Source organism: Sulfitobacter sp. TMED3 (assembly GCF_002167505.1).
In the GTDB taxonomy this organism is placed as follows: Bacteria; Pseudomonadota; Alphaproteobacteria; order Rhodobacterales; family Rhodobacteraceae; genus Sulfitobacter; species Sulfitobacter pontiacus.
The window spans coordinates 57,672-115,342 of sequence record NZ_NHBI01000038.1 but is presented as its reverse complement, the minus strand read 5'-3'; the positions used below and the strand labels follow the sequence as shown (position 1 = coordinate 115,342).

Here is a 57,671-nt window from a genome sequence, read left to right as displayed (position 1 = left end):
GGGCAGCGAGATCGCGATGATCTATCAAGAGCCTATGGCCTCTTTGAACCCCGCCATGCGGATCGGGCAGCAGTTGATGGAAGTGCCGATGATCCACGGCGGCATGTCGAAACGCGAGGCCCATGCCCGCGCCTTGCAACTGGTGACCGACGTTAAGCTGCCGGACCCCGAACGTATCCTCAAGGCCTATCCGCATCAGCTGTCAGGCGGGCAACAGCAGCGCATCGTCATCGCTATGGCCCTGATGTCAGAGCCGTCCTTGCTGATCCTGGACGAGCCGACCACAGCATTGGATGTCACGGTCGAGGCAGCGATCATTGATCTGGTCAAAGATCTGGGGCGCAAATACGGCACCTCTATGCTGTTCATCAGCCACAACCTCGGGCTGGTGCTGGACACCTGCGATCGCATCTGTGTCATGTACTCCGGCGAGGCGGTCGAGCGCGGGTCGATTGCGGATGTATTCGACGGCATGCGCCACCCCTATACACAGGCTCTGTTCCGGTCGATTCCGCTGCCCGGTGCCGACAAGACCGCGCGGCCGCTGGTCGCTATCCCCGGCAATTTCCCCCTGCCCCATGAACGCCCCGAGGGCTGCAACTTTGGCCCGCGCTGTGATTACTTTGTCGCGGGGCGCTGCGATCAGGGTGCCATTCCGATGCTGGACGTGCCCGAAAACACGCGACACGCGACCCGCTGTATCCGCCACGATGAAATCGACTGGGCCGCGCCGATGGCGCAAGCGGCGACCAAGTCGAAGGGCGAGGTTGGCGACGTCGTTCTGAAAATGGACAAGCTTAAGAAATACTATCAGGTGGCGGCGCATTCGATGTTTGGCGGCACCGGTACCAAAGTAGTTAAAGCAAACGAAGAGCTGAGCTTTGAAGCGCGTGCGGGTGAAACCCTTGCCATCGTTGGGGAATCCGGTTGCGGCAAGTCCACTTTTGCGAAGGTACTTATGGGGCTGGAGACGGCCACAGCCGGTCATCTGCTGCTGGATGGCCGTGATATCGGCACCACCGCGATCGAGGATCGGGGGACACAGACCGTCGCTGATATCCAGATGGTATTTCAGAACCCTTTCGACACATTGAACCCGTCAATGACCGTGGGCCGCCAGATCATCCGCGCGCTTGAAGTGTTTGGCGTGGGCACCTCCGCGCGTGACCGTAAGGCGCGTATGCTGGAGCTGCTGGATCTGGTCAAACTGCCGCGGGAATTCGCAACCCGCATGCCGCGCCAACTGTCGGGCGGGCAGAAACAGCGCGTGGGGATTGCCCGTGCCTTTGCCGGAGACGCGCGGATTGTGGTGGCGGATGAACCCGTCTCGGCGCTTGATGTCTCGGTTCAGGCGGCGGTGACAGATCTGTTGATGGAGATCCAGCAGGCCCAACAGACCTGCCTTTTGTTCATCAGCCATGACCTGAGCATCGTGCGATACCTTAGCGACCGGGTGATGGTGATGTATCTGGGGCATGTGGTCGAATTGGGCACCACGGATCAGGTGTTCTCTCCGCCCTATCACCCCTATACCGAAGCGCTGCTTTCGGCGGTGCCTATCGCCGACACGCGGGTGAAGAAAAAACATATTGTACTGGAAGGCGATGTCCCCTCGGCGATGAATCCGCCGCCCGGGTGCCCCTTTCAGACGCGCTGCCGATGGAAATCTCGGGTGCCGGGAAATCTNTGCGAGACGCAGGTNCCAGANCTGCGNNCGCTGGCGGCGGGNCATACGGTGAAATGTCATNTGGATGACGCGCAGCTTGCNGCGATGGAGCCGGTGATCGAGATGGACGTTNCGGCGCGCTNAACCNTTNGCTACGCATGAAAAAACGGCCACCGCATGTGCGATGGCCGNTTCTGCCTGATCGAGGCAGGGTGGCTTATTTGCTGACGCCGCTACCTGCGGTGTTCAGATTGCCGACCTGTTCGGCCACCTCATCGGCAAAACCGTTGATCATGACNTCGTAGAATACACCCTCGGTCGGGGCCACGGCGACATAGCCCTCGGGCACGACCTGATCGACCGAATAGGCGGCGACATTCACAGGGAAGCTNCGNGCGCCGATCGATTCATTGGGCGATGTGATGTCCACCACACCTTCGATCTCGTTAAATTCCTGACTNTCGCTCAGCATCGTATCCCCATCCAGCGAGATCTTGCGGATGTCGATGTTGATCGTCGGATCGCTGGCGTCATCGCTGCCCAAGACGCGGGCGGCCACGGCGGCTTTCAGATCCTCNGTGATCTGGGGGTAATATTCCATCGCGTTAGCGTCCTGCGCGGCGTTGATCGACGAGCTTACGTCAATCGCGGAGAAGGCGACCTTTTCGTCCGCAAATGCGGCAGAGGACAATGCGGCCAAGCTTACACCTGTGGCCAAGGCGATCGATTTAACTGAGTTGAACATGCGAATGCTCCTTATCTTCCTGATGCGCGCAGACCGTAGAAGACGACCTGCTGACGCTGTGGAAAGGGAACATCAGCCGTGGCGATATGGTTCCATCGCCGCGNAAAACGGCAAGCGGAAATCAGCATANNGCGGCGAAATANANNNTATTNANAGCCACTTATCGGGGTGCATCACAGACCCGCGATCACCTTCACATAGTTCTTGGTTTCGGCGTAGGGCGGGATGCCACCGTATTTCTTCACCGCCCCCGGCCCCGCGTTATAGGCCGCAAGCGCGAGGTTCCATGACCCGAANGCCTGATATTGNCGCTTGAGGTANCGTGCACCGCCATCAAGNTTCTCGTAGGGGTCGGTCGGNTCCACGCGCAGGATCCGCGCCGTTTCCGGCATAAGCTGCGCCAGACCAAGCGCGCCTTTNTGCGACCGCGCCGCAGGGTTCCAGCCGCTTTCCTGCTGNACGAGACGCAAGAAGAGATCCGCCGGAATGCCGTGGCGCATCGCGGCNTCGCGCGCCATGCCAAGATAGACGCCCTTGTACTTGCCGCGATATTTGGGTGTGTCCCATTTTGTCGGGGTGACCACGCGTTGTGGCTGCAACCGGACAGAGGCCGCATATTGTTTTGATGCCCGTGTGTCCAGAATCTTNGTCTGGGACGCAAAAAGCTTGGTCCGGNTCTTGGATGAAAACACATCGGCGGCAACCGGTGCTGCGCCCACAGAAAGGCAGCACAGCGCCGCCGTTAATACAATTCGCATATTGTCCCTGCCCCACGCAGTCTCAATTCCCGCAGACCATATCAAACTGACCCGTTGGTGCCACCCTTTATTGCCCCCTGTCACATCTGCGTGGGTCNCAACGGCGATAATCCCGCCNCCCCCCTGTTTATCGCAAACCCTGCTGGGTATAACGTCGGCCAATCCAAGGNGCGTGCGGGATTCGCGCGTGGCCCGTAAACTTGCAGCAAATGGGGGCATCATGGCCGGCTCAGTGAATAAAGTGATCCTAATCGGGAATCTGGGGCGCGATCCCGAAGTGCGTTCGTTCCAGAACGGCGGCAAAGTGTGCAACCTGCGCATCGCGACATCCGAGACATGGAAAGACCGCAACACCGGCGAGCGCCGCGAAAAGACCGAATGGCATTCGGTCGCGATCTTTCAGGAAGGGCTTGTGCGCATTGCAGAGCAGTACCTGAAGAAGGGTTCCAAAGTATATATCGAAGGCCAGCTGCAAACCCGCAAATGGCAAGANCAGTCCGGTCAAGATAAATACAGCACAGAAGTTGTCCTGCAGGGCTTTGGCGGCACGCTGACCATGCTCGATGGCCGCGACGGTGGTGGTTCCGGTGGTGGTGGCAACTACGGCGGCGGCGGTGGCGGCTACGACAGTGGCCCGTCGGATCAGGGCGGCTACGGCGGCGGCTATGACAGTGGCCCCTCGGGCGGTGGCAACGACGGTGGTCGCGGTTCCTCGCGCGATCTGGATGATGAAATTCCNTTTTGATATCAATNNGATACCANANATANTTAAGGCGGGGAATTNCCCGCCTTTTTCTTTGTCGTGACTCAAGACGGGTGGGCGTCGCGCCCTAGCGGCGTTCGGCCAGCGCGTCATCCAGCAGCTGCAGCACCGCGTCCTTGGGGACATCGGCGGTGACAAAAGCATCGCCAATGCTACGGGCCAGAATAAAGCGCAGCTTGCCGTCGATGACCTTTTTATCCTGCCCCATCAGATCAAGCAGATAGGCGGCGTCCGGCAGATCTCCGTCGATGTCGCGCAGGTCGGTTTTCATCCCCATGGCCCGCAGATGCGCGCGGACGCGGCTGGGGTCCTCTTGCGCGCAAAGCCCCAAACGGGCGGACAATTCAAACGCCATCGCACAGCCGATCGCCACACCTTCGCCATGCAGCAACCGGTCGGAATAGCCCGTCGCCGCCTCAAGCGCGTGGCAGAAGGTATGGCCAAGGTTCAACAGCGCGCGGTCNCCGTGNTCNTTTTCGTCGCGCAGAACAATATCGGCCTTCATCTGGACAGACCGGCGCACCGCCTCTACGCGCAGCGCCATATCGCCNGCGGCCATCGCGGGNGCGTTCACCTCGAGCCAGTCAAAGAAGGCCGCATCCCCCAGCAGCCCGTATTTGACGACTTCGCCATATCCGGCGAGGAAATCNCGCGNCTGCAATGTGCCAAGCACGGCCGTATCGGCCAATACAAGGGACGGCTGATGAAACGCGCCGACAAGGTTCTTGCCCTGCGATACGTTGATCCCCGTCTTGCCCCCGACCGAACTGTCGACCTGCGCCAGAAGCGAGGTCGGGATTTGCACAAANCGCACNCCACGGCGCAGGATCGCGGCGGCAAAGCCCACCAGATCACCGATGACACCGCCGCCAAAGGCAATCACGACATCGTTGCGTTCGACCTTCTGATCCATCAGCCAATCGACCGTGCGGGTCAGCTCTGCCCAGCATTTCGTCGCCTCGCCCGGCGGCAATGCCAGCGCCTCGACGCTGATGTCAGCGGCGTCCAGTCCGGCGCGNAAACNGTCCAGATGGTGCGCCGCAACCGTTTCATCACTGACCACCACAACACGTTTGCGGCGCAACAGCGGGGCAATNAACGNGCCTGCTTNNGCCAACAGATCGGGGCCGATCACCACATCATAGGCGCGGCCCTCAAGACCGACATGAACCGTTTCTCGCATCACAGCACCTCAAGTACATCTGGNCGATCCGCCAGCGCATCCACCACGCGCTGCGCCATCGCGTCAATCGACAGCGCCGGCGTGCTGGCAACCGTCATATCCGCAAGCCGGTANATCGGCACACGTTTTTCGTAAAGCTCGGTCAGGGTGCCGCGCGGGTCAGCGGTGCGCAGCAACGGGCGCGAGGTCTTGTACCGNACACGGTTCCACAGCAGNTCAAGATCCGCATCCANCCACACCGACACNCCGCGGGCCGAGATATTCTCNCGGTTGGCTTCCGCCAGAAAGGCNCCGCCGCCGGTCGACAGGATGCCGGGCTCTTTATCCAGCAGACGCGAGATCACTTCGGTCTCGCGCTTGCGAAAGAAGGNTTCGCCGTCNCGCTCAAANATTTCGGGCACGGTCAGATTGGCAGCGGCCTCTATCTCGTGGTCGCTGTCCACAAAGGGCACGCCNAGTTTCGCGGCCAAAGCGCGACCCACGGCGGTTTTACCTGCGCCCATCATACCCACCATGACAACCGTCTTCTTAAGATGGTACCNAGGGGTGTTTTGGGCCGTATCGGCTGGGGATTGCTGAATTTCGCTCATTCTTGTGTGAATGACGTGATCTTGCCCAAAAGGCCATATATAGAATAGTCAAAAGATGCAGAAGAAAGCAGGCGGATTCCATGGGCAAGCTGATCAAGTTTCTGATTTACCTCGCAATTATCGGGTTCATCGGCCTTGCGGTCTATGCCTATGTGGGGCCGTTCTTCGGGGCGGACTTTGCACCACCCCAAGTCGAAATCCGCGAATCCGTGACGTTGGAGCAGCAATGATCCGATTTGTCAGGCAGCTAAGCGTTTTTTGCCTGATTGCCCTCCCCCTTGGTGTCGCCGCGCAAACCGCNGCGCAGAATGACCGGAACGCGCCTTTGTCGGTGATCGACTGGCTCGGCGANCGTCCCAAGACGCCGCAACCGACGCGCAAGGCCCCCGTNAAGCCGGACGAGGCCCCCGTGGCGCGGACCGCGCTGCCNCCTGCCGTGACCGTGGCCCCCTTGGGCAAAGGCGGGCCGCGCGCCATCGGGTTGGTGCCAACCAAGGTGACAGGGCTGCCGCAGGATCTATGGACGGGCAGCACCGCGGAAGACATCGCCCATCAGCTTGACCGTCTGCCAGAGCTTCACCTGCCCGTGGCCCATTCGCTGCTGTTTACCCTGCTGCTGGCGCAGGCAACCGCGCCGCAGGGGGATGCGAAACAGGGCGATGCGCTTGCCCTCGCCCGTGTGCGCACCTTGATGGATGCTGCGGCGCTTGACCCTGCGATGTCGCTGATCGAACAGGCGGGTGTCGAGACTTCGCCGGATCACTTTGGCCTCTGGATGGAGGTGAGCCTGCTTTTGGGCACAGAAGATCGTGCCTGCCTGCGGCTGAAGGACAAGCCCTTCCTGACAACGGATTACGGCGTGCGCATCCTTTGCGCTGCGCGGTCCGGGGAATGGGACACGGCGGCGCTGACGTTGGGGTCTGCCCAAGCGCTGGCGCTGCTGCCCGAAAGCGATCTGTCGTTGCTTGACCGGTTCCTCAACCCTGACCTTTACGAAGGGGCCGCGCCCCTACCCGGCCCGCGCGAGATGACGCCGCTCAAGTTCCGGCTTCTCGAAGCGATCGGAGAGCCGCAGCCCACGCGGAACCTGCCCGCCGCCTATGCTGTGGCCGATCTGCGCGATATCGCGGGCTGGAAAGCGCAGCTGGATGCGGCGGAGCGTCTGACCCGTATCGGCGCCCTGCCCGACAACCGGTTTCTGGGCATTTATACCGACCGTGAGCCTGCCGCCTCTGGCGGGGTGTGGGACCGTGTCGAAGCGCTCCAGCGGTTCGACACGGCCATGTCCAGCGGCAATACAGAGGCAATCGCCAAAGCCCTGCGCCCCGCGTGGCGCGCCATGCAGCAGGCCGAGACCGAAGTGACCTTCGCCACCCTCTATGCCGAGGATTTGCAGAGCACCGACCTTACCGGTGCCAGTGCCGCCCTGCGCGACCGTATCCTGCTGCTGTCACCGCTCTACGAGCAGGTTACCAGCGCCGATACGACACCGGCAGAGATTACATTCCTGTCGCAGATCGCGCGCGGCGAGGCCCCGAAAACCACGCCCGACATCCCCCACGCACAGGGGATTGCCAGCGCGTTCACGACGCCAACACCACGTNAGGGGCTGGTTGAAATGGCGCAAAACGGTCAGTTGGGCAGCGCCATCCTGCATACNATTGCCCTGCTAGAGGACGGNGCCCGCGGNGACACGGCTGCCCTGCGCGATGCGATCTCTACCCTGCGGGCCTTGGGGCTGGAAGATGCCGCGCGGCGGGCNGCCCTGCAGACGTCTTTGCTGGAGCGTGACTGATGCAGACCGAGTTGCTGCACTGGATTTCNACCTTCCTAGAGGCGCAGGCGGCGGAACTGGGCGCGGCCACGAACACGCAACTCGCCTATGGGCGCGANCTGAAGGATTTTGACAGTTTCCTCGCCCGCCGCGCCTTGGATTTCGTCACGGTCGGTCGCAAGGATATCGAAGCCTATCTGGTCTGGTGCGACGCGCAGGGGCTTGCCAAATCCACCCGCGCACGGCGGCTGTCGGCGATCAAACAGCTGTACCGTTTCGCCTTTGAAGAAGGGTGGCGCACCGATAACCCCGCGATCCAGATTGCCGGTCCGGGGCAGGACAAACGTCTGCCCAAGGTGCTGTCAGAAGACGAGGTNGACCAGCTGCTCGACGCGGCGCGNCANTCGGGGCGCAACACCTCGGACCAGCTGCGCAACACCTGTTTGATGGAGCTGCTNTACGCCACCGGCATGCGGGTGAGCGAGNTNGTGAGCCTTNGGGTCANCGCGGCCCGCGGCGANCCGCGTTTGCTNTTGATCATGGGCAAAGGCGGCAAGGAACGTCTNGTGCCNCTGTCTGACCCNNCGCGCGAGGCGCTGGCGGCATGGCTGGTGCAGCGCGANAANACNGANGAGGCCGCACAGGCCAAGGGCAAACCNGCGTCGATCTACCTNTTCCCCAGCCGCGGCAGNGCCGGATANCTGACGCGCCACCGCTTCTATTTGCTGATCAAGGAATTTGCCCTGACCGCCGGTGTTGATCCGTCCAAGGTCACCCCCCACACGTTGCGCCACGCCTTTGCCACGCATCTGCTGGCCAATGGGGCCGATCTGCGGGCGATCCAGACGATGTTGGGGCACGCCGATGTCGCCACGACCGAGATCTACACCCATGTCCTAGAAGCACGTCTGTCCGAACTGGTGCTCGATAATCATCCACTGGCCAAGGCGGCGCGGCGCAGTTCCGGCGGCAAGACATCCTCTGACGGCCAGTGACCGGTCTCTAGCGCTTTATGGTAGCCTTGGGTCAGCCCCGCCTGCACCATCGCGCGGGCGGCGGCGGCATGGTCATAGTNNAGCCGGTGAAACGNCACCTGCCCNGCATCAAGCACCGCAAAACGGGTCTGCGGTGCGCCGTCGTTGGGCGGCATNCCGATGACACCGGCGTTGATCCACATCCCCCGCGCNGTCTGCCGNTCAAANGCCACCCCGCANTGCCCNGCGATGATCCCGTCCACCGGACCGATGCTGNGCTCNACCGCCTGCCATTCCGCGTCAAACACGGCCTCGGGCGAGACGGGCCAGATNAAGCGGGCGATATCNTGGTGCCCCCCGTGGATCACGGCATANCGCTTTCCGGCGTGGTGAAAGCTGAGGATNTCCGGCACCTGCCCCATCCAGTCGCGCTGCGCTTGGGTGATCTGCGCGCTGGCGTAGCCGTACCAGCCGACCGACAGCAGATCNCAGGCGCTGCCATCCTCGAACCCGCAGCCGCAGTCCATCGCACCTGCGGCAAGCTGCTTTTCACAATTCCCCGCCACCACCGCNATGCCACTGTCCTGCATCCTGCCGCTGACGGCATGGGCATCGGCGCAATAGGCCACGACGTCGCCGGTGCAAATCATCCGGTCCGGCCCCACCCCTAAGGCNCGCGCNCGGTCAAACAGCGCGTCAAGCGCCTGCAGGTTGGAATACGGACCGCCGAACAGCACAATCGGCCCGTTCAATTGTCCCAAATCTTGATGGTTCACCCTGCTCATCCCTTGAATGAAACCGCACACACGCCCATAACCCTATGAGCAAACGGATAAGGTATACTCACAAATGGACACGGCCCCCGCAATCCTAGACGGCGCATTTTGGATCAGCAGCGGTATCATCCTGTTNCTTCTGGTGCTTTCCGGCTTCTTNTCGGGNTCNGAAACGGCNCTGACGGCGGCATCGCGGGGCAAGCTGCGGGGTCAGGCGGATAAAGGGTCCAAGGGGGCGGAACGTGCGCTCAAGATCACCGAGGATAACGAGCGGCTGATAGGCTCTGTCCTGCTGGGCAACAATCTTGTGAACATTCTTGCAGCCTCGCTTGCNACNGCGCTGTTCACGCGGGTCTTTGGCGAATCCGGTGTGGCGCTGGCGACGCTGGTGATGACGCTGCTGGTNCTGATCTTTGCCGAGGTTCTGCCCAAGACCTATGCGATCACCAANGCTGAAACCGCCGCCGCAGCCGTGTCGCGGCCCATTGCGCTGGTCGTGCTGATCTTCAGNCCCGTGGTGTCGGCCGTGCGGTTTCTGGTCCGCGGCATCCTGCGCCTGTTCGGCGTGACCATCGACCCTGACAGCAACATCCTTGCCGTACGCGAGGAAATTGCGGGGGCGCTGCAAATCGGCCGCTCTGAAGGCGTGGTAGAGAAGGAAGACCGCGACCGTATTCTAGGCGCGCTCGACCTGCGCGAACGTATGGTGGAAGAGGTCATGCTCCACCGGTCAGGGATCGAGATGATCGATGCCGCCAATGACCCTTCGCAGATCCTTGAACAGATCCTGGAAAGCAACCACACCCGCCTGCCCGTCTACCGCGATGATCCCGAGAACATCATNGGNGTGATCCATGCCAAAGANCTGCTGCGTGCCATGTACAAGCACATCAGCGGTGCCGAGGATGACAAACCGTTCAAGACGTTCAAAATCGCCGATATCGCGATGAAACCCTATTTCGTGCCCGAGACATCTACGCTNGACGAACAGATGCGCCAGTTCCTACGGCGCCGCACCCATTTTGCGCTGGTGGTGGATGAATATGGCTCGCTTCAGGGGTTGATCACGCTCGAGGATATCCTNGAAGANATNGTNGGCGAGATCACCGATGAATTCGACCCNGANGCGGACCACGGCGTGACCAAGGCCGAGGACGGGCANTATTTCGTCGATGGGGCCATGACGATCCGCGACCTGAACCGCGCNACGGAATGGGANTTGCCNGANGAAGANGCCAATACCGTCGCCGGTCTGGTGATCCACGAAGCGCAGATGATCCCGACGCCCAATCAGGTGTTCTCTTTCCACGGNTTCCGGTTCGAGGTCATCGCCCGCGATGGCAACCGGATCACACAGCTGAAAATCCGCCCCCTGTAAAAGCCNCCCTCAGGTGGTGTCGGTGTCNGTGTCGTTGTCCATCTTTGGCGCGTCATCCTCNGTATCGCTGNGCTTTACCGCGTCACGGACCGCATCGCGCACGTCTTGGCTGGCGCTTTNCATCAACTGCGCCCGGTCGGGTTCAAAGTCGATCTTGGCAAGCGCGCGTCTGAGGTGACGTTCGGCAGCCCTGCGCGCGGCNATGCGNAGCCCCTCGTCAGGGTGNCGCATCAGGCCNTTCAGCGTGGCTTGAAGCCGCTGCTGCACCTCGACCACNGTACACCCGTCCCGCGCCAACGCGCCAAAAGCGTCCTGCATCAGGTCAGACGGGTCCAGCGGTGCGACATAGATGTGGTCCAGCACCTCGTCGCGGTCCCTTTCGGTCTCGTCCTCGTAAAAGCTNAGGATGCGGCCNATGCGGGTGATCACGTCGATCGCGGTGCCGGGGTCNTTNACNCCNGGCGACAGCGCCTTTGACGCGACCTCTCCCATCACGATGAGNCCAAAGCGCGGATCCTGATCATAGGTNCGCANATCGCCGATGNTGATNCTGGCATTGATCCCTGCATGCAGCGTTTCATCGGTGTGTTCATCGTCCTTGGGCTGCCCCACGCGGTCGATCATCATCAAAGGTTCGTTGACGAAAACAAAGCTGCCGATGTTGCGCTTGAGATAGATCTTCACCCCGTGGTTTTCCGCCACGGTNTTCAACGCTTCGGGNTAGATATGCTGGATATAGCCNTTTTCATCCGCGGTGAACGGCTTTGCACTGTCGGGGATATCNCCNGTCAGNGGNTTGGCCCCGAGGCAGGGNTTANGCAGNCGTTCCTTGAAGGTGCGGCGTGTCTGATCCTCCACCTGTCGCGAGGTATCGATCAGGCTGCCAAANGTNTGCAGATGCAGCACCCAGCGGATCAGGCTGAACACGATCACCGTCAGNACGATCACCGTCATNACGAACAACACGAAAGACCGCTTGTCGTCGAACACCCCAAGTTCGCGCAGGATGATGGCGATCAGCGCATACACATAAGCCCCGATAAAGACGGCCAGCGTATTCTGGGTGGTGCGGTCCTGCACGATCAAGCGNTGAATGCGCGGCGTCCATTGGGTCGAGGTGCTGCGATATACNGTGACCATGACGCTAAGCGAAAAGGTGGTGACCGCAAGCATCGCGTTGGCGATGATCGACAGCAACCGGTCCGCCGCACTGCCGGTCAGATAGGTCGCGAGAGATTGCGGGATCCAGCGTTCGATCAACATGCTCAGCAGCAGCGACAAGACCGCCANCAACCCCATGATCAGCACCCGCACCCAAAGCTTGCGGCTGTATTCACGGCCCTTGCGGAGCAGTGTCGATGGCAAAAGGAAGTCAANNTTCATAGGGTATGTCCGCGTCATGAAGTGCCATGTTCAACAAGCTTGCGCGGAGATCACNTGGCTTACAAGCCCAACGCCCTATTNCGCCCGANGGTTCAAAAATGCCGGGCNAAATCAGCGGGTNGGACTGATGCTATGCTCTTACGGTGGTTGAACAATTCTGGCTATGGTCGGTNTATGAGCCATGACATCCCCATCATCCTGCTGGCCGCGGGGCAATCCTCGCGGATGCGGGGGCGCGACAAACTGCTTGAGATCGTGGAGGGCGAAGCGCTGCTGCGCCGACAGGCACGGATNGCGCGGGCGGCGACGCGNGGNGCGGTCATNGTNGCCCTGCCACCTGCGCCCCACCCNCGCTACGCGCTTGTGGCTGATATGGAGGTTGAAGCGCTNCCCGTTCCCGACGCGGCAGAGGGGATGAACGCCTCGCTCCGCGCGGGGTTTTCAGTGCTTCCCACCGGTACGCCTGCCGCGATGGTGCTGCTTGCCGACCTGCCAGAACTGACTGAAGATGACTTGAANACCGTCTTTCANGCCGTTGATATTAAATCAAATTACACGGTATGGCGCGGTGCGACGNCGGATGGAAAGCCGGGTCACCCCACGGTTTTTGCCGCCTGCCATTTTGATCATTTTGCCCGGATGCAAGGTGACACCGGCGGGAAAGAGATCATCGCACAGGCTCAGGACCAGACGCTGCTGATCCCCCTGCCGGAGAACCGCGCGCGACTGGACCTTGATACGCCCGAAGCATGGGCCGCATGGCGCGCGGCNCGCTGACCGGCCCCTGACCACNTAACCCTGAACACGGAAAAACGGGACAGTCGCCTGCCCCGTTCTTCGCCCCGCACCCCCAAGGGGATGCAGGCATGTTGCTGCATATAATGTGGCGCTTACTTCGTCAGAAGTTTCGCCTCGTGCTTTTTCAGTGTGCGGCGCGCGGCGACATAGCCGTCCACCCCTTCGCGCGTTGCCAGTTCCGGGAAAAGCTCCAGGATCTCGTTGCGCTGCGCGTTGCCGACNCCTGCAAGGCTCATATCGCCCGGCTGGAAGCTTTCGGTCCATGTGCCGTCAGACAGGATCACCTCGTGCTGGTCGAACATCACGTGGATGTAGGTCGTGCCAGAGGTTTCAACGATATCAACNCCTTCCAGACCNGTCAGGTGTTTCGCCGCGACCAGAACCTCGCGCTCTTCGAAGTAGAGCGCTGTCTTGTCGTTGGCCACCAGAACGCGGTGGTTGGGGCTGACCAGCATGTCACGCTCGGGCAGGTTGTTGCCCAAAGCACCCTGACGGATCAGAACCGGCAGCAGATGCGCNTTATGCGCCAGCTCTTGTCCGGTCATCTCGCGGGCACCGACCCAGCGGATTTCCTGAATACCGTTGTCACGNGTGATGACACGGTCGCCCACCACCAGATCTTCGACCCGACGTTCCCCTTTCGGCGTAGCGATCAAGGTGCCCGGCGTGAAGCAGGGAATGATCTCTTCGATNTTGGTGAAGTCGAGACGACCGGTTTCAGTGCCGGACGCATCCGTAAAGACGATCGTACCGTCGATGCCATCGTTGGGGCTNTCGCCGTCGATGGTGTCACCGGCATCATTATCCGGCGTGACGTTTTCAAGACGATAACCGCCGCCGGGGCTCAGCGCGCCNCTCAGATCGATGANGTCGTAGTCNGAGGCATCTGTGCCGGCACCGCCGTCGATGGTGTCGCCACCGTTGACGTTGGTGAAGGTATCGCGCCCGTCGTTACCTTGCAGGCTATCATTGCCCGCGCCACCGCTGATGATGTCGTCGCCGCCACCTGCGCTGATGGTATCGTCGCCTTCACCGCCTTCGATGGTGTCGTCGCCAAAGCCACCAAGCAGGCTGTCGTCGCCGTCGCCGCCGTCGATGCTGTCGTTGTCTTCACCGCCGTCGATGGTGTCGTCACCCTCGCCACCGAACAAGATGTCGTCGCCGCGCACACCGCTGATGGAGTCGTCACCGGTCCCACCGTCTACGGTNTCATTGTCACCGGCCGCGATGATCGTGTCGTTTCCGGCNCCCCCGAGGATGGAGTCNTCNCCAAAGCCCCCAAGGATGGAGTCATCGCCGTCACCGCCGTCGATGGTGTCGTTGCCCTGACCACCGTCGATGGTGTCGTTCCCGGCACCGCCTTTAACGTCGTCGTTNCCATTGCCCGCGAGGATGGAGTCGTCACCGTCCCCCCCATCGATCTCATCATGGCCCTGTGCGCCGCGGATGGTGTCGTTGCCTTGACCACCCAAGATCGTATCNTCGCCNTGACCGCCATCNAGGCTGTCGTCGTCAATGCCACCGTCGATGTAGTCGTCATCGGCACCACCCAGGATGGTGTCGTTNTCGTCTTCACCGTACAGCACGTCATTGCCGGCACCGCCTTCGATATAGTCCTTGCCGTTNTTCGGCTGNGGATCGGTGGCGTCGACTTCCTCGCCCTCGTAGCCGGCGATCGGTTCGTTGCCAAAGCCACCATAGATGGTGTCATTGCCNTCGCCGCCATACAGGCTGTCNGACCCGTGGCTGCCGATGATGCTGTCGTCGCCGTCGTCGCCGTAGACCTCATCGTCATCGATACCCGCGTTGATNGAATCGTCGCCCGTACCGCCGTAGATGGTNTCAGANTCGTCGCCGGTGCGGATCGTATCGTTACCGCTGCCGCCATCGACGAAATCACGACCATCGTCCTTGTTCGGATCGCCGGAGTTGAAGAATGGGTTGGGTCGCCCACCGACGGTCGGCTGATCATTCGCATAATCAGAGAAGGTGTCGATACCCGCTTCGATCAGATCGTCACCGTCACCGCCATAGATTTCGTCCGCGCCTTGGACATCGGTGATGGTGTCGTTGCCGCTGCCGCCATAGATGGTGTCGTTGTCGATGCCGCCTTCGATGACATCATCATCGTCGCCACCGTCGATATAGTCGGCATCATCGCCGCCATCGATCGTATCATTCCCCGCGCCGCCGATNAGCGTGTCTTTGTCGTCGTTGGGGTTGGTATCCTGATCAAAGGGTGTGGAGACCAGTGGAACGTCNGTGTCGGGCACGCCAATCGCACCGGGCTTGTTGCCAATCAGTACGTCGTCACCCTCACCACCGACNAGGGAGTCGTTGCCGTCACCACCGATCAGGCTGTCATCATATTTACCACCGTCGATGGTATCATTGCCGCCCTGGCCATCGATGGTATCATCNCCACCGCCGGCGTTCACCACGTCGTTGCCGTCACCGGTCATGACATTTTCATCACCGCCGGAACCTGTGACCGTATCGTCACCGCCACCCAGTTCGAGTCTCTCGATCTCCGAGAATTCGGTGGTGCCGGACCCGTTGGTCAGTGTCCCTTCCTCTTTGTCGGTGAAAGTGACTGTCAGGTCGTCATCCACAGCCGTACTGTCGATCACATCGCCGTCGGTTTCGCCGCTTTCGCCGCCGATGATAACGTCATTGTCGACGCCATCGGTCAGTGTGAACGTGTCGTCGCCCGCGCCGCCGTCAACGGTATCGTCGCCCAACCCGCTGTCGATCGTGTCGTCGCCACCGTTGCCAAAGATCGTATCGTTGATCCCGTCTGTGCCGTCGATCTGGTCGCCTTGGGCGTCGGTGTAGCCCGGGGCCATATCCTCGCCACTGTCCAGACCATCAACCGGACCGGCCATCTCTTCGCCGATGATGTTTTCGATCTCGGTGAATTTGAACGAGCCCGCGGATGTGCCGTCGTCGTTGTANAGNTCAACNGTACCGTTCTGACCATTGCCGTTGCTATCTGGTTCCAGATCACGCAAGCGGAAATTGAGGCCAGTCAGATCAAGCGTGTCATCGTCGGTGTTCAGCGCAGGGTCGGCATTGAAGCCGCCTGCNCCNCCGTCNACCTCATCGCCATNGNTGCCGCCAAAGATGGTATCCTTGCCTGCGCCACCGCTGATCTTGTCTTTGCCCTCGCCGCCGGTCAGCTGGTCATCCCCGTCACCGCCGATCAGCGTATCGTCNTCATCGCCGCCAAACAGCNTGTCGTCGCCTGCGCCACCGTCNATAAAGTCGTCGCCNTCGTCGCCCATCANCAGGTCATTGCCNGCNCCNNCGTCAACGCNGCCNACGGGNGCGTCNAAATAGACNTCGGTGATGTTGATGCCCGCGTGNTTNCCGNNCGANAGGNTNTGANCCATCGTGTGGGTAATCTCGAGGTATTCGACCGGGCCTTCGATGTTCACTAGGGCAGAGTGGTAGGGATCGGTATCGGGGCCATTACCCCCGCCGCTGATCAGGGTTTCGTAACCGCCAACGCCGTCTTGGTTGTGGGCATTGATGCCGCTGCCTGCATCGACCTTGATCGGCGTCCGTGTCCCATCGGGACCAACCGCCNCGATGACGACTTTCGACGCGTTATCAATGTCATTGATGCGGAAGCTGATGTTGGTCACATCCTTNGAGAANTCCANNCGATAGGTCGCGCTNTCGCCATCCTGGTTCGCCAGNGANGCCAAAGAGCTGTTNGCATTGGTCGCCTGACCGTCGCCNGTGATCGAATGCACCTTNTGCTGGTCNGTNGAGAATGTCGTCTCGGGNGTTTNNNTGCTGCCNGTGACCGAGAAGGTCACATTGACGTTGCCCGTGTCCTGAACAAANCCACCGCCCAGATTGTCNTTATTNTCGACAGCCGAGTTGTCATGGGGGTCTGGTGCCTTGTCCCACTCAAAGCTCTCNCGCTCTGTCGTGCCGCCNGNCGTAGANNCGNCNNCGGTGTTGTTGTCNCCNTAGATCGTNTCNTTGCCGNTGCCACCGGAAATGGTGTCATCGCCGTGGTTGCCCTCGATCGAATCGTGGCCCGCATTGCCTTCGATGCTGTCGTTACCGCCTTCACCAAAGATCGTGTCGTTNCCATTCCCGCCGGTCAGCACATCGTCGCCACCAACGGTGCCATCGGTTGGGGACGTGCTGTCATCACTCGTGGTGTAGGTCTTGGCGATGTGGTCGTATTTGATCGATGGCAGGTTAGAGTTGTGGCTGACGAAATCGTAGGATTTGCCGACTTCCAGCGGTTTGTCTGTCACGAAACCGACGGCATCGTCGCCGTCAAAGTTCACGACGTAGACTGTCACATCCTGCGAGGAATCNACTGCGCCTTCGGGGCGCACAATATAGGAATNCTCGGGGATGATCTTGTCGCCGGACTTTTCGGTATTGTCATCCAATTTGGTGGTTTTCGCCAAGGTTTGCGAGTTGTCGTTGTCATTCAACTTATCGTCGTCATCATTGATGCCAACCGCAACAGGTGCGGAATTTTCGTTGATGGTGAACGACTTGCCAGACAGATCGCCGGAGCCCACATCGCTGTTCTGGAAGGGGCTTGAACCGCCAGCCACCGTCACATTTGCCAGATCCCATGTCAGAACGGTATGATCCGCACCCGATACAGGCTCAACAGTCTTCGACACNGGCTNCGCNTTGGTCAGGCCNGCGCTGTCGCCAAAGATGATGTCATCNCCTTCGCCGCCGTGCAGCGTGTCGTTGCCGACAGTGCCGTCGTCATCCGCCAGCAANGCCGCNGGGTTGTCAAAGAACACGTCTGTNACGTTGACNCCNGAGTTGCCGCTTGTGGCACCGGTGTGGATGAACTCGATCCGCGATACGGGACCGTCGATGGACACGTTGACGGAATACTTGCTCGACGAGGGGGAATCGTCGCCGCCCTNGCTGGTGGCCGTGTCCACGCCGAACTTGCCGTCACTGTCNGTCAGCTTCACTTNGCNGGAGCTGCTGTTGGCGATCANNTCNACGTCGATCATCTTGCCNGANGCNTCNTANGCCAGCACTTTCACAGCGCCNNTGTTGTCGATGTCGTTCACNTTGAANGACACATTGCCAACGGCCTCGTCAAACCGCAGTTCGAACTTGGTTTCACCGGTGCAGTTGGCCAGCGATTCAAACGAGCTGTTGTCGTTCACGCCGTGGGCATCGCCCTCGACATTGCCGGTGAACTGTTTGCTGTCGCTGAATTCCTGATCCGCATTGTTGCGCGGCGAAAAGCTCTTGAGCTCGAACGTGACGTTGACGGTGCCGGTATTCTGCGTGAACCCGCCCTTGAGGTTGTCATTGTCGTCGATCGCGGAACCGTCGCCCGATGGGTCGGGTGCCTTGGACCATTCAAAGCTTTCGCGGGTGTCGCCGTAGTTGCCCTTGGTCGCGCCATCACCGATCAGGATGTCGTTGCCCTTGCCCCCGTCAACATAATCATTGCCCGACCCTGCGACGACCGTATCATTCCCCAAACCCGCATTGACCGTATCATTGCCGCCACGTGCGAGGATGATGTCATCATTGGACCCAACGTTGCCAAATACCGCGTCGTTACCGTCAACACGGTCACCGCTTGGGTCATCATTATAGCTGGCGTCGATCTTGTTGCCCTGCTGGTTACCGTCCACGATCCCGTTCGGTCCATCGGCCGGAGCCTCGGTCGCGGTTTTCTCGGCTTCGGCGGTCGAGGTTTTTCCAAAGAGCCACAGTTTATTCAAAAAGATGGTCATATCGGTCGTCTCCAAAATCAGGTCAGGCACGCTACGGTTGTACCGTCAGCCGTAAAACTAGGGTGCCCAGTCATGGGCGAGGCTTATTAATTCACATGGCAGCAATTCTGTGCCGGGGTACTAAGGCGAGACAAAGCAACGCCCTGCCCGCGACGCTGCTGCAATGAAACATACGGCGCGCGGACGGGTGCATCGCGAGACACGCCCAAATCTGCAGCCGTTTGGATACGGGTCATTTGTGTTCTTGATGTGATCCGAAAACGGCGCTTCGGGGAAGAAATCAAGACGGTGTCGGTAGCGGCGGAGCAACGCAGAGTTGCAACATCACCCATACCCGAACGGTCCGGCAGTCGTGGTCTGTAGATACAGTTTCCCATCAGTTTCTCCTCCTTCCGCCAACGTGGCGGGCCGTTAAAAAACGGCGCACAATACCCCTAACAAAGCTCCGCGGTCACAGACGACACACAAAGAACTCTACCGTCCTGAAGGGAGGATCAGCCGCAGACAGCTGCCCGCTGCCGCGCAACCGGCAGTAGTATATTCATCGGCTCTTAAGAGCCAAGCGAACACATCTTCCCCGCACAACATGTGCGTTCGATGCGGTCGCCCCCGAAACCTAAAAAACTTTGCCCCCCAGTTGGGCACGTTCTTATTACCTACCCGTTGACGTTGCTGGAAGGAAAAAATGGCAAGAATTCGCAGACGCGCCTCTTTTCCGCCGTTTTTGACTCGACGGCGGCGCGGAATATGCACGCATAGGTAGCGCATTGTTTCCCATCTTAGGGCGCCATTTCGATGGAGCTGGTACTTTTCGGGGTTTTTCACCAAATTTTAATGATTTCTCAAACCCAGCCCTCGGCACTGTTTCGCAGCCAGACACAATAAACCATCTTTGCGATTAAATTCGGCGTGGCGGGACTGTGGCGGGGCGTGAATTCGCGATTTGGAACCAATAGCTTGCGACCGCGCCCATTTTTTCGAAAACGCAGCCAGTTTTCCAGCACGAAACCGAATCGCAATACCACCTAAAGGATAGACTTCGGCACCTCAGGTGGGGTGCCATATGCCGATTATTTAGGCCCGACACCATAAGTTTGACGCGAGGACATGCGTTTGAGCGAACATCTGCCGCTACAACCGCAAGAGGGTATTTTGGTCAAATTCGCAGCAAAATCCCACTGTCTCATGATGTTAGGGGGTGATATTTACCGCGCGACAAGTATGCTGATCCAACAGATACAGGAACATGGCGTCGTCACTTGGCCTCTGCCACCACCAGAAGAAGCGTTTGATGAGCAGTCGGAAAATCAAGAATATGGAAGAGTTTGCCGCCGTCAGCGGGATCTCCCGTCCGACGCTTTCCAAGTTCTTCAACGACCCCACCAGCGTGCGTAGCAGCACCCGCAAACGGGTTGAGGCAGCGCTGGACCGATATGACTATCGGCCCAATCTTTACGCCATGAACCAGAACCGCCGTTTGACCAAGAACATCGGCGTCGTGGTACCGCATCTGGCCGACCCTTTCTTTGCCAAGATTGCCCGCACGATCGAAGAGCACATCTTGCGGCAGGGCTTCCGGCCCGTTCTGCTCGGGTCGCACGGCAGCCCCGAGATGGAACTGGAGAACCTCGAAAACCTGCGCATGTTGAAACCGGCGGGCGTATTGCTGGCCGCTTTCGGGCGCAGTTCTGACCACGCGCAGATCCAGACCTTTACCGAAGAGGTCCCTACCGTCCTGTTCGATGCGAACATCGATAAGGTCGGCAAGGCGTTCATAGGCTCCAACAATGAACAAAGCGTTGATCTGATCGTCGACTATCTGTGCCGCACGGGCGAGCCGCCTGCCTTTTTCGAGATGAAAGACCCGATGAACCCCAACGCCTACAAACGGCGCGCGGCCTATGTCAGGGCGATGGAACGTCTGGGGCAGACGCCGCATCTGATCCAGGTCGGTGGCGAGGGATGGGAATTCGAAGAGATCGGGTTTCGCGAAGGCACCCGCGTGATCCGCGACCGGAGCCTGCCGTCGAAAACAATACTGTGCAGCAACGACCGTTTGGCCATCGGGCTGTTGTCCGCCATTTTCGAGGCGGGGATGAGCGTCGGGATCGAGGCCGGCCACGACTTCCGCGTCGCGGGCCATGACGACCATCCTTTCTCGCGCTTCACCTGCCCGCGCCTGACCACCGTGTCCCAAGACTACGAAGCCATTGCCGAGAAAAGCGCGACCACCCTGCTGGCCCTGATCGAGGCAGATGATTCTCTCGATTCGCGTACAGAGACGCTGTTTGACGGCAAGCTCGTGCTCAGGGGCTCTGCCTAGGCAATTGAAAACACGCGCCTAAATCGCAAAACTAGACGCGCGTAAAATTCAAATTGACGCGAGTTCACCAATAGCCCTAAGCTTGTCGCTAACATCTCATCAGGGAGGTAGAAGATGTTTGTTTTGAACGCTTTTCGAACGGCGACCGCCATTTCACTTTTGACGGCAGCCGCTGCTTCTGCGGATACGATCACAATCGCTACAGTCAACAACGGCGACATGATCCGGATGCAGGGTTTTACCGATGATTTTACTGCCAAAACCGGCCACGAAGTCGAATGGGTCACGCTGGAGGAGAACGTCCTGCGTCAACGTGTGACCACGGACATCACCACCAAAGGTGGGCAGTTCGACATCATGACCATCGGCATGTACGAGACCCCTATCTGGGGCAAGCAAGGCTGGCTGGTGCCGCTGGACGATCTGTCGGCGGAATATGACACCGACGACATCCTGCCCGCGATGCGCGGCGGTCTGAGCGTCGACGGCACGCTTTATGCGGCCCCTTTCTACGGCGAAAGCTCCATGATCATGTACCGCAAGGACCTGATGGAGAAAGCCGGACTGGAGATGCCCGACGCGCCCACATGGGAATTCGTCGCTGAAGCGGCCCGCGCCATGACCGACCGCGACGCCGGCATCAACGGCATCTGCCTGCGTGGCAAGGCCGGTTGGGGCGAGAATATGGCGTTCCTCACCGCGACAGCAAACGCCTTTGGCGCACGCTGGTTCGACGAAAGCTGGACTGCGCAGTTTGACCAGCCCGCATGGAAAGAAACGCTTGAGTTCTATGTGAACCTGATGAACGACGCGGGCCCTCCGGGTGCGGCGAACAACGGGTTCAACGAAAACCTGTCGCTGTTCCAACAGGGCAAATGCGGCATGTGGATCGACGCGACTGTTGCGGCGTCCTTTGTGACCAACCCGACAGATTCCACCGTCGCGGATCAGGTCGGCTTTGCGCTGGCACCTGACACCGGCAAAGGCAAACGCGGCAACTGGCTGTGGGCTTGGGCGCTTGGCATCCCTGCCGGCACCGATAACGAAGCCGCCGCGAAAGAATTCATCGAATGGGCCACGTCCAAAGAGTATCTTGAGCTGGTCGCCGAGAAAGACGGTTGGGCAAATGTTCCTCCCGGCACGCGGACATCGCTGTACGAAAACGCCGAATACAAAAAGGTGCCTTTCGCGCAGATGACACTGGACAGCATCCTGTCGGCTGATCCCACCGCGCCAACCGTGGATCCGGTGCCCTACGTCGGTGTGCAGTTTGCAGCTATCCCGGAGTTTGCAGGCATCGCCACACAGGTCGGTCAAGAGTTCTCTGCCGCGCTGGCAGGACAGCAGTCCGTCGATGAAGCCCTGGCCAACGCCCAAGCGTTGACCACCGATGAGATGGAAGCCGCCGGCTACTGATCTGATCGCCCTCGGGGTCAGTCAGCAAAGCTCCCCCTTGCTGACTGGCCCCTTTTTTCCAACACGTGCATGATCGTCCGGGACGGCCCTAGCCCGTCAACGGAGGAGGTATATTCAATGGCAACGCAACACTCACGATCGGCCGCCCGTCTGATGATGGCCCCCGCTGTCGTGCTGCTTCTGGGATGGATGCTCGTCCCCCTGACGATGACGCTGTATTTTTCCTTTCGCAAATACCTGCCCCTGCGCGGCGGTGATCTGGGGTGGGTCGGCTTTGACAACTACGTCCGCTTCGTATCGTCCAGCGCCTTCTGGCCATCGGTTCAGGCGACACTGGTGATTGTGGGCGGCGTCCTGTTCATCACCGTCGTTCTGGGTGTGTTGCTGGCCGTCTTGCTGAACCAGCCGATGTGGGGTCAAGGGATCGTTCGGATCCTCGTGATTGCCCCGTTCTTCGTGATGCCGACCGTATCGGCGCTGGTCTGGAAGAACATGTTCATGGATCCGGTCAACGGGCTGCTCGCCCACCTGTGGGGCCTGTTTGGGGCTGAACCACTGGTGTGGCTGACCGAAGCCTCGACCCAATCCATCATTCTGATTGTCAGCTGGCAGTGGCTACCCTTTGCGACGCTGATCCTGCTAACCGCAATCCAGTCGCTGGACAGCGAACAACTGGAGGCCGCCGAGATGGACGGCGCATCGCCCGTCAAACGCTTTGGCTTCATCACCCTGCCCCACCTGTCGCGGGCAATCACCGTGGTGGTGCTGATCCAGACGATCTTTTTGCTCTCTATCTTCGCCGAAATTTTCGTGACCACCCAAGGCGCCTTTGGCACCAAAACCCTGACCTATCTGATCTTCCAGCGTGTGCTGGAAAGCCAGAACATCGGGCTCGGCTCTGCCGGCGGTGTCTATGCCATCATCCTCGCCAATATCGTTGCCATCTTCCTGATGCGCATGGTTGGCAAGAACCTCGACGCATAAGGAGCCCGTCATGGCACGTGCAACGACCACACAACGCAAGGCTCTGAACACCGCACTCGCATGGGGCGTCGGGCTACTGATTTTCTTCCCGATCCTCTGGACCATCCTGACCAGCTTCAAGACCGAAGCCCAGGCGATTGCAGACCCGCCGGTGTTCCTGTTCTTTGACTGGACACTGGAGAACTACGCCGCGGTGCAGGAACGTTCGAACTACGGCCGCTTCTTGTGGAATTCGGTGGTGATCGCGGGGGGCTCTACCATTCTGGGCATCCTGATCGCCGTTCCCGCGGCGTGGTCAATGGCCTTTGTCCCCTCCAACCGGACCAAAGATATCCTGCTGTGGATGCTGTCGACAAAGATGCTGCCAGCGGTCGGGGTGCTGTATCCGATCTACCTCATCTTTATCAAAATGGGTCTGCTGGACAGCAAACTGGGGCTGGTCGTGGTGCTGATGCTGATCAACCTGCCGATCATCATCTGGATGCTTTACACCTACTTCAAGGAAATCCCCGGCGAGATCCTGGAGGCAGCCCGTATGGATGGTGCCAGCCTGCGCGAAGAGGTGCTGTATATCCTCACGCCAATGGCGATCCCCGGCATCGCATCCACGCTGCTTCTGAACGTGATCCTCGCCTGGAATGAAGCCTTCTGGACCCTCAACCTCGCCGCCGCCAAGGCAGCCCCTCTGACGGCCTTTATCGCCAGCTATTCCAGCCCCGAGGGCTTGTTCTACGCCAAGCTCAGCGCGGCCTCGACCATGGCCATCGCGCCGATCCTCATCCTTGGCTGGTTCAGCCAGAAACAACTTGTCAGCGGCCTGACCTTTGGCGCAGTGAAATAAGGAAACAACACCATGGGACGCATCACATTAGACAAGGTTTCCAAGCGCTTCGGTGACGTCGAAGTCATCCCGCCGCTGGACCTGACCATCGAAGACGGCGAATTCACCGTCTTTGTCGGCCCCTCGGGCTGCGGCAAATCCACCCTGCTGCGCCTGATTGCAGGGCTCGAAGATACCTCGGGCGGGCAAATCCGCATCGACAAGCAGGACGCCACCCATGTGCCCCCCGCCAAACGCGGTCTGGCAATGGTGTTCCAGTCCTATGCGCTGTATCCGCATATGTCCGTGCGCAAGAACATCGCTTTTCCGATGCGCATGGCGGGCATCCCCGTGGACGAACAGAACCGCCGCATCGATGCCGCGGCGAAAGCGCTGAACCTGACCGCCTATCTGGACCGCAAACCCGGCCAGCTGTCGGGCGGGCAACGCCAGCGTGTCGCGATTGGTCGGGCGATTGTCCGTGAACCCGCGGCCTTCCTGTTCGACGAACCACTGTCCAACCTCGACGCTGCTTTGCGCGTGGGCATGCGGCTTGAAATCTCCGAGCTGCATAAACGGCTTGAGACGACAATGATCTATGTAACCCATGATCAGGTCGAAGCGATGACCATGGCCGACAAGATCGTGGTGCTTCAGGCCGGTGTGATCGAACAGGTCGGCTCCCCGCTCGAGCTTTACCACACACCCCGCAACACCTTTGTCGCGGGCTTTATCGGCTCGCCCAAGATGAACCTGATCTCGGGCCCCGAGGCGGCCAAACACGGTGCGCATACCATCGGCATCCGCCCTGAACACATCGACGTATCGACAACCGAAGGCACCTGGAGCGGTGTCGTCAAAGTGTCGGAGCATTTGGGGTCGGACACGTTCTTCCACGTCTATGACACCGGCCTGACCGAGATGATGACCGTCCGTGCCCGCGGCGAAGTGGGCTTGCGCCACGGCGACCGAGTGTTCCTGACCCCGCGCGAGGACTCGCTTCACCGCTTCGACGCCAACGGCCTACGCATCGCATGAAGCGCCGCGTGCCCCTGCCCTTTAACTTTGCTTCCTACGAAAGCGGTCTCATGAATGAACCGACCATAACAAACACCGACGCGCCGCCTCCGGTGCCGCTGTCTCTGGATCGCCTTGGTGACCTGCCCGCCCGTATCGGTACGCCCGACTACGATCGCGGCGCGCTCTCGGCGGGGATCATCCATATCGGCCTGGGCAACTTCCATCGCGCCCATCAGGCGTGGTATCTGCACAAGCTGATGCAACAGGGTCTGGCGCAGGATTGGGCGCTGATCGGGGCCGGCGTGCGGGCCTATGACAGCGCGATGCGCGACAAGCTTCAGGCGCAGGATTATCTGACCACTTTGATCGAACTGGCCCCCGGTCGTGTCACGGCCGAGGTCGTCGGCTCGATGATCGACTACACCCCCATCGCCGAAGACAACGCGCCGCTGATTGCGGCGATGGCAGATCCCGCGATCCGCATCGTGTCGCTGACCGTGACCGAGGGCGGCTATTTTATCGATCCCGAAACCGGCGGGCTTGATCTGACCCACGCCGATATCCAGCATGACCGCGCGCGGCCCGATCAGCCCAAGACGGTTTTCGGCGCGATCATTGCAGCGCTCAAGCTGCGGCGCGATGCGGGCCACGGTCCGTTTACGGTCCAAAGCTGCGACAACCTGCGCGGCAATGGCACCGCCACGCGCCAGGCCGTCGTGACCCTCGCCCGCCAAAGTGACGCGGCGCTTGCCCAGTGGATCGAGCAAAACTGCAGCTTCCCGAACTCTATGGTGGATTGCATCGTGCCCGCCACCGGCCCTGACGAAATCGCGCTGGCGCAAAGCCTTGGCGTCGATGACGCGGCACCGGTGACCCACGAGAACTACCGCCAATGGGTGATCGAAGACGACTTCTGCGCCGGACGCCCCGACTGGGACAAGGCGGGGGCGATCTTTACCGACGCGGTGCATGACTACGAGGCGATGAAAATCCGCATCCTCAACGCAGGACATCAGGTCTTGGCCAACGCCGGAGAGTTGCTGGGCCTGGAAACTATCGCCGATTGCATGGCGCACCCCTTGACCTCTGCCATGTTCCGCAAGATCGAGGCAGCGGAAATCGCCCCCTACGTCGCCGCCGTACCCGGTCAAGACCCGGCGGCCTATGTCGAACTGATTGCCAAACGTTTCGCCAACCCCGCAATTCGCGACACCACACGGCGCGTGGCTTTTGACGGGTCATCACGGCATCCGGGGTTTGTCCTGCCGGTTTTGCGCGACGCCTTGGCGGCCAAGGGCAGTTGTTCCGGTCTGGCCCTGGTAGAGGCGCTATGGGCTCGCATGTGTGCAGGCACCCGCATGGACGGGACAGAGATCGAGCCGAACGACCCGCAGTGGGCGCGCCTCAACGCTGTGGCCCTGGCCGCGCGCGAAGCGCCGCAGCTCTGGCTTGCGCAGCGTCATATCTATGGCGATCTGGCCGAGCATCAGGCCTTTGCCGAGGCGTTTGAACACTGGCTCTCGCTCATCTGGGCAGAAGGCTGCGAGGCCGCGCTTGCGGTCTATACCGATCAGCCGGATGTGGCCGCCGCATTGGCCGGTGACCGCGCGGGGTTGGGGCAATGATCCTGTGTTGCGGGGAGGCATTGATCGATATGGTCGCGGCCCCGTCGCTCGACGGGCCGGACGGGTTTGTGCCTCATTCGGGCGGCGCGGTCTTTAACACCGCTATCGCGCTTGGCCGCTTGGGCGCCCGCGCGGGCATGCTGACCGGGTTGTCGCGCGATATGTTTGGCGACCAGCTGGCCGATGCGCTGAAGGCCAGTGACGTGGATACCACGCATATCATCCGCTCTGACCGTTCTAGCACATTGGCTTTTGTGAAACTTGAAGATGGGCATGCAACCTATTCATTCTTCGACGAAAACTCCGCCGGTCGGATGATCCGCGCCGAGGATATGCCAGCGCTGCCAAGCGATATCACCGCGCTTTTCTTTGGCGGTATCAGCCTTGCCAGCGACCCCAGTGCCAGCGCCTATGCCGCCTTGCTGGAACGTCAGGGCGGGTCGCGGGCGGTGATGATCGACCCCAATATCCGCCCCCTCTTCATCACCGACGCGGACGGCTACCGCCGCCGGATGGCGGCGATGATCAGCCAGGCGGATATCGTCAAAGTCTCGGACGAGGATCTTAACTGGCTAAACCCCGCCCCGTTGACGCAGGCCGAAAAGATCAGCGCAATGCTCGACACCGGTCCGTCGGTTGTGATTGTCACCCAAGGGGCTGAGGGTGCCATAGCAACGCTGGCAGACGGTACATCCATCACGGTGCCTGCGGTAAAGACCAACGTCGTCGATACAATCGGTGCCGGTGATACGTTCAATGCGGGATTTCTGGCGAAGCTGTCCGATCTGGACCTGCTGACGCCCGAAGCCCTTGGCACGCTTGATCCCGACGCTTTGCGCGACGCGATGACATATGGCGCCCGCGTTGCCGCCATCACCGTGTCACGCGCCGGTGCCAACCCGCCTTGGGCGAACGAGCTTTAACGCAGACCACACCCCCAGACGGATCCTTTCGCAAAGCCGCGCAGCAATTCCCTGCGCGGCTTTTGATATGCAACGGACAAGAGGACGCGACATTGCCAAGGCTGCAAAAGCAACCTTCACACCTATCGACGATCAAAACTGAATTTTACGGAAAGCCTTGCAAGAACAAGGTGGTACCCAAGGCCGGACTCGAACCGGCACGCCTCGCGGCGGGGGATTTTGAATCCCCTGCGTCTACCATTCCGCCACTTGGGCACAATGGGGGTCTGTTACCGTGCCACGCGCCCCACGGCAAGAGCAATTTTACCGCTTTTGCTTGACCTCGTCCGATTGTTCTGGTGTTGCCATTGAACAGAAAACAATACCGGAGACCGCAGTATGATCCGACGGCTATATGACTGGGTTCTGGGCCTGGCAAACCACCCGCACGCGCTTTGGGCCCTTGCGGTTGTGGCATTCCTTGAAAGCTCTGTTTTTCCCATTCCGCCGGATGTGCTGATGATCCCGATGATCCTTGCGCGTCCGAACCGCGCATGGCTGATCGCGGGGATCGCGCTGGTCGCGTCGGTCTTGGGGGGCCTGCTGGGATACGCCATTGGCGCGCTGGCATTTGAACAACTGGGCCAACCGATCCTTGCCAGCCTTGGCAAAGGCGACGCGATGGCGGCATTCTCGGACCGGTTCAACGGCGTCGGCTTCTGGGCTGTGCTGACCGCAGGCGTCACGCCCTTCCCCTACAAGGTGATCACAATCATGTCGGGGTGGACGGGGATGCCGCTGGCGACCTTTATCGTGACCTCGATCCTTGCACGCGCGCTGCGGTTCTTCATCGTGGCGGCGCTGCTGTGGAAATTTGGCGCACCTATCCGCGACTTTATTGAACGCCGTCTGCCTTTGGTATTTACGGTATTTGTCGTGCTGCTGTTCGGCAGCTTTTTCTTGCTGAGGTACCTGTGATGACGCGAAACACCTATGTCCTGATTGCTACGCTGGGGTCTGCTGCGCTGCTGTTGGGGGCCTTCGGGTTCCAACACATCGGCGGCTATGCGCCTTGCCAAATGTGCCTATGGCAGCGGTGGCCCCATGCGGCGGCGATTGCCATCGGGGTGATCGTGCTCTTTGGTGCGCCGCGGGCGTTGATCTGGCTTGGCGCGCTGTCGGTGGCGATCACGGGGCTGATCGGGGTTTATCATGCGGGGGTGGAATGGAAATTCTGGCCCGGTCCGTCGTCCTGCACAGGCGGCGGCATGGACCTTGGCGCGATGAGCGGCAGCGATCTTCTGTCCACCAGCGCGCCGTCCGGTCTGGTCATGTGTGATGACATCGTATGGCAGCTTTTCGGTCTGTCCATGGCGGGTTGGAACGCTGTCATTTGTGCCGTCCTACTGGCGTTCTGGGTCTCTGCCGCGCGCACNCCGCGCTGAACCATCTNGCAGGCCGCAGCCNTANGNNGCGGCCTGCCCTGCCTTGCGCGTCTTGAGCAAAAGGCTCGTCTCGCTCGCGACCACCCCGTCGAGCTTGCGGATGCGGGCCAGAACCTCGTCGAACTCCTCAAGCGTTTTGGTGCCGATCTCGACGATCACATCCCATCTGCCATTAGTTGAATGCACGGCACGCAACGCCGCCATACCGGCCAGCNTGCGGGTGATGCGGTCAGCGCCACGGCCCTCGATCTCGATCATCATCAATCCNCGNACCGGATCGGCACGCACGTCCGAGCGCGTCACGACGGTAAAGCCCANNATCTCTCCGCTTTGTTGCAAACGGGCGAGACGCGCACGCACGGTGGTACGNGACAGCCGCAANGNNGCNGCCAGATCAGACAGAGACGCCCGCGCGTCGTCGCGCAGCGCNGCCAGAATTGCTTCGTCCGTTGTGTCCATTTTGGNTGTCCANTTTGGTCAAATAATCTCCGATTTGGTCACTTTAGATGATTGTTTCTGACCAGACCAGCTAGATATCGTCTTGGAAACGNTGACGAAAGGATCTCACCCATGTCTGGACAAAACTGTATTCTTCTTGGGGCCCCGCTNGATAGCGGCAAGCGCCGGTTGGGCTGTCTGATGGGCCCCGATGCCTATCGCACCGCTGGATTGGCGGGCGCGCTGACCGATCTGGGCCATAGCGTCACAGACCGTGGCAATGTCGCGCCTGCGCCCTTCACGCCCGGCCAGCACCCGAAACTGCACGCGCTTGAGGAAACCATCGCCTGGACNCANAGNCTGGCCGAGGCCACCCAAGCCGCCTTGCAGGANGGNACCCCGATCATCATGGGCGGCGATCATGCGCTNGCCTCCGGCACCGTNNTGGGCGCGATGCGCCATGCGCAGGCGNANGAACGCCCCCTGTTTGTGCTGTGGCTGGACGCGCATAGCGATTTCCACACGCCCGAAAGCACCGACAGCGGCAACCTGCACGGCACCCCNTTGGGCTATGTGACAGGGCGCGAGGGCTTTGATGCCTTCCCCGATCTNCCCTACCCGCTGCCGCANGATAATATCGCCATCATCGGCCTGCGCTCTGTCGACGCGGCAGAGCGTGCGGCGCTGCAGGAAACCACCATCCAGCGCGTCGACATGCGCGAGATCGACGAGACGGGCATCGCCACGCCGCTGAACACNTTCCTTGAAAAGGTCGCGGCGGCGAACGGGATGCTGCATGTNTCGCTNGANGTGGATTTCCTTGATCCGTCCGTTGCCCCCGCGGTTGGCACGACCGTCCCCGGCGGTGCNACCGTGCGCGAAGGCCATCTGGTNATGGAAATGCTGCATGACAGCGGGCTGATGACCTCGCTTGATCTGGTAGAGCTGAACCCCTTCCTGGATGAACGGGGCCGCACCGCGCAGCTGATGGTCGATCTGGCCGCCTCTGCCTTTGGCCGCCGCGTNTTCGACCGCCCCACCCGCGCCTATTGATTTGAGTAAAGGACCACGACCATGACCAATCTGACCCCCTCTGACAAGGCGCTGGTGCCCTTTGTNTCCGTCGACAATATGATGANGCTGATCCACCACATCGGGATTGAACCCATGCTGATCGGGCTTGGGGAGTATATCGAGGCGGANTTCAAACGGTGGGAGCTGTTTGACAAGACCCCGCGTGTGGCCAGCCATTCGGAACAGGGCGTGATCGAGCTGATGCCGACCTCGGACGGCGAGGTCTACGGGTTCAAATATGTGAACGGCCACCCCTCGAACACCGCAGACGGTTTGCAGACCGTGACCGCCTTTGGCNTGCTGGCGAATGTGGCCAACGGNTATCCGGTGTTGCTGTCCGAGATGACGATGCTGACGGCGCTGCGCACGGCGGCGACCTCTGCCGTGGTGGCNCGGTTGCTGGCCCCCAAGGGCGCGCATGTCATGGCNATGATCGGCAACGGGGCGCAATCCGAATTCCAGACCCTCGCCATGAAGGCCATTGTCGGCATCGACGAGGTGCGGCTGTATGATATCGACAAAGACGCCACCGCCAAATGCGCCGCCAACCTGCAAGGTCTGGGCATCAAGGTCGTGCCCTGCGACACCGCGGAAGAAGCGATGCTGGGCGCGCAGATCGTCACCACCTGCACNGCGGACAAGCAATATGCCACCATCCTGACAGATAATATGGTCGGCAGCGGCATCCACATCAACGCCATCGGCGGCGACTGTCCGGGCAAGACCGAACTGGCCCCCGCGATCCTGCACCGCGCGGGGATTTTTGTGGAATACCCCGAACAGACCCGGATCGAGGGNGAGATACAGCAGCTTGANCCGGATCACCCTGTGACCGAAATCTGGCAGGTGCTGACCGGTCAGGCGCAGGGGCGCACCGATGACAAGCAGATCACCCTGTTCGACAGCGTCGGCTTCGCGATCGAGGATTTCTCGGCGCTGCGCTATGTNCGCGACCAGATCAAGGCGACCGATCTGTTCGANCCGCTTGACCTGCTGGCCGACCCCGAAGACCCGCGGGATCTGTTCGGCATGTTGCAACGGGCCAAGTAACGGCGACGGNAGCCTATTTCGGCGCGGTCACATCATGGTGGTACAGCCAGTTGAACGCGCCGACCATCGCCCANGGTGCAAGGGTGCTGCCCAGTTTCAGCCCCANATGCGCGGCCGACCGCAAAGGCCCGGGGCGCAAGTGATAGCGCGCGGCATTGCCTGCCGCCGCTTTGACGACNCGGGTAACACGGGCTTGGCGCAGGCTTTGATAGCGGGCGAGCGCNTGTTCTGCGGGGTGGTTCAGCACGCTGTCGGCCAGCACCCATGCATCTTCAAGCGCCATATTGGCNCCCTGCGCNAGGAACGGCAGCGTCGGATGCGCGGCATCCCCCAGCAANNCAACCCCGCCCTGATGCCACGTCTGCGCAACCGGATGCAGGTGGAGCCCCCAAAGCGTGCAGNCCTCAACCGCANTGATCATCGCGGCAGCCCGCCCGCCAAANCCCGCAAANGCNTTTCGCAGGTTTGCCGGATCGTCCGCATGGTTCCAGCCTTCGGCGGCCCANCTNTCACGCTCTTCNACCGCGACCAGATTGACCNGCNGCCCGCCGCGCAAAGGNTAGCTGACCAGATGCCGGCCCGGCCCCATGGTGACATGGGCCTCGTCTGGGTGGTTGAAGTCATTGCGCACAACCGCGCGCCACGCGACCTGCCCGGTGAACTTTGCCTGATCCGCGCCATTCAACACCGCACGCGCCCGGCTGTGGATCCCGCNGGCNTCAACGATCAGCTCTGCCCGTCGGCGCGANCCATCGGTCAGGCGCAGTTGNGGTGTGGCNCCGGGGGTCACCTCTGCCACCTCGGCCCCNAGNTCTACCGTCACATTGCCCCGTTTGGCCGCGCCCAGCAGGATGTCCACCAGATCGGCGCGGTGCACGAACANATAGGGATATGCGCCCTGCCCGCGCATCAGGTCCAACCGCGCCACACGCGCNCCNGCCTTGTAATCCTGCAAGACCACCGCCTGCCCGCGCACCGCCGCGCGTTCGGTCAGCTTGGCGTCGAGCCCCATCGCTCGCAACACCGCGATACCGTTAGGGCTGATCTGGAGNCCGGCNCCGACCTCGGTGATCGCNGGAGCCTGCTCCAGCAGCGTGACAGCCATGCCGCGGCGCGACAAAGCCGCTGCGGCGGCCAAGCCACCGATACCCCCACCAATAACGATTGCGTTGCTGATGCCCATTTCGCTTTCGCCTGTCTTGCCAGCTTCACACACAAAAGCGCCGGGCTCTCACCGCGGCGCTTTCATTGTCATTCTCGCGCAAATGCCTTCATTTGCGACCCGTTACCGGACGATCAATCGTCGCGGTGGACTTTCTCGCGGCGCTCGTGACGCTCTTGCGCCTCAAGGCTCATCGTGGCGATTGGACGCGCATCCAGACGCTTCAGCGAAATCGGCTCTCCGGTGACAGAGCAGTAGCCGAATTCACCCTCGTCGATGCGGCGCAGCGCCCCGTCGATCTTGCTGACCANNTTGCGGGCGCGGTCNCGTGTGCGCAGTTCCAGCGCGCGGTCCGTTTCCTCGGAGGCGCGATCGTTCACATCGGGGATGTTGCGTGTCCCGTCTTGCAAGCCCTCGATCGTGTCCCGGCTTCCCGCCAGCAGCTCGGCTTTCCAGTTCAATAGTTTGCGTCTGAAGTATTCGACTTGCCGATCATTCATGAACGGCTCGTCTTCGGCAGGTGTATAACCATCCGCCAAAAAAACTTCCTGCTTCATATCATTCCCCATCGCGGTCTTAAATCCTGTCATGAAGGCGCGTCTCCCGACATCACTCCCGTGGCGTGCATCTAACGCAGCGTTAGCGGATTGTCACTACACAATGCTTATGTTTGTTGGTTTAAGGACCAAGAATAGCGCGTTGAAGAAGGTTGAAAACAAGATGAAATTCCAAGGTACTCAAGATTACGTCGCCACAGATGACCTCACGATTGCGGTGAATGCGGCTGTAACGCTGGAACGACCTCTGCTTGTAAAAGGTGAGCCCGGCACAGGTAAAACGGAACTTGCCCGACAAGTGTCAGCCGCCCTTGGCCTGCCCATGATCGAATGGAACATCAAATCGACCACCCGTGCGCAACAGGGTCTGTACGAATATGACGCCGTCAGCCGCCTGCGCGACAGCCAGCTTGGCGAAGAGCGTGTGCATGATGTGAAAAACTACATCCGCAAGGGCAANCTGTGGCAGGCGTTTGAGGCCGAAGGCAAAACCGTGTTGCTGATCGACGANATCGACAANGCCGACATCGAATTCCCCAACGACCTTTTGCAAGAGCTCGATAAGATGGAGTTCTTCGTCTACGAGACNGGCGAGACGATCAAAGCCGAAAACCGNCCCATCGTCATCATCACCTCNAACAACGAAAAAGAGCTGCCNGACGCCTTTTTGCGCCGCTGCTTCTTCCACTACATCCAGTTCCCCGAGATGGACACGCTGCGCAAGATCGTCGAGGTCCANCACCCCGGCATCAAGGAATCCNTGTTGACCACGGCGCTGACCCAATTCTACGAAATCCGCGAACAGCAAGGGCTGAAGAAAAAACCATCCACGTCGGAAGTGCTGGATTGGCTCAAGCTGTTGCTGGCCGANGATATGGATGCCGCCGATCTGAAAAAAGACGGCAAGTCCGCCCTGCCAAAGTTGCACGGTGCGCTGCTGAAAAACGAACAGGACGTGCATCTGTTCGAACGGCTTGCCTTCATGGCACGCGCGCAAAAGTGACCCCAAAGGGGCGCGGTGCGCCGCGCCCTGATCCCGCATAAAGGGAATATCCAACCGCCNGCGCGTTATTTCACGGCTGCAAACGCGCCNGTCCTATTTGTGACGTCTAAGCAACGATGGTCATAAGCCTGCCTTATTTGTTAACATTTTTCTCTGTTTTGACATGGTTGCTCCCTAGAATGGTCTGGATGGCGGGCGAAAAACACCTGTAATCAGCTCAAAAGGGCAGTCAGGTAGATGATGGATATGATTTTTGCACCGTTCGTGCGCCGCGTGTTGGAGACTGTTAAAGTTGTCCTTGCGGTCCCTGCACCTGCCACAACGGGGTCGCATCCATGAAGAAATACCTTTTGCTGCCCTTGATGCTGGCGATCAGCGCCTGCGTNCCGGCCTCGCATCCCGGTGTGGTGACCCGCGCCGCGATGGAACCCGCCTCAACCTCTTCTTTGCCCGCGATGAAACGGTTCACCGTGCATCAATCGCTGCCGGCACCGCGNTCCAACAACGACCTCAGCCTCGATTTTATCGAACTGTCGTTCCGCATGGAAAGCGGCAAGGAGCTNCCTGTTTTNACCCGTTTCGAAGGTCCGGTCACCGTGCGCGTCATCGGTGCNCCGCCTCCGACCCTTGGNCCCGATCTGACCGCGCTGCTCAATCGCTTGCGGCANGAGGCCCGGATCGACATCAGCCCNACCAGCGGNCCGAATGCCAATATCACCGTCGAAGCTGTCAGCCGTCGCACCATCAGCAAGGTGCTGCCCCAGGCCGCATGNTTTGTGGCCCCGAATGTCAGCAGCCTTGATGAATACAAGAAAGTCCGCCGCACCGCGCAGACCAACTGGTCCTTGCTGAAAACCCGNAGCCGCGTGTCGATCTTCATCCCGAATGACGCCAGCCCGCAAGAGGTCCGCGATTGTCTGCATGAAGAACTGGCCCAAGCGCTTGGNCCTCTCAACGATCTGTATCGCCTGCCGGATTCNGTCTTTAACGACGACAACGTGCATACGGTNCTNACCGGATTTGATATGATGATCCTGCGCGCCTACTACGATCCGGCGCTGCGGTCGGGCATGACACGGGGCCAGGTGGCAAACGCCCTGCCGGGTATTCTGGCACGGATCAATCCGGGCGGCACATCGACCAAAGCACGCTTTCTGACCCGCACCCCCCGCGCCTGGAATGCCGCCGTTCAGGGCGCGCTNGGGCCCGGACGCTCCAGCGGNCAACGCCAGGACGCGGCCTATAGCGCTATCAAGATCGCACAAAGCCTGGGCTGGCAGGATCACCGCCGCGCGTTTGCCCATTACGCCATGGGGCGCGCGTTGCAATCAGGTGATGCCGAAGCCGCGCATGAACAATACAAGATGTCCGACCTCTTCTACGCCCGCACCCCCGGCACCGATCTGCACCGCGCCTATGTGGCGACGCAACTGGGGGCCTATTCGGTCTCAAAGGGNCAGGGTGCCGAAGCGCTACGTCTGATCGCGCCGCATATCGACACCGCACGCCGCCGCGAGAACGCCGCCCTGCTCAGCACCCTGCTGTTGCTGCGCGCCGAAGCGCTCGAGCTTGAGAACCGCGCGGCCGAGGCACAGGCCGTCAGGNTGGACAGTTTGGGCTGGGCACGGTACGGATTTGGCTCTGACTGGGCTGTGCGGGCCAAAATGCGCGAGATCGCGTCGCTTAACCCGCTCAAATAACTAGCGAAACGGGTTAAAATGATCGTCATACTTCTCGCCGTGATCGGCGCTGTTATCGGGGGGCTGACCGCCCGTAAACGCAACGGCAACCGCAAGGATATCGCACAATACGCGGCCGGGTTTGCGATGGCCTTTATCATCGTCGGCATGATCCTTACAGTCGTTCTGGACCGAGTCCTAACCGGAGCGTAATTCATGTTTCTGCCGTTCTTTGACCAACTGCGCCAACACAAGGTGCCGGTGTCCATGCGCGAGTTTCTCGCCTTTCTCGACGGGATGGCAGCCGGGCTCGCGACCTATGATGTCGATGCCTTCTACTATCTCGCGCGCACNAGCATGGTCAAAGACGAACGCAACATCGACAANTTCGACCGCGCCTTTGCNGCCGCNTTCTCGGGCCTTGAAAACATCAGCCTCGACGATGTGATGGAGGCCGTGGACATCCCGCACGAGTGGCTGGAAAAAATGGCCGAAAAGCACCTCACCCCCGAGGAAAAGGCCGAGATCGANGCCGCAGGCGGTTTTGACAAGCTGATGGAGACGCTGCGCAAACGGCTCGAGGAACAGAAAGGNCGCCATCAGGGGGGCAATAAATGGGTCGGCACCGCAGGCACCTCGCCCTTCGGGGCCTATGGCTACAACCCCGAAGGCGTGCGCATCGGCCAGAATGAATCGCGCCACCAGCGCGCGGTCAAGGTCTGGGACAAACGCGANTTCAAGAACCTCGACGACACGGTCGAACTGGGCACCCGCAACATCAAGGTCGCGCTCAAACGTCTGCGCCGGTGGGCCCGTGACGGCGCCAATGACGAACTTGATCTGGGCGGCACCATCCGTGCGACGGCGGAACACGGCTACCTCGATGTCAAAACCCGCCCCGAGCGGCGCAACGCGGTCAAGGTGCTGCTGTTCCTGGATGTGGGGGGGTCGATGGACCCGCATATCAAAACCGTCGAAGAACTGTTCAGCGCCGCCAAGTCGGAATTCAAACACCTCGAACACTTCTACTTCCACAACTGCCTGTATGAAGGCGTGTGGCGCGACAACCGCCGCCGCTGGACGGAACAGCTGGACACGATGGAAGTGCTGCGCACCTACGGGCCGGATTACAAATGCATTTTCGTGGGCGACGCGTCCATGTCCCCTTACGAAATCGCCTACCCCGGTGGGGCCAATGAACACTGGAACGCCGAGGCCGGATCGGTCTGGCTCTCTCGCGCGCGCGAACAATGGAACAGCAACCTCTGGATCAACCCGATCCCCGAGAAATACTGGCCCTACACACAATCCATCAAAATGGTGCAGGAAATCTTTGGCGCAGAGGCAATGGTGCCCATGACCCTCGAGGGGCTGAGCCGTGGGATGAAGACGCTGACCCGGTAATCAGCCGCCACCCCACCACAGATCGGAACATTCCACCGCGCCCTCGCGTTTTCACCATGAATCCAAATGGTGAAAGGAATTCCCATGATCAAGAAATCAGGCTCCGCCAAATGGACAGGCAACCTCAAAGAAGGCAAAGGCCATGTCTCCACCCAGACCGGCGTGATCAGCGACCAGCCCTACGGATTTAACACCCGGTTCGAAGGCAAAGACGGTACCAACCCCGAAGAGCTGATCGGCGCGGCCCATGCGTCCTGTTTCTCCATGGCGCTGTCAATGATCCTTGAAGACTACGATCTGGTCGCCGATAGCATCGAAACCAAGGCCACCGTCTTTCTTGAACAAAAAGACGGCGGCTTCCATGTGCCGAAGATTCACCTTGATGTGGCGTGTGTCATCCCCAACGCCATACAAGAGCAGTTCGAAGAGGCGACCAAAACCGCCAAGGAAAATTGCCCCATCTCCAAACTGATGACCGCCGAAATCACGATGGACGCAAAACTGTCCTGACCCTACCCCAGGGGCCGCGCCCGCTCGCGGCCCCTACCACGACCCCTTCACCCTTTTCCCAAATACTCATTCCACCCTTGCACCCCGCGTACCTGCGTCCATATTGGGTGGATGATCCGCATCCTCCCCATACTTCTCGCCGTGCTCTACGGGCTTGCCATGTATCGCTTTTCCGCTTGGCGCACCGCGAAGGAGCTGGACGAGAAATCGACAGAACTGCTCGACCCTGCCCTGCGCGAGATGACATCGAAACTGGCCAGCGCCCTCGATCTGCCGCGGATCAAAGTCCATATCTACGAAGTCGCCCCCGTCAATGGTCTTGCCGCCCCCGATGGGCGTATCTTCATTACCCGTGGTTTTTACGAGAAATTCAAATCCGGTGCCGTCACCGCCGAGGAGCTCGCGAGCGTGATTGCACATGAGCTCGGCCATGTGGCCTTGGGGCATTCACGGCGACGGATGATCGATTTTTCCGGCCAGAACGCCATGCGCGCGGCGCTTGGGATGATCTTGGGGCGGATTCTTCCCGGTGTCGGCATCTGGATCGCCAATATGCTGGCCACGCTCCTGGCCGCGCGCCTGTCGCGCAGCGATGAATACGAGGCAGACGCCTATGCCGCCGCCCTGCTGACCAAAGCGGGTATCGGCATCGCACCACAGATCTCCTTGTTCGAGAAGCTGGAGGCGCTGACCCAAAGCAACCACGGCACCGCCCCCGCCTGGCTGCTGAGCCACCCGAAGACCGCTGACAGGATCGGCGCGCTTACTGCGCTGCAATCCGCCTGGGACCGTTAACCAAGCGCCTTTGCCAGCCGCGGCAGCCGTGCTTTCTTGAGCAACGGTCGCATCTCCCACGGATGGCCTGACAGGCGGCGTGCCTCTTCCAGAACATTTGCGGCGACCGCTTCCATGACCTGCGGCTGCGCCAGCCAGACGCCGTGCAGATAGCTGTCGGGATCGACCCGCGCCAACCCCTCTTCAGCCAAGGTGCCACGGGGGAAATCCTTGGCATTCAGTGTCATGATAATATCGGCGTGGCCTGTGATCGCGGCGGCCAGAACGTGCACGTCGTTTTCATCCGGCAGGTACAGCCGTGCCGCCACACCGGGGCTCGCGGGTACTTCCGCCTTGGGCCAGGCGGCGCGCAGCAACGCGATCTCTGCGCGGGCCTGTGCCTCGCCCTCAGGGCCAAGCTTGATCGCGGCGCGCGCCCATTCTTCCAACAGGCGCGCGGACCACAGCGGCTCAAACACCCCCGCCCGCGCCGCGCCCATCACCATCTCGCGCATGACGGTGGGATAGAGCACGCAGGCGTCGATCAGGATGCGCAGCGCCATTACAGGCGGAAGAACAACGACTTGAGGTATCCCGTCTCGGCCAGTTGCGGCAGCTGCGGGTGGTCAGGTCCGGCGAAACCGGTGTGCAGCAGCGCTGCGCGCCGTCCCGCACGACCGATACCGCGCACAGATGCGGTGCGGAACTGCGTCAGATCCGCCGCATGGGAACAGGAACACAGACCCAGCACGCCGTTTTCGGCCACCAGTTGCGCCGCCAGACGCGCCACACGTTCATAGGCGCGCAGTCCGGCTTCAAGCGCGGGTTTACCGGGGGCAAAGGCGGGCGGATCGCAGATCACCACGTCGAACTCTTCGCCCTCGGCCCGCAGGGCTGTCAGGATGTCAAAGGCGTCACCTTGGCGCGTGGCAAAACGGTCCGAAACGCCCATAGCCTCCGCGCCCCGCTGCGCCAGCTCAAGCGCGGGTGCCGATCCGTCGACCGCAACCGCAGAAGACGCGCCATTTGCCAGCGCGGCGAGTGAGAACCCGCCAACATGGGCAAAGACATCCAGCACGCGTTTGCCTTTGGACAGGTTCGCCGCGAAGGCGTGGTTCGGGCGTTGGTCGTAGAACAGGCCGGTTTTCTGGCCGCCGGTGAGGTCAGCCATATAGATAGCACCATTCATCGGCACTTGCACAGGCGCGCTTGGTGCCTCGCCATGCAGCACACCGCTTACGTCGTCCAGCCCTTCAAGGCTGCGGGTCCGGCCCGACGCGTTCTTGAGGACGTGGCGCACGCCGGTTTGTTCCACCAGCGCTGCTGTCAGCGCATCGATATGCATATCGGCCCATGCGGCGTTGGCCTGAATGACGGCCGTATCGCCAAAGCGGTCGATCACCACACCGGGCAACCCATCGGCTTCGGCGTGGATCAACCGGTAATAGGGCGCGTCATACATCTGGTCCCGCAGCTGCACGGCGCGGTTGATATGGGCCTCGAACCAGTTCTGGTTCACCACGGCTTGCGCGTTCTGGTCCAGCATCCGGCAGAAGATCTTGGAGGCCGGGTTCACCGCGACCACCCCCATCACCTGACGGGCACTGTCTTCCAGCAGCGCGAGACTGCCGGGCGCAAGCGCCTTGGTGCGGCGGTCGGTGACCATTTCATTGGCATAAACCCAGGGAAACCCGTGCCGGATGGCGCGGGCATTCGCCTTGGGCAGCAGGCGCACCACAGGCAAATCGGAAGGGTCGGTCGAAGCGGGAGGGGAAAGGGGCGTTGTCATACCGCCCCCATTAGTCGGTTCCGCGCGTTTGGGGAAGCGCAGAGTTCGATTGCTGCCTCAATAGGCGGCAAGTTTCGTGCGTTTATAGCTGCCCGGTGTGGCGAGCTGCTGTTCGATCGCACGCGCCAGATCATGGATCATCACCGCATTGTCCGGCTGCGCCTCTGCGACGGGGGGCGCAAAGCTGCTCAGCTCTACCGCGACCTGACGGGGCTCGGCCAACGGGTTGCCATTGCGCGCATCGACGACGGTCAGGATAAACTCTGCCGACGGGGCTTCCGAGGCGGGGTTGTAGAACCGCAAGACCTCGACCTCCAGCGCGGCGGGCACGGGACCATAGGCGGTCACCGCCCCCTGGCGGATCGCGGCCTCGAAGATCGCGCGCACCTGATCGCGGCGGTCCGTGTCTGCTTCGCCATGCCAGACGATGTCGGCCGATTGCAGCAGGCTTGGCGCTTGTGCGACCCGCAGGTGATCGGGCACAGAGACGTTGGTGTGTTGGATATGCACCGCGTCCAGCAACGTATCGGGCTGGTAGGCGTTCAGATTGTCTAGCAAGGACATGCGGGTCGAGGATGTGTCATACATCGCATTCCGGCTGGCAATATCCGCCGGCGCACAACCGGACACGGCAGCGGCACAGGCCAAAGCGATCAACAGTTTATGATGTTTCATTTACCCCTCCAAAAGCTGCTGACGATACGGATTGTGCAGCCATGTAACGGTAATGCTGCTCAATTAAGGCAGGAATGGGGCAAGAATGTTCAAAACCTAAGGCATCATTAGGGTATTTCGGCACGTTTGCGCCTTAATGTCGGCCTGTCTAGCTGCGCGGTCGGGTGCGCCAGCCGCCGCGCCGCCGAGGCGTGGCCATGTCGATCAACCCCTCTTGCATCACTTGGGTCATGGGATGGTCTTGGTTCTCTGCTGCCACGCTGTCCAACAAGGCGCGCAGGGCGGCTTTGGTATCCGCTTCCGCTGGCAGGCTGAGCGCCCAATCCAGAAAAATTGACCGACACTCCGCCTGGGTGATCCCCTCTATGCGGTAGGATTCAAAGATCAGCCCTTTGGGATCGTTGGGGTCCCCTTTGCTCATGCCTGGCCCCCGTCCGCTTTATCTACGTAAGCGGCCAGTGCATCGGCGATGATCGTCGCGGCCTGATCGTAGTTTTGCGCAAGATGGGCGTGCAGTTCTTCGGGCGTCTCCACATCGAGGGAGCGGCACAGAAACCGCAAACCCGCCTGCCCCAGAGAATCCTCGCGCAGGACAGAGGATGACAGCAGCCGCGTCGCGGATTGCAGCGCCCAGCAGGTGCGGTAGACGCGGCGCAGCACCTCTGCCTGATCGGCGGTAATGACGTTCTGCGCCTCCGCATCCCCGAGCGCAGAGGCGATATCCCGCGCCGTGGTGCCCGCCAGCAAGGCCCCGGCCTGCGCCAGCAACTCGATATCCTGCAAGCGCCCCGGCCCGTTCTTGGCATCCCAGATGCCGCCCGCCACCTTGGCCGTTGCCAGACGTGCGCGCATTGCCGCGACCTCGTGCAGGGTATCGGCACGGTCGCGCGACCGGGCGAGCACCTTGTCGCACAGGCGCGCAACATCCTGCATCAGATCATCGGGGCCGGTCACACAATCGGCGCGGGTCAGGGCCAGATGCTCCCACACCCAGGCCTGCCCCATCTGATAGCTTTCAAAACTCGCTAAACTCGTCGCCACCGGCCCCTGCGTGCCCGACGGGCGCAAGCGCATGTCCACTTCGTAGAGCTTGCCTTGGGCCATCGGCGCGGTCATCGCGGTGATCATCGCCTGCGTTAACCGCGCATAGTACAGCCGCGACGCCAGCGGGCGCTTGCCGTCAGAGCTTTCGACGCCAGCGGAATCGTAGACCACGATCATATCCAGATCAGAGGCAGCGGTCAGGCGGCGCGCGCCAAGCGATCCCATCCCGACCAGCACCGCACCGCGCCCCGGCGGCGGCCCGTGACGGCGCGAAAATTCGTCGATCACCACCGGCCAGAGCCCGCGCAACACCGCCCGCGCCAGATCGGCATATTGCGCGCCCACCGTCGCGGCATCAATCAGCCCGCGCAGGTGATGCACCCCGATCCGGAAATGCCATTCCTTGGCCCATCGACGACAGGTATCCAGCCGCGCCTCATAATCCTCTTCGGCCTCCAGCACCTCTGTCAGACTGTCGACCAAAGCGTCCTCTGCCGGCCATTCGCTGAAGAAATCCCCACCTATCACCGCGTCGAACACCTGCGCATTGCGCGACAGATAGGCAGCGAGCGCGGGTGACGCGCTGACGATATCGACAAGCAAATCAGAGAGTTGCGGGTTGATCTTCAACAAAGAGAATAACTGCACCCCCGCGGGCAGACCGCCAAGAAAGCCGTCAAAGGCCAGCAATGCCTCGTCCGGTTTGGTGGCCCGTGCGAGACGCGCCAGCAATCCGGGTTTCAGCTCTGCAAAAAGCTCCGCCCCACGAGCGCTGCGCAATGCGGGGTAGTTCAGCCAACGGTCCACGATCGCGGCGTCAAAGACATGTTCCTCGGGCGCGGCAGCCGCATCAGGGCGCGAGGTCGAGCCCGCAAAGAACCCTTCGGTCAGTTGGTGAACCTCTTCCAGCCGCCGTTCAAGGTCACTGCGCAGCGCGGGGACATCCATATCCATCATCGCGGCCAGCCGGTCGAACCCCTCTTCCGTTTGGGGCAAGGTATGGGTCTGGGCGTCACGGATCATCTGGACGCGGTGTTCCACGGTGCGATGCGCGCGGTAGTGATCGCACAGCGTCTCGGCCACTTCTGCGGGGATCCATTCCTTTTCCGCCAGCACGGCCATGCCTTCGCAAGTGCCGCGCACGCGCAGATCTGCGTCGCGCCCGCCGGCGATCAGCTGACGGGTCTGGGTGAAAAATTCGATCTCGCGGATGCCGCCGCGCCCCAGCTTCATATTGTGCCCCGAAAGCGAGACACTGCCCCCCAACCCTTTGTGCTCACGGATCGCAAGGCGCATGTCATGGGCGTCCTGAATCGCGGCAAAATCCAGATGCTTGCGCCAGACGAAGGGCCGCAGCACCGAGAGGAACTGATCGCCCGCCGCCAGATCGCCCGCTGCCGGGCGTGCCTTGATATAGGCGGCGCGTTCCCATGTGCGGCCCAGACTTTCGTAATACCGTTCTGCCGCTTCCATCGCGATGCACACGGGCGTCACACCGGAATCAGGCCGTAGCCGCAGGTCTGTGCGAAAGACATAGCCCTCGCCCGTGAGATCATTGAGCGTCCCGCTCATCGCGCGGGTGGCGCGGACAAAGGCGGTGCGGGCATCGTGAAAATCGCTGGCGTCAAAACGCGTTTCGTCGAACAGGCAGATCAGATCGATATCGGACGAATAATTCAGCTCGCGCGCGCCCATCTTGCCCATAGCCAGCACGACCATGCCTGCGCCGCTGTCGGCGTCCTCTTCCGTCATGCCGGGCAGCTTTCCACGTTTGATCTGCGCTTTCAGCCCTGCGGTCAGCGCGGCTTGCGCTGCGGCGTCGGCGAAATCGGTCAGCGCGCCGGTCACCTCCTCCAGCGACCAAGCCCCCGCCAGATCAGCCAGCCCCGTCATCAGCGCCACGCGCCGCTTGCCCTGCCGTAGATGACTGGACAACTGGTCCGGGGGCACCGCGCCCGCGCTGTCGATCACCTGCTGCACCGCCCCTGCGGGATCATCGAAAGCCGCATGACACCAGTCGATTTCCTTTTGCATCAACCCCAGAAGATAGGGCGACGTCGATCCCGCCCCCGCCACAAGCGCGGCAATTTCAGACGGCGCATCGGGAAAGAGCGCGCGCGCATCCTGCGCCTGATCGGCCGTAAAGATGCGGGGACAGCGGGTGATCTGACTGGCAAGTGTTCTCATACGCCAAGCATTCGCTGGTTCTATGCCCGTCGTCAATGGCACCGTGACACCTGCTAACCCCCACCAAACACGTGCAAATCCAAATAATGTAAAAAAGATTTACATTATCCCTTGCAAACCACAGGACGCACCCCGATCTATTGTAATGTGAAAGGCATTTACATTGCCCACCACCGCACCGGCCCGCAGCGTTCAGGGCCACCACACTCTGACCGAAAGGGAACTTGATGACACAGACCTATGCACCCACCTACACCGCACAACGCAGTTGGCTGGGCCGTACCGAGGACTTTCTTGACGACAAGGGCAAAGGTGCCTGGATCGCCGCCATGGTTGTCGGTTTCATTCTTTTCTGGCCGCTTGGCCTTGCCCTTCTTGCCTATATGATCTGGAGCAAACGCATGTTTAAATCTTCGTCTTGCAGCAAACGCGCCCGCCGTGGGTCTATCACCGGGCGTTCAACCGGAAACGCCGCCTTTGATGCCTATAAGGCCGACACCCTGGCCCGTCTGGAGGAAGAGCAAACCAATTTTGAAGCCTTCCTGAGCCGTCTGCGCGAAGCCAAGGACAAGGCAGAGTTCGACCAGTTCATGGCCGAAGGCTCCAAAAACGACGATGCTGCGCAAAAGGCCTAAAGCCTGCGCGTTCAATCAACACCCCCTCCGCCTTGGCGGGGGGCCGATATTCACAAGGGACAGGACATGATGACCCCCACCACCCCCGATCCATTCGACCAGCCTGAATTCTATAGCGGTATTCCGACCAAGCGGTTCATGGCTTGGGTTGTTGACGCGCTGCTGGTGCTGATCGCCAGCGTGTTGATCCTGCCGTTCACCGCCTTCACCGGCCTGTTCTTTTTCCCGCTGCTGATGCTGATGGTGGGCTTTACCTACCGTGTCGCGACGCTTGCCAGCGGGTCGGCCACCTGGGGCATGCGCCTGTTCGGCATGGAATTGCGCACGGCGCGCGATGAACCGCTGGATCTGGCCTCGGCGTTTTTGCATACTTTGGGCTATACGGTCAGCGTTGCCATGATGCCTTTGCAGGTGATTTCGATCATTCTGATCTGCGCCACCTCGCGCCATCAGAGCCTGAGCGACGTGATCCTCGGCACAGTCCCGCTGAACCGTCGTGTCGAAAGCGTGAACTGACCCAAACTTGTGCTTGGCGCGCTTCGGACCAGTTGTTAGAATTTCCTCCGAACAACAACGGATTTTCATGCGCCATACACTTCCCATCGCTCCGCAGTTCTATGTGACTGCGCCCCAGCCCTGCCCGTATCTGGACGGCCGGATGGAACGTAAACTGTTCACCGCGCTGCAGGGCGACTCCGCGACCAAGCTGAACAACAGCNTGTCGGGGCAAGGCTTCCGGCGGTCGCAGAATGTACTGTATCGCCCGTCTTGCACGGATTGTGCGGCCTGTCTGTCGGCGCGCATCAACGTGGCCGACTTNACCCCCAGCAAAAGCCAGAAGCGCACGATCAAGCGCAACGCGGGNCTGACGCGGCGGGCGACGTCGCCTTGGGCCACGGAAGAGCAATANGACCTCTTCCGCACNTATCTTGACAGCCGCCATGCAGACGGTGGCATGGCCGATATGGATGTCTTCGAATTCGCCGCGATGATCGAGGAAACCCCGATCCGCAGCCGTGTGATCGAATATACCGATACCCAAACCCGCGAGNTGATTGGCGTCTGCCTGACNGATGTGCTCGATGACGGGGTGAGCATGGTCTATTCGTTCTACAGCCCTGACCGGCCCCGTGACGGGTTGGGCAATTACATCATCCTTGACCACATCGAAATCGCCCGTGCGGCGGGTCTGCCTTATGTATATCTGGGCTATTGGGTGCCCGGCAGCCCCAAGATGGGCTATAAGGCCAAGTTCTCGGGGCTTGAGGTCTATATGGGCGGCGCGTGGCAGAAGATGCGCAACCCCGATGATTTCGAACCCGAACAGCATCCGCTGAACACNGACCCGATTGCCGAACAGGTGGCCAATATCGCCCTCCCCGATCTGAGCCCGACCAAAGGGTAAANCGTANCGCTGCGGCNNATTNNACCGCTGTCANCCGCTGAAACGAAAAAGGCACCCCGCGGGGGTGCCTTTTGTTTTTGTGGTGGCCTGACCCCNGATCAGTTGGGGATCAGGTCCGGCACGATGGTCACGATGACCGGGAACATCCACANCAGNGCCAGTGCNCCGACCTGGATCAAGACGAAAGGAATGATCCCGCGGTAGATATGNGAGGTGGTNACGCTCGCCGGGGCCACGCCGCGCAGGTAGAANAGCGCGAAGCCGAAAGGCGGTGTCAGGAANGANGTTTGCAGGTTCACCGCAATCATGATCGTNACCCACTTCGGNTCGAANGTGCCNCCGTAGATCACCGGCCCGACNATCGGGATCACGATGTAGATGATCTCGAGGAAGTCGAGCACGAAGCCCAGCACAAAGAGCACCAGCATCACGATCAGGAAGACCGTCANCTCGTTGTCGAAGCTTTTCAGCCACTGCTGGATGTAGTGTTCGCCACCAAAGGAGATCACCACAAGGTTCAGCAACTGCGACCCGATCAGGATGGTAAACACCATCGAGGTCACCTTGGCCGTCTCGCGGACCACNGGGCTNAGCACGCCCGAGGTATAGAGGATCCAGCACGAGAACAGCAAACCGAACACCGCGTATAGATACGCGCCATAGGCGACGAAGAAGGCAAACCAGCTTTCGACGCTCACGCCCTCTTGGTTGATGCGCAGGTCAAAGTTCACGCCNACAAGGATCGCGATCAGGATGGCCAGGGTGGACCAGANGATCACCTTGGGCGACCGGTCCATATCCTTGAGCTTGCGATAGGCGGCCAGCATGATCGCGCCACCTGCCCCCAAGGCCGCAGCNGGCGTCGGGTTGGTGATCCCGCCAAGGATNGACCCCAGTACCGCAACGATCAGGACCAGCGGCGGGAAGACCACGCGGATCAGCTCGTTACCGGCGCAAAGCTTCAGCGCATAGACCACGCCATACATGACAGCCACGAAAGGCAGCGCCATCAGCAGCACCATCGTGCCCGAGGACGTGGCCGGACCGACCAGCAGGATATCGACCAGCAGTGTCAACACCAGACCGATGCCACCGATGATCAGCGGCCGTTTGTCCGCCGATGGGGCGACACCGCGNNCGGTNGTCATGACCAGCGCCANCAGGATCAGGATGATCGCAACACCGGTCCCGATGGGGGCGGCATTGGCGATCTTTTCAGCCTGCTTGGCGGCCAGCGCTTCTTCGGTCAGCTTTTCGCTGGCCTGTTGACCGCCCGCCGCCTCGATCGCGGCTTGCTCGGTCACCGCTTGATCCCANGCGCTTTGCCCGTGCAGTTCGATCATCGCGGCCTGACAGGCCTCGCCTACGTTGGTGCGCAAGCTCGCTCCCTGCCCGATGTCGCTAAAGCTGGACACAACAGTCGACTGGCTGCCCACGATGCCAAGGTTGCCCAGAACAATCGTGCCCACGATCAGCAGGGCTGGCATGCCAAGGAACCAGGTAAAGCCTTCGCCCCGNGTGATGGGTTCGGCNTTGGTCGCCCCCATCGGCACGGCGGGAGCCTTTTCAGGGTTCAGCAGCGCATAGACAAAGGCGTAAAGCGCATAAAGCAGCGCCAGCATGATCCCCGGCAGCAACGCGGCCTGAAACAGCGTCCCCACAGACACAACGGCGGGCTGGCCAAGGTAGGTCAGCGCATCGGTACAGCCTACNGCNGTNGCNCGCGCTTCCTGGGCGGCGGAGTATAGATCGCCNGCCAANGTGCCCAGAAGNACGATAACGATNGACGGCGGAATGATCTGGCCCAAAGTACCGGAGGCTGCGATGACACCTGTCGCGATTTCAGGCGAATAGTTGTTGCGCAACATGGTCGGCAGCGCCAGCAGCCCCATGGTGACAACCGTCGCGCCCACGATCCCGGTGGAGGCCGCAAGAAACGCGCCCACAACCACAATCGACACCGCCAAACCACCGGGCAGCGGNCCNAAGACNCGCGCCATCGTGGTCAACAGGTCGTTCGCGATCTTCGANCGTTCAAGCGTGATGCCCATCAGAACGAACATCAGAACCGCCAGCAANGTCTCGATCGACTGCCCCGCCAGAACGCGTTCGTTCATACGGTTCACGATAAAGCTGACGTTCCGGTCCAGCGCGACTTCCCAGCCTTGGGGGAAGACCGATTCACCGATAAGCGGCAAATCCGGATAGCGGAATTTCGATACCGCGTCATTGGGAACGCCCGAGTTCACCAGATCGCGATAGGCTTGCGACGATTGGTCAATCGCCTGATGCACCATCAGACCCGCACTATCGAGTGCGGCGATGATACCGAAAGAGATGATGCCAGCACCGCCGATGGCAAAGGCCACCGGGAAACCGGACAGGATGCCGCCAAAGAGGCAGGCAAAAACAATGATCAGGCCAATTTCGACCCCGTCGAGACCAAATAGCATGGGACGCCCCTTGAATTAATGTGTGCCCTCATAGGCTTCTTCGCCCTCGCCCAACGTATCGCGGTCGAGATATTTATCTTCGCTTTCAGGCCCTTCACGGAACTCTAACAAAGCGCGATAAAACACTGATATTGCTTGCAAGATCACCATCGCGCAGAAGGCGCACAGCAGGATCTTGAACAAGAAGTAGCCGTTGAACCCGTTGGGCGAAAAGCCGATGGTTTCCACGTTCCACTTGAGCAAGCGCGCCTTGCGCAGCAGCAGCTCCAACCGGTCAGAGGCCGATGGNTTCGGTGTCACCAGATGGCGCCACAGGAAGAACCAGCCATAAAGCCATGTGACAATCGCNAAGGGGATCATGAAGAACAGCGCGCCGAACATGTCGATCACGCGCTTGGTACGGAATTTCGCGCCGGCATAGAACAGGTCAACGCGCACATGCCCGCCTTGTACAAAGGTGTAGGACACACAAAGACAGACGACCAACGCATTGAAAAGCTTCANCTCTTCNGCAAACCAGCTGATGTCGAACTGCAGCGGAATACCAAAGCCGATAGAGATATCAGGCCGGGTGAAAATACGTTGCATGAAGACGATGATGATCTGTTGCAGCACCATCAAAAGCCCGGCCCAAGCAAAGAAACGCCCGGTGACATTGGCGAAGCCTTCAAGCCCGCGCACACAGGCCCACATAAAGCTGCGTTTCCAGATGCCGACAGCCGTGACAATCAGCAGTCCGACGAGCAAGACAAAGAACAGCTCTACCGANGCACCGTAATAGATGAACCGCATCAAGGCTTCGCTGTTGGACCAGTCCAGCCACATGGACGGGTTCAGCACCGCTGCAAAGAAATTGTAGAACGCTTCAAGTAGGTTGCCCAGAATGAAGCTGATCAGGTTGCCNTCNTGGAACTGGTCCAAGCAGCTGATCTTGGCCCCTTCCGCCGCGCGGAAAAATCCAGCGCATACTGCATCTTCTGCCATTGATATCCCCCCTTCGCCCGCCCGGTTTCAGTGTGGGCTTGGTGCGAAAATTATCCTCGCTTTGCGCGCCCGTTTTCCGGATCGCAAAGTCGCGTGTGGGGCCGCCCAAAGGCAGCCCCCCTGTCATCCCGTGGGGATGGCTTACATTTTGCCCAGAACGCGCTGGCGCTGTTCGACATAATAGGCGTCGGATTTGGACAGCCATTCAGCCGATGCGGACAGCGAGGATTCAAAGCTGTTGCGGATGTCGGCGAACAGGGAGTCGTCCATGTTCTCGTCCATAACCTCTTTGGAGGCCGCACCGAATGCATCCCAGACNTCATCGGGGAACTGCATGGTTTTCACGCCCTGCTGCTGCAAACGCGCCAAGGCGGCACCATTGTTGGCCAGTGTTTCGGCCAGACCGGTGTGCGTGGTCGCCATCGATGCATATTCGATGATCTTCTGCTGNGCCGGTGTCAGGTCGTTGAACACNTCNAGGTTGACCGATGCNGTCAGGCCCGACCCTGGCTCGTGGAAACCAGCGGTNTAGTAGATCTTGGCGACTTCCTGGAAGCCCGCGCGCTCATCCGCGAAGGGGCCAACCCACTCGAGCCCGTCAAGCGCGCCGGAGGACAGCGCCTGATACAGTTCGCCACCGGGGATGTTCTGAACAGACGCGCCCAGTTTACCCAGCACCTTGCCACCCAGACCGGGCATACGGAATTTCAGGCCGTTGAAGTCCGCGGCAGAGTTGATTTCCTTGCGGAACCAGCCACCGGACTGCGAACCGGAGTTACCGGCGAGGAACATCTTCATGTTGAAGATTTCACCGATCTGNTTGTGCAGGTCATGGCCGCCACCGTGCAGATACCAGTTGGTCAGCTCTTGTGCTGTGGCACCGAAAGGCACGGCGGTGAAATACGCCAGACCGGGGTGCTGGCCGATGAAGTAGTAGTCAGCCGCGTGATACATGTCCGCCTGACCGGAGGAAACGGCGTCAAANACCTCGAACGCGCCGACGAGCTCNCCCGGGGCTTTCTTTTCGATGGTCAACGTGCCGTCAGACATCTCGTTAACCATGTTGTTGAGGTAGGTCGCGGCGTCATCAAGCACGGCAAAGCCACGGGGCCATGCGGTGACCATTGTCAGCGTGCGTTTGCCTTGGGCGTACAGCGGTGCGGCCAGTGTCGATGCAGCGGCGGCAGACCCGCCAAGCGCGGATGTCTTCAGAAATGAACGACGGTCCATATTGGATACTCCTCCCGAGTTATATGAGGGTGCCCGCGCTTCATTTTATGCGCGCGGGTCATTTCAAGTGTCNTTNACTCTACGCAAAAGCGGGACGTTGAAAATACCAACTACTACGTAGAGCACATATATTTACCGCCCAAATATGAGGCAAATGTCCCGCCGCACCTGCCATATGTTGTGCATACACGCGTATAGCGGGTGAATTGTGACTGCATCTAGCACTTTGATTCGCGTGGATTTCCCAGTATCAGCGCTGCATGCGCCGCCCGTCTTTCNTNATCGCCCCCACCTACGCCCAAAAGCTGACGCTCATCGCCTCTGTGCCGCTNGTNCTGGCGGTGACGGCGATTGCCTTTGTCGTGGCNCTGCAGGCGCGCGCGGTGGCCGACCGCGAGATTTCNACGCTCGAACAGCAGTTGCTGGACGCCAAGAAGGTAGAGCTGCGCAATTATGTGACACAGGCGCGCAACGGGTTCTACTTTGTTTACGGGTCCGCCTCTCCTGATGACGGGGCGGCGAAATCGCAGGTGGCGCAGATCCTCGCGGCGATGATCTANGGCGAGGAAGGTCAGTTCTTTGTCTATGACTACGACGGCACCGCCCTTGTCAGCCCGCGCCAGACCGACCGGATCAACCGCAACTTTGCTGGCGAGACGGATAGCAACGGCACGCCCGTGGTGGACGAGCTGATCCGCATCGCACGCAGTGGCGGCGGGTATCACACCTATATGTGGCCCAAACCCTCTACCGGAGAGGATGCGCAGATGATNACCTATGTCACCTCTTTCCCCAGTTGGCAGTGGGCCGTGGGGACGGGTGTGTTCATCGACGACGTGCTTGCCAGCGGGGCCGCGGCGCGATCCGATGTGCAGGCGCGGGTGCAGCGTACGTTCTTCTATATTGGCGTTATTACGGTGACCGCNNTGCTGCTGGTGTTTGGCACGGGCATGCTGGTCAANCTGCGNGAACGGCGGCTTGCGGATGCNAAGCTCAAAAAGCTGACGCAGCGGGTATTTGACGCCCAAGAGGAAGAGCGNGGCCGCGTGGCGCGCGAACTGCATGACGGCATNAGCCAGATCCTGGTGGGGGTGCGCTATGCGCTCGACAANGCGCGACGCCGGCTGGAAAGGGGCGACGCCCGCGCGGCAGAGCCTTTGGCAAAGGGGATCGACAGCCTCGCGCAAGCGATATCGGAAGTGCGCCGCATCAGCCGCGACCTGCGCCCCAGTATTCTGGATGATCTCGGCCTTGGTCCCGCGCTGAAAACGCTGGTCGAACAATTCGCGCTCCGCACCGGTATTCAGTGCCGCTTCGATACCGTGGTATTCCGCAACCGGTTGGACGACGAGGCGAAGACCGCGCTCTACCGGATCGCGCAAGAGGCGCTGACCAATATCGAACGCCACGCCCGCGCCACTGAAGTCATCGTCGATCTGCGCGGTCACCGACAGGGCGCGACGCTGTCGATCTCTGACAACGGGCTGGGGCTGGCCAAGACACGCTCCACCGCCGGAGGGTTGGGCCTGCGCAATATGCAAGAGCGGATCGAACAGCTAGACGGTACGCTGACCATGCAAAGCTCTGCCCAAGGCGGCACCGAGATTACCGCCACCGTCCCGCTGACCCATATGCTGCGCCCGCCGCCGACCGCCCTGCCCTAAGCCCTGATATGCCCCTTCCCGAAAGCTGCCCCATGACCCTTTCAGACACCCAGCCACCCGCGTTGATCAAAGTGATGATCGTTGACGATCACCCGATGGTCGCCGAAGGCATCCAGTCCATTCTTGAAAGCTATGACGATATCAATGTGGTCGGCTGCCTGCCCAATGGCCGCGCCGCGATTGACAGCGTCGCGGATCTGGACCCCGATGTGATCCTCATGGACCTCAACATGCCAGAGATCGGCGGGTTGTCCGCGACCGAGATCTTGCTGGAACGCCAGCCCGACACCCGCATCGTGATCCTGTCGATGCATGATAACCCCGAATATATCTCTTCGGCGCTGAGCCACGGCGCCATGGGGTATATCCTCAAGGATGTGCCGACGGACGAGATCAAGCTGGCGATCGATACGGTGATGCGCGGCGAACGGTATCTATGCACCGGCGCGCAAGGCTCGCTTGAACCCAAGGACGCCGCGCGTGAAGCCCTGACCGAACGCGAACAGACGATCCTGCTGCAACTGGCGCAGGGGAAATCCAACAAAGAGGTCGCGCAAACCTTGGATATCTCTGTGCGCACCGTCGAAACCCACCGCAAGAATATCAAGCGCAAGCTTGGGATCTCTTCCACCGCAGGGCTGACGCGCTATGCGATGGAACACGGCGTGCTGCAAGGAACCGGAGTGCGACTCTAGCTGATATCGGCCCGAGAAATGCCCCCGATTTTGCAAAAATTAGAAAATTCAGGATTTCGCGCAATAAATGAAAAGATTNTTNGCANCNAGCGACACTTTTATCGACAATAGNGCATTGACGCCCCTTTGTGGCGCTCATAATGTCCATGCACGCAATGAGGGGCCTTTGGCTATGACAGATCTAGCTTTGACAGATATCGTCGTCATTCTAAGACACACGCGCATGGGCCGGTAACGGCAGACCATAATAGTCACCATGCGCCCCCGTCAAAATCGGGGGCTTTTTTTTGCGCAACGTATTTTTTGATAAACCACCGCCTGACGGAGCACCAAGATGACACGTAAAATGACCGGAGCGAAAATGATCGTTCAAGCCCTGATTGATCAGGGTGTCGATACCGTATTTGGCTATCCCGGCGGCGCTGTCCTACCGATCTATGACGAGGTGTTCCAACAAAACAGCATCAAACACGTGCTGGTGCGNCACGAACAAGGGGCGGTGCATGCCGCCGAAGGCTATGCGCGCTCGACCGGAAAACCGGGCGTTGTTCTTGTAACCTCGGGCCCCGGTGCCACCAATGCGGTGACCGGCCTGACGGATGCCTTGCTCGATTCCATTCCACTGGTNGTCCTGACAGGTCAGGTNCCGACCTTCATGATCGGCTCTGACGCGTTTCAAGAGGCCGATACCGTGGGCATCACCCGCCCCTGCACCAAGCACAACTGGCTGGTGAAAGAGACNGACAAGCTGGGCGGCGTCCTGCACGAGGCGTTCCACGTGGCCACCAGCGGGCGCCCCGGCCCCGTTCTGGTCGACATCCCGAAAGACGTGCAATTCGCCACGGGGGAATACACGCCCAAGAAGCCATCCACCTCGCATTACCAGCCGCCCGTNAAAGGCGACATGACCGAGATCACCGAACTGGTGGCCGCCATCGAAACCGCCAAGCGCCCGATNTTCTATACCGGCGGCGGCGTCATCAACTCCGGCCCTGCGGCGTCGCAACTGCTGCGCGAATTGGTCGAGGCGACAGGCTTTCCCATCACCTCCACCTTGATGGGGCTTGGCAGCTATCCGGCGTCGGGTGACAAATGGTTGGGGATGCTCGGGATGCATGGTCTTTACGAGGCCAATATGGCGATGCACGACTGCGATCTGATGATCAACATCGGCGCGCGCTTCGACGACCGGATCACCGGCGTTGTCGACATGTTCAGCCCGAAATCCAAGAAAGCGCATATCGACATCGACCCCTCGTCGATCAACAAGATCATCCGCGTGGACATCCCTATCGTCGGCGACGTGGGCCATGTGCTNGAAGANCTGCTGAAGGTCTGGAAATCGCGCGGCCGCAAGACAAACACCGAAGCCGTTGGCAAATGGTGGAAGAAGATCGAGGANTGGCGCAACGTTGACTGCCTNAAGTTCGANCAAAAAGGCAAGATCATCAAACCGCAATACGCGCTCTCGCGNCTTGAGGCGCTGACCAAGGGGCGTGACCGCTATGTCACCACCGAAGTGGGCCAGCACCAGATGTGGGCCGCGCAATACCTTGGTTTCGAGGATCCGAACCGCTGGATGACCTCTGGTGGGCTGGGGACCATGGGCTATGGCTTCCCTGCGTCCATCGGNGTGCAGATGGCGCATCCTGACGCGNTGGTCATCAACGTTGCGGGCGAAGCNTCNTGGCTGATGAACATGCAGGAAATGGGCACCGCNATGCAATACGGCCTGCCGGTGAAACAGTTCATCCTGAACAACGAACGCNTNGGNATGGTCCGCCAGTGGCAAGAGCTGCTGCACGGCGAGCGCTATTCCCAAAGCTGGTCTGAATCCCTNCCCGATTTCGTCAAGCTGGCCGAAGCCTTCGGGGCCAAGGGGATCATCTGTTCGGACCCCGACGATCTGGACGACGCGATCATGGAGATGCTCGATTATGACGGTCCGGTGATCTTTGACTGTCTGGTGGAAAAACACGAAAACTGTTTCCCGATGATCCCGTCGGGCAANGCGCATAACGACATGATGCTGGCCGGTGTCGANACGCAAGGTGTNATCGACGCNAAAGGATCGGTCTTGGTCTAAGCCGCCAACGGCACAAGGAAACACATCGGCGCGGGGTCGCGCGCCGAGNTTGAACAAATCTTAGAAGGACAGTGTCATGTCAGCCCTAAAGATCAAAAAAGGCTCCAACAGCCATTCCGCCTATAACCTACGTCCCAATTTCTCGGATGTGATCGAACGCCACACGCTNGCCGTACTGGTCGAGAACGAACCCGGCGTGCTGGCGCGCGTCATCGGTCTGTTTTCGGGCCGTGGATACAACATCGACAGCCTTACCGTGGCAGAGGTTGACCACACAGGCCACCTTAGCCGCATCACAATCGTCACTTCGGGCACGCCGCAGGTGATCGAGCAGATCAAGGCGCAGCTGGGGCGGATTGTGCCGGTACACGAGGTGCATGACCTGACCGTCGAAGGCCCCGTGGTCGAGCGTGAGCTTGCGATGTTCAAGGTGAATGGCACCGGCGACAAACGGGTCGAAGCCCTGCGTCTTGCGGATATCTTCCGCGCCAACGTTGTCGATAGCACCTTGGAAACATTCGTATTCGAGATCACCGGCGCGCCCGAGAAGATTGACGCATTTGCCGAATTGATGCGCCCCTTGGGGCTGGTGTCNGTGGCACGGACGGGCGTGGCAGCCCTGTCGCGCGGCGACTGATACGCTAAGGTGGCAGGTTGAGGTCTGGCCNGCTCCGGCCGGACTAGGCCTGACCGCGATGGCGGAATTCTACCGGCGGGGCGGCTTTTGGGCGGAATGGAAGCACCTCGCCGCCTGTTTGCTTTCGCGTAATGCCGGCGGAATGGCGCAGCAGTTTGTTCGGCAAATCAGCGTCCGCCTTGGATCGCACGACCTTGGGGTTNAGCGCCTTGCGCAATTTGGCCTCGTGGTANACCTCGAACTGGACCAGATCACCAGCATCGAAACNGCTTGTCGTCTGGTTCACTNTCGCGGGGTCACCCTGGAAATATGCAAGGTCGCCGTGATCCTCGCACCAGAACACAGCTTTGTTGGNTCGGGCATCGCTCCAAAGTACCACACCGTACATTTAACTGTTCCTTCCAGATGCTTGCAGACATGAGAGATAATCATGTCATTTTTACAAATTGTCGATTTCTTTACGAAATCAATTTGTGTCGCGCGCACCGGAATTTGACGCTGAATAGCGTCATTAAACAGCCATATAGTGCAAATCTCCTTGCAAATTCGTTNAAAGGTTGTGAAGTTTAGNTCAATTAATTTTAACGGACTGATTTCATGACGAACCCCGCCGATATCAGGACAATTTTCGGGTCAAATTTAAAAAAACTTTCAGTAGGTTACCCCTCCATCACTTACCTCGCGCAGGAACTGGGGATCAATCGCACGCAGTTCAATCGATANCTATCGGGNGAAAGCTTTCCGCGCCCNGATATTCTGGACCGGATGTGCAAGTTTTTNGACGTTGATGCGCGTGTCCTTCTAGAGCCCTTGGAAGAGATCAAGAAGATCGAACCCACCCCCCCGGATTTCATGGGCGACTTCATCGTTTCGGGCGCGCTGGACCTGCCCGAAGCCACGTTTCCCAGNGGTTTCTACCGNTTNTCNCGNCGCAGTTTTCTTTACCCCGAGAAATTCGCCTTGGGATTGGTTATGGTGTTTCGCAGTGGCCGCCATACCTATCTGCGCGGCTACGAGGCCCCTCACGCCATGCGCATCCAAAGCCTGCCCACCCATTCGGAATTGCGCGANTATCGCGGCGTGGTGNTGCAGCAGGAAGAAGGCATCGCCATTATCGCCTCGCGGCGCGGCGCGATGACCTCTTCGTTCAACTATCTGGGGCGGATCGCGTCGTTCAACAATAATTTCTGGGTCGGATACATCACCCGCACGGTGCCGGAAAATTCGATCGGGTTGCGGGCGACGCGGCTGGTCTATGAATACCTGCCGCAAACCCCGTCGGCCGTGTTGCAGGCCGCCCGCTTGAANGGGCTGTGCGAGGCAAGCGATCTTGAACCCTTTCACCGCCACCTTCTGCGCACCGAATTCGCCTTTGAATGACCGCTACGCCAGCGGNGGCGGGCGCATCTGTGGCNACTGCGTTGCCGCATGCCATTGCTGCGCCAGTTGAAGCAGCGCCG

47 protein-coding genes, 1 tRNA gene and 1 pseudogene (2 of these 49 cut by a window edge) are annotated in these 57,671 nt (G+C 60.3%); 31 read left to right on the top strand and 18 right to left on the bottom strand.

Annotated elements, in window-relative coordinates; translation table 11 throughout:
* Positions 1 to 1,828, top strand: partial view of a dipeptide ABC transporter ATP-binding protein gene (locus CBB63_RS10565; RefSeq protein WP_286699105.1) — the 3' portion only. It extends 278 nt beyond the left edge of the window; the window shows 1,828 of its 2,106 coding nt (coding positions 279–2,106); its start codon lies beyond the left edge, outside the window; its stop codon occupies positions 1,826 to 1,828.
* Between the two features lie 756 nt (positions 1,829 to 2,584).
* Here the strand turns inward: CBB63_RS10565 and CBB63_RS10555 are convergent.
* Complete coding sequence (locus tag CBB63_RS10555) at positions 2,585 to 3,169, bottom strand: lytic transglycosylase domain-containing protein (protein ID WP_286699103.1); 585 nt, start codon at positions 3,167 to 3,169, stop codon at positions 2,585 to 2,587.
* A gap of 220 nt (positions 3,170 to 3,389) precedes the next feature.
* Between CBB63_RS10555 and ssb the strand changes: the two genes are divergently transcribed.
* Entirely contained in the window at positions 3,390 to 3,914 is a 525-nt protein-coding gene (ssb, locus tag CBB63_RS10550) for a single-stranded DNA-binding protein (RefSeq protein WP_286699102.1), read from the top strand.
* A gap of 85 nt (positions 3,915 to 3,999) precedes the next feature.
* On the opposite strand, the gene aroB is transcribed toward ssb, so the two are convergent.
* Both aroB and CBB63_RS10540 read right to left on the bottom strand, forming a co-directional pair.
* A complete protein-coding gene (gene aroB, locus CBB63_RS10545) occupies positions 4,000 to 5,115 on the bottom strand; it encodes a 3-dehydroquinate synthase (RefSeq protein WP_286699101.1) in 1,116 nt (371 codons plus the stop codon).
* A complete protein-coding gene (locus CBB63_RS10540) occupies positions 5,115 to 5,705 on the bottom strand; it encodes a shikimate kinase (RefSeq protein WP_286699100.1) in 591 nt (196 codons plus the stop codon). Before CBB63_RS10540 ends, aroB begins: the two co-directional genes overlap by 1 nt.
* A gap of 80 nt (positions 5,706 to 5,785) precedes the next feature.
* Between CBB63_RS10540 and CBB63_RS10535 the strand changes: the two genes are divergently transcribed.
* From CBB63_RS10535 to CBB63_RS10515, 3 genes are all read left to right on the top strand, one after another.
* Entirely contained in the window at positions 5,786 to 5,935 is a 150-nt protein-coding gene (locus CBB63_RS10535; RefSeq protein WP_005853380.1) for a hypothetical protein, read from the top strand.
* Between the two features lie 1,564 nt (positions 5,936 to 7,499).
* A complete protein-coding gene (locus CBB63_RS10525; RefSeq protein ID WP_286699098.1) occupies positions 7,500 to 8,474 on the top strand; it encodes a site-specific tyrosine recombinase XerD in 975 nt (324 codons plus the stop codon).
* A gap of 828 nt (positions 8,475 to 9,302) precedes the next feature.
* Positions 9,303 to 10,607 (top strand): HlyC/CorC family transporter, encoded by a 1,305-nt coding sequence (locus CBB63_RS10515; RefSeq protein WP_286699096.1) that lies wholly within the window; start codon positions 9,303 to 9,305, stop codon positions 10,605 to 10,607.
* 9 nt (positions 10,608 to 10,616) lie between these two features.
* Here the strand turns inward: CBB63_RS10515 and CBB63_RS10510 are convergent, their stop codons facing one another.
* Positions 10,617 to 11,990, bottom strand: a complete 1,374-nt coding sequence (locus CBB63_RS10510) for a DUF2254 domain-containing protein (RefSeq protein WP_286699095.1) — start codon at positions 11,988 to 11,990, stop codon at positions 10,617 to 10,619.
* Positions 11,991 to 12,164: 174 nt separating this feature from the next.
* Between CBB63_RS10510 and CBB63_RS10505 the strand changes: the two genes are divergently transcribed.
* Positions 12,165 to 12,767, top strand: coding sequence for a nucleotidyltransferase family protein (locus CBB63_RS10505; RefSeq protein WP_286699094.1), 603 nt, complete (start codon positions 12,165 to 12,167; stop codon positions 12,765 to 12,767).
* A 113-nt stretch (positions 12,768 to 12,880) separates the two neighbouring features.
* On the opposite strand, the gene CBB63_RS10500 is transcribed toward CBB63_RS10505, so the two are convergent.
* Positions 12,881 to 18,571, bottom strand: coding sequence for a Hint domain-containing protein (locus CBB63_RS10500; protein WP_502695903.1), 5,691 nt, complete (start codon positions 18,569 to 18,571; stop codon positions 12,881 to 12,883).
* Positions 18,572 to 19,832: 1,261 nt separating this feature from the next.
* Here CBB63_RS10500 and CBB63_RS10495 point away from each other — a divergent pair.
* The 7 genes from CBB63_RS10495 (at position 19,833) to CBB63_RS10465 (ending at position 27,652) form a co-directional block, all read left to right on the top strand.
* Entirely contained in the window at positions 19,833 to 20,864 is a 1,032-nt protein-coding gene (locus CBB63_RS10495) for a LacI family DNA-binding transcriptional regulator (RefSeq protein ID WP_037944213.1), read from the top strand.
* Between the two features lie 114 nt (positions 20,865 to 20,978).
* Positions 20,979 to 22,280: an ABC transporter substrate-binding protein gene (locus CBB63_RS10490; RefSeq protein WP_037944212.1), complete on the top strand. Its 1,302-nt coding sequence runs from the start codon at positions 20,979 to 20,981 to the stop codon at positions 22,278 to 22,280.
* A gap of 117 nt (positions 22,281 to 22,397) precedes the next feature.
* On the top strand, positions 22,398 to 23,264 hold the full coding sequence (locus CBB63_RS10485; protein WP_005853360.1) for a carbohydrate ABC transporter permease: 867 nt from the start codon (positions 22,398 to 22,400) through the stop codon (positions 23,262 to 23,264).
* A gap of 10 nt (positions 23,265 to 23,274) precedes the next feature.
* On the top strand, positions 23,275 to 24,105 hold the full coding sequence (locus tag CBB63_RS10480) for a carbohydrate ABC transporter permease (RefSeq protein ID WP_009826970.1): 831 nt from the start codon (positions 23,275 to 23,277) through the stop codon (positions 24,103 to 24,105).
* 12 nt (positions 24,106 to 24,117) lie between these two features.
* Positions 24,118 to 25,122, top strand: coding sequence for an ABC transporter ATP-binding protein (locus CBB63_RS10475; protein WP_064215727.1), 1,005 nt, complete (start codon positions 24,118 to 24,120; stop codon positions 25,120 to 25,122).
* A 50-nt stretch (positions 25,123 to 25,172) separates the two neighbouring features.
* Entirely contained in the window at positions 25,173 to 26,729 is a 1,557-nt protein-coding gene (locus CBB63_RS10470) for a mannitol dehydrogenase family protein (RefSeq protein WP_286699092.1), read from the top strand.
* Positions 26,726 to 27,652: a carbohydrate kinase family protein gene (locus CBB63_RS10465; protein ID WP_286699091.1), complete on the top strand. Its 927-nt coding sequence runs from the start codon at positions 26,726 to 26,728 to the stop codon at positions 27,650 to 27,652. Before CBB63_RS10470 ends, CBB63_RS10465 begins: the two co-directional genes overlap by 4 nt.
* Before the next feature lie 171 nt (positions 27,653 to 27,823).
* On the opposite strand, the gene CBB63_RS10460 is transcribed toward CBB63_RS10465, so the two are convergent.
* A tRNA-Leu gene (locus tag CBB63_RS10460) sits at positions 27,824 to 27,907 on the bottom strand.
* A 123-nt stretch (positions 27,908 to 28,030) separates the two neighbouring features.
* On the opposite strand from CBB63_RS10460, the gene CBB63_RS10455 reads away from it, so the two are divergent.
* Together CBB63_RS10455 and CBB63_RS10450 are read left to right on the top strand one after the other, a co-directional pair.
* On the top strand, positions 28,031 to 28,609 hold the full coding sequence (locus CBB63_RS10455; RefSeq protein WP_009826966.1) for a YqaA family protein: 579 nt from the start codon (positions 28,031 to 28,033) through the stop codon (positions 28,607 to 28,609).
* A complete protein-coding gene (locus tag CBB63_RS10450; protein ID WP_286699090.1) occupies positions 28,609 to 29,076 on the top strand; it encodes a disulfide bond formation protein B in 468 nt (155 codons plus the stop codon). Before CBB63_RS10455 ends, CBB63_RS10450 begins: the two co-directional genes overlap by 1 nt.
* 36 nt (positions 29,077 to 29,112) lie before the next feature.
* On the opposite strand, the pseudogene CBB63_RS10445 reads toward CBB63_RS10450, so the two are convergent.
* Positions 29,113 to 29,535, bottom strand: a pseudogene (locus CBB63_RS10445) (Lrp/AsnC family transcriptional regulator); the annotation flags it as partial.
* 111 nt (positions 29,536 to 29,646) lie between these two features.
* Here CBB63_RS10445 and rocF point away from each other — a divergent pair.
* Positions 29,647 to 30,567, top strand: a complete 921-nt coding sequence (gene rocF, locus CBB63_RS10440) for an arginase (protein ID WP_286699089.1) — start codon at positions 29,647 to 29,649, stop codon at positions 30,565 to 30,567.
* Positions 30,568 to 30,588: 21 nt separating this feature from the next.
* Complete coding sequence (gene ocd / locus CBB63_RS10435; RefSeq protein WP_286699088.1) at positions 30,589 to 31,638, top strand: ornithine cyclodeaminase; 1,050 nt, start codon at positions 30,589 to 30,591, stop codon at positions 31,636 to 31,638.
* A gap of 13 nt (positions 31,639 to 31,651) precedes the next feature.
* Here ocd and CBB63_RS10430 read toward each other — a convergent pair whose 3' ends face one another.
* On the bottom strand, positions 31,652 to 32,821 hold the full coding sequence (locus CBB63_RS10430; RefSeq protein WP_286699087.1) for an FAD-dependent monooxygenase: 1,170 nt from the start codon (positions 32,819 to 32,821) through the stop codon (positions 31,652 to 31,654).
* 113 nt (positions 32,822 to 32,934) lie between these two features.
* Positions 32,935 to 33,357 carry an RNA polymerase-binding protein DksA gene (dksA, locus tag CBB63_RS10425; protein WP_286699086.1) on the bottom strand — a complete coding sequence of 141 codons (423 nt, stop codon included), beginning with the start codon at positions 33,355 to 33,357 and terminating at the stop codon, positions 32,935 to 32,937.
* A 163-nt stretch (positions 33,358 to 33,520) separates the two neighbouring features.
* On the opposite strand from dksA, the gene CBB63_RS10420 reads away from it, so the two are divergent.
* The 6 genes from CBB63_RS10420 to CBB63_RS10395 all read left to right on the top strand — a co-directional run bounded on the left by CBB63_RS10420 (position 33,521) and on the right by CBB63_RS10395 (position 38,748).
* Entirely contained in the window at positions 33,521 to 34,360 is an 840-nt protein-coding gene (locus tag CBB63_RS10420) for an AAA family ATPase (RefSeq protein ID WP_286699085.1), read from the top strand.
* 335 nt (positions 34,361 to 34,695) lie between these two features.
* The gene (locus tag CBB63_RS10415; RefSeq protein ID WP_286699084.1) at positions 34,696 to 36,060 is read left to right on the top strand and encodes a DUF2927 domain-containing protein; all 1,365 of its coding nucleotides are present in this window, start codon (positions 34,696 to 34,698) and stop codon (positions 36,058 to 36,060) included.
* An 18-nt stretch (positions 36,061 to 36,078) separates the two neighbouring features.
* On the top strand, positions 36,079 to 36,252 hold the full coding sequence (locus tag CBB63_RS10410) for a hypothetical protein (RefSeq protein WP_005853331.1): 174 nt from the start codon (positions 36,079 to 36,081) through the stop codon (positions 36,250 to 36,252).
* A gap of 3 nt (positions 36,253 to 36,255) precedes the next feature.
* Positions 36,256 to 37,443: a vWA domain-containing protein gene (locus CBB63_RS10405; RefSeq protein WP_286699083.1), complete on the top strand. Its 1,188-nt coding sequence runs from the start codon at positions 36,256 to 36,258 to the stop codon at positions 37,441 to 37,443.
* 84 nt (positions 37,444 to 37,527) lie between these two features.
* Positions 37,528 to 37,953 carry an OsmC family protein gene (locus tag CBB63_RS10400; protein ID WP_286699082.1) on the top strand — a complete coding sequence of 142 codons (426 nt, stop codon included), beginning with the start codon at positions 37,528 to 37,530 and terminating at the stop codon, positions 37,951 to 37,953.
* Between the two features lie 111 nt (positions 37,954 to 38,064).
* A complete protein-coding gene (locus tag CBB63_RS10395; protein WP_286699081.1) occupies positions 38,065 to 38,748 on the top strand; it encodes a M48 family metalloprotease in 684 nt (227 codons plus the stop codon).
* Here the strand turns inward: CBB63_RS10395 and CBB63_RS10390 are convergent.
* From CBB63_RS10390 to CBB63_RS10370, 5 genes are all read right to left on the bottom strand, one after another.
* The gene (locus CBB63_RS10390) at positions 38,745 to 39,290 is read right to left on the bottom strand and encodes an RSP_2648 family PIN domain-containing protein (protein ID WP_286699080.1); all 546 of its coding nucleotides are present in this window, start codon (positions 39,288 to 39,290) and stop codon (positions 38,745 to 38,747) included. The two genes, CBB63_RS10395 and CBB63_RS10390, sit on opposite strands and share 4 nt — an antisense overlap.
* A complete protein-coding gene (locus CBB63_RS10385) occupies positions 39,290 to 40,516 on the bottom strand; it encodes an RSP_2647 family RNA methyltransferase (RefSeq protein ID WP_286699079.1) in 1,227 nt (408 codons plus the stop codon). Before CBB63_RS10385 ends, CBB63_RS10390 begins: the two co-directional genes overlap by 1 nt.
* A 57-nt stretch (positions 40,517 to 40,573) precedes the next feature.
* Positions 40,574 to 41,191, bottom strand: a complete 618-nt coding sequence (locus CBB63_RS10380) for a DUF6778 family protein (RefSeq protein ID WP_005853320.1) — start codon at positions 41,189 to 41,191, stop codon at positions 40,574 to 40,576.
* 148 nt (positions 41,192 to 41,339) lie between these two features.
* On the bottom strand, positions 41,340 to 41,612 hold the full coding sequence (locus tag CBB63_RS10375) for a hypothetical protein (RefSeq protein ID WP_168592157.1): 273 nt from the start codon (positions 41,610 to 41,612) through the stop codon (positions 41,340 to 41,342).
* A complete protein-coding gene (locus CBB63_RS10370; RefSeq protein WP_286699078.1) occupies positions 41,609 to 44,422 on the bottom strand; it encodes a [protein-PII] uridylyltransferase family protein in 2,814 nt (937 codons plus the stop codon). Before CBB63_RS10370 ends, CBB63_RS10375 begins: the two co-directional genes overlap by 4 nt.
* A gap of 227 nt (positions 44,423 to 44,649) precedes the next feature.
* Here CBB63_RS10370 and CBB63_RS10365 point away from each other — a divergent pair, with 227 nt between their 5' ends.
* The 3 genes from CBB63_RS10365 (at position 44,650) to CBB63_RS10355 (ending at position 46,462) form a co-directional block, all read left to right on the top strand.
* On the top strand, positions 44,650 to 45,057 hold the full coding sequence (locus CBB63_RS10365) for a DUF2852 domain-containing protein (RefSeq protein WP_286699077.1): 408 nt from the start codon (positions 44,650 to 44,652) through the stop codon (positions 45,055 to 45,057).
* A gap of 69 nt (positions 45,058 to 45,126) precedes the next feature.
* Positions 45,127 to 45,573, top strand: coding sequence for an RDD family protein (locus tag CBB63_RS10360; protein WP_243251811.1), 447 nt, complete (start codon positions 45,127 to 45,129; stop codon positions 45,571 to 45,573).
* A 67-nt stretch (positions 45,574 to 45,640) separates the two neighbouring features.
* The gene (locus tag CBB63_RS10355; RefSeq protein ID WP_286699076.1) at positions 45,641 to 46,462 is read left to right on the top strand and encodes an arginyltransferase; all 822 of its coding nucleotides are present in this window, start codon (positions 45,641 to 45,643) and stop codon (positions 46,460 to 46,462) included.
* Between the two features lie 98 nt (positions 46,463 to 46,560).
* Here CBB63_RS10355 and CBB63_RS10350 read toward each other — a convergent pair whose 3' ends face one another.
* The 3 genes from CBB63_RS10350 to CBB63_RS10340 form a co-directional block, all read right to left on the bottom strand.
* Complete coding sequence (locus tag CBB63_RS10350) at positions 46,561 to 48,915, bottom strand: TRAP transporter large permease (RefSeq protein WP_286699075.1); 2,355 nt, start codon at positions 48,913 to 48,915, stop codon at positions 46,561 to 46,563.
* 15 nt (positions 48,916 to 48,930) lie between these two features.
* Positions 48,931 to 49,899, bottom strand: coding sequence for a TRAP transporter small permease subunit (locus CBB63_RS10345; RefSeq protein WP_286699074.1), 969 nt, complete (start codon positions 49,897 to 49,899; stop codon positions 48,931 to 48,933).
* Between the two features lie 141 nt (positions 49,900 to 50,040).
* Positions 50,041 to 51,129, bottom strand: coding sequence for a TRAP transporter substrate-binding protein (locus tag CBB63_RS10340; protein ID WP_286699073.1), 1,089 nt, complete (start codon positions 51,127 to 51,129; stop codon positions 50,041 to 50,043).
* A 260-nt stretch (positions 51,130 to 51,389) separates the two neighbouring features.
* On the opposite strand from CBB63_RS10340, the gene CBB63_RS10335 reads away from it, so the two are divergent.
* The 5 genes from CBB63_RS10335 (at position 51,390) to CBB63_RS10315 (ending at position 57,591) form a co-directional block, all read left to right on the top strand.
* Complete coding sequence (locus tag CBB63_RS10335) at positions 51,390 to 52,793, top strand: cache domain-containing protein (RefSeq protein WP_286699072.1); 1,404 nt, start codon at positions 51,390 to 51,392, stop codon at positions 52,791 to 52,793.
* A gap of 32 nt (positions 52,794 to 52,825) precedes the next feature.
* A complete protein-coding gene (locus tag CBB63_RS10330) occupies positions 52,826 to 53,488 on the top strand; it encodes a response regulator transcription factor (RefSeq protein WP_286699071.1) in 663 nt (220 codons plus the stop codon).
* A 334-nt stretch (positions 53,489 to 53,822) separates the two neighbouring features.
* Positions 53,823 to 55,574: an acetolactate synthase 3 large subunit gene (locus CBB63_RS10325; RefSeq protein WP_286699070.1), complete on the top strand. Its 1,752-nt coding sequence runs from the start codon at positions 53,823 to 53,825 to the stop codon at positions 55,572 to 55,574.
* 76 nt (positions 55,575 to 55,650) lie between these two features.
* Positions 55,651 to 56,211: an acetolactate synthase small subunit gene (gene ilvN / locus CBB63_RS10320; RefSeq protein WP_009826946.1), complete on the top strand. Its 561-nt coding sequence runs from the start codon at positions 55,651 to 55,653 to the stop codon at positions 56,209 to 56,211.
* Between the two features lie 597 nt (positions 56,212 to 56,808).
* Positions 56,809 to 57,591, top strand: coding sequence for a helix-turn-helix domain-containing protein (locus tag CBB63_RS10315; protein WP_286699069.1), 783 nt, complete (start codon positions 56,809 to 56,811; stop codon positions 57,589 to 57,591).
* A 3-nt stretch (positions 57,592 to 57,594) separates the two neighbouring features.
* Here CBB63_RS10315 and CBB63_RS10310 read toward each other — a convergent pair whose 3' ends face one another.
* Positions 57,595 to 57,671, bottom strand: the final stretch of a protein-coding gene (locus CBB63_RS10310) for an amidase (RefSeq protein ID WP_286699068.1). The gene runs 1,336 nt beyond the window's last position; only the last 77 of its 1,413 coding nucleotides appear in the window; its start codon lies off the right edge, out of view; it ends in the stop codon at positions 57,595 to 57,597.

Bases quoted from the DNA above. Each gene is read 5' to 3' on its own strand.
- CBB63_RS10535 (WP_005853380.1), top strand. From the start codon at position 5,786: ATGGGCAAGCTGATCAAGTTTCTGATTTACCTCGCAATTATCGGGTTC.
- CBB63_RS10495 (WP_037944213.1), top strand. From the start codon at position 19,833: ATGAGCAGTCGGAAAATCAAGAATATGGAAGAGTTTGCCGCCGTCAGC.
- CBB63_RS10490 (WP_037944212.1), top strand. From the start codon at position 20,979: ATGTTTGTTTTGAACGCTTTTCGAACGGCGACCGCCATTTCACTTTTG.
- CBB63_RS10485 (WP_005853360.1), top strand. From the start codon at position 22,398: ATGGCAACGCAACACTCACGATCGGCCGCCCGTCTGATGATGGCCCCC.
- CBB63_RS10480 (WP_009826970.1), top strand. From the start codon at position 23,275: ATGGCACGTGCAACGACCACACAACGCAAGGCTCTGAACACCGCACTC.
- CBB63_RS10475 (WP_064215727.1), top strand. From the start codon at position 24,118: ATGGGACGCATCACATTAGACAAGGTTTCCAAGCGCTTCGGTGACGTC.
- CBB63_RS10470 (WP_286699092.1), top strand. From the start codon at position 25,173: ATGAATGAACCGACCATAACAAACACCGACGCGCCGCCTCCGGTGCCG.
- CBB63_RS10465 (WP_286699091.1), top strand. From the start codon at position 26,726: ATGATCCTGTGTTGCGGGGAGGCATTGATCGATATGGTCGCGGCCCCG.
- CBB63_RS10455 (WP_009826966.1), top strand. From the start codon at position 28,031: ATGATCCGACGGCTATATGACTGGGTTCTGGGCCTGGCAAACCACCCG.
- CBB63_RS10410 (WP_005853331.1), top strand. From the start codon at position 36,079: ATGATCGTCATACTTCTCGCCGTGATCGGCGCTGTTATCGGGGGGCTG.
- CBB63_RS10400 (WP_286699082.1), top strand. From the start codon at position 37,528: ATGATCAAGAAATCAGGCTCCGCCAAATGGACAGGCAACCTCAAAGAA.
- CBB63_RS10395 (WP_286699081.1), top strand. From the start codon at position 38,065: ATGATCCGCATCCTCCCCATACTTCTCGCCGTGCTCTACGGGCTTGCC.
- CBB63_RS10390 (WP_286699080.1), bottom strand. From the start codon at position 39,290: ATGGCGCTGCGCATCCTGATCGACGCCTGCGTGCTCTATCCCACCGTC.
- CBB63_RS10385 (WP_286699079.1), bottom strand. From the start codon at position 40,516: ATGACAACGCCCCTTTCCCCTCCCGCTTCGACCGACCCTTCCGATTTG.
- CBB63_RS10380 (WP_005853320.1), bottom strand. From the start codon at position 41,191: ATGAAACATCATAAACTGTTGATCGCTTTGGCCTGTGCCGCTGCCGTG.
- CBB63_RS10375 (WP_168592157.1), bottom strand. From the start codon at position 41,612: ATGAGCAAAGGGGACCCCAACGATCCCAAAGGGCTGATCTTTGAATCC.
- CBB63_RS10370 (WP_286699078.1), bottom strand. From the start codon at position 44,422: ATGAGAACACTTGCCAGTCAGATCACCCGCTGTCCCCGCATCTTTACG.
- CBB63_RS10365 (WP_286699077.1), top strand. From the start codon at position 44,650: ATGACACAGACCTATGCACCCACCTACACCGCACAACGCAGTTGGCTG.
- CBB63_RS10360 (WP_243251811.1), top strand. From the start codon at position 45,127: ATGACCCCCACCACCCCCGATCCATTCGACCAGCCTGAATTCTATAGC.
- CBB63_RS10330 (WP_286699071.1), top strand. From the start codon at position 52,826: ATGACCCTTTCAGACACCCAGCCACCCGCGTTGATCAAAGTGATGATC.